The sequence below is a fragment of the Phocaeicola coprophilus DSM 18228 = JCM 13818 genome (assembly GCF_000157915.1).
Taxonomy (GTDB): domain Bacteria; phylum Bacteroidota; class Bacteroidia; order Bacteroidales; family Bacteroidaceae; genus Phocaeicola; species Phocaeicola coprophilus.
The window spans coordinates 62,976-110,776 of the sequence record NZ_EQ973647.1 but is presented as its reverse complement, the minus strand read 5'-3'; the positions used below and the strand labels follow the sequence as shown (position 1 = coordinate 110,776).

Sequence of the window (47,801 nt, the reverse complement as noted above, 5' to 3'; positions counted from 1 at the left end):
GGATTTATAAAAGAGAGGTGCATATGAGTTCAATAAAAAGAAATCGAAGCACCAAACCAAACATAAATTAGAAAAAGTCTCGATGCCACTGTATAGTACAGATACTTCTTCTAAAGTCATTAAGGACAAAGTTCAGAACGAGCCTCAAAACCCAGGTCCGGAAGAGAAGATTTGTCCTCAAGACAGCCCAACCAACTCTTGGTGTTATCTTTTTGTCCATCATGCCAAAGTAGAAACTATTAATGAAAAACTAATATTAAAATTCAAAACATTCATTCATAAAAGTATTGCATACAAACGTGGTAAAAGCCATGTGAGGAAAACAGAACGGCCTACCATATCAGGTCTTATTTTCATTCAAGGAAACAGCCGGGAAATACAAAACTATCTGAACCAGATAGCATTTGATCTGTATCTTGTAAAGGATTGCAGTACCAAGAAAACAGCGATTATTCCTGATCGCGTCATGCAACCTTTCATGCAGCTTTCCCAAATAAATCCTCATCACATTCGCTTTATGCCCCACTCCTTTGATTATTATTCCCCAAACCATACACTAATTAAAATAACATCCGGAGTTCTGACCGGTATGGAAGGTTATTGCATCCGTATCGCCCGCGACAAGTGTCTGGTTACTACCGTCGGCAACATGACCGTAGCTATCGGAGGAATCAGTAAAGAAAGTTTTGAGAATGTTGACGAATACATCCGCCAGCGACAAGAAACACAAAACGAATCCCAGACCCTCACATATAATGATGAATTCGTTTCATTTCAGTCGGATATTGCCCAATGTTTTTTTTATCCCCAAAACCGTCTTGACCTGATGGTTTTGGCCCGAAGCCTGGAACAATGGATCATGAAATCCCGATACTGGATGTTGACAGAGGAATTATCGAATGCAGCTCAAGTACAGTTACTAATCCTAAAAGGGATCGGAAAATACTGTGAAAAGATATATTATAAGCTCCAGCCGGGAGAACTAAAAGAAATAGACAATCTGTGTCAGGAAACTCATAAAATCATAACGGCCATTGCAGAGCGATATGCCGATACCCAGCCGGAGCAGCAACAAAAACTGATAGCTGATGAACAAGCTATTTGCAAACGCTATCCGTTCCTGCCAATTTCCAAACTCTAAAATTATTAAAAGATGATCATAGCCGTAGACTTTGACGGAACCATCGTGGAACACCGATATCCACATATCGGAAAAGAGATTCCTTTTGCCATTGTAACTCTCAAGCAATTACAGGCAGAACATCATCAACTGATACTCTGGACCGTACGCGAAGGTAAATTACTGGACGAGGCAGTAGAATTCTGCCGGGAAAGAGGTCTGGAATTCTATGCAGTCAACAGCAACTACCCGGAAGAACAGACTAAAGAAACCCCCTCTACTCCTTGCAGAAAACTCAAAGCCGACCTGTTCATTGACGATCGCAATGTAGGCGGACTACCGGACTGGGGAGCTGTTTACGAAATGGTCACCCATAGATGGAGTTATGAACGCTATTTACAGGGGCTTCAGGGGAATGAAGAGAAAAGAAAGACATCATTTTGGAAACGCCTGATCAGCAGTAAATAAATGACTACACAACAGGAAAATACAAAACGCATCGCCAAGAATACCCTGATGCTTTACGTACGCATGCTCTTTGGCATGCTGGTATCCTTGTATACTTCTCGTGTAGTTTTGCAGGCATTAGGGGTAGAAGACTATGGTATATACAATGTGGTAGGAGGCTTCGTAGCCATGTTTTCCATGATATCTTCTTCTTTGTCTTCTTCTGTAAGCCGTTTTCTTACTTTCGAGTTAGGGCGAGGCGATATGGAACAGTTGAAGAAAGTCTTTTCTACCTCTCTTTGCATTCACTTGGCTTTGGCAGGTATTGTGTTTTTAGCGGCAGAAAGTGTGGGAGTCTGGTTCCTGAATACTCAGATGACCATTCCTGCCGATCGCCTTTATGCAGCCAACTGGGTTTTTCAAGCCTCTTTGGTAGCTTTTATGTTCGGTTTGTTCAGCGTACCCTATAATGCTTCCATTGTAGCCCATGAGCGGATGACAGCTTTTGCCTATATCGGAATATTAGATATTATTCTTCGTTTATTTATTATTCTGTTTATTGCCTATACTCCCTTTCATTTCGACCGGCTTATTGTCTATTCATTGCTGTTGGTCGTATTGGGGATTTCCATGCAAGCCGTCTATTGGATTTATTGCAAGCGACATTTTGAAGAATGTCGTTTACAGTTTCGGTTTTATCGCGATACATGGAAAACCATGAGTGCTTTTGCCGGTTGGACTTTTATAGGGTGTACAGCAGGCCTGTTGAAAGAACAGGGAGTCAATATCCTTCTGAATCTCTTTATAGGTCCTGTCATCAATGCTGCTCGTGCTATTGCTGGTTCTGTCAATAATGTGTTGTATTCTTTTGCCAGTAACTTTATGACAGCTCTCAATCCTCAGATTACCAAATCGTATGCAGCAGGCGATTACTCCTATATGTTTTCTCTTGTAGAGAGAGGATCTCGTTTCTCTTATTACATTTTATTGGTTTTTGCCTTACCTGTATTGTTCGAAACCGAGTTTATTCTTTCTTTATGGTTGAAAAACTATCCGGAACATACAGTTAATTTTGTGCGTTTAGTTCTGTTGGTTACTATGTGCGATGTTTTATCTAATACATTGATTAATCTTCAGACTGCTACTGGTAACATTCGTAACTACCAGATAGCTGTGGGTGGAATGTTGCTGATGAATTTCCCTCTTTCTTATTTATGTCTTAAAGTTGGTTTTCTTCCCGAGTCTGTTTTAATTGTGGCATTGGTTGTAGCCGTTTGTTGTCTGTTATTGCGTCTTTTATTCTTGCGTAGAATGGTTGGACTTCCCGTCCGTCGTTATTTATACAAAGTATGTGCTAATGTAGTTGTGGTTACCTCTGCTGCCTTGTTGCTTCCGCTTCTTTTTATGTGGCAAATGCAGGATGGTTTTTTACGTTTTTTTGTAGTGTCCTTATTGTCTGTGTTTTGTACAATCAGTTCTGTTTATTGGATAGGATGTACCTCGCATGAAAGAGATTTTATAAAGACTAAAATCTTAATAGTTATTAAAAATAAAATATGCTTACTTTAATAGATAAATCCCAATGTTGTGGTTGTACGGCATGTGCGAGTATTTGCCCTAAGCAGGCAATAACTATGCAACCGGATGGACTAGGCTTTCTTTATCCAGTTATTAATAGGGATAAATGTGTTGATTGTGGACTTTGTGAGGATGTATGTGCTTTTAATCCACATTATGAAAAGTCAGATTTTTTAGTTCCAGAAGTTTATGCCGTTCGTCATAAAGATATATCCGAAATAGAAACAAGTCAAAGTGGAGCTGCTTTTATTGCTTTGTCCGATTGGATTTTAGAACGAGGTGGTGTCGTGTATGGTGTAGGATATACCGACCATTTTCGGGCTATACATAAACGAGCTACGACGAAACAGCAACGTAATGAATTTAAAGGAAGTAAATATGTACAAAGCGATTTGAATACTGTTTTTTTTCAGGTTAAGGATGATTTAAAGCAAGATTTATATGTACTTTTTTCAGGGACTCCTTGTCAGACATCAGGGTTGCAGTCTTATTTAAAAAAGTTTAGAGTTAATGTCGAAAAACTATTTGTTATAGATTTGGTTTGTCATGGTGTACCTGCCCCTTATATTTGGCGTGATTATTTGGAGTATGTAGAGCGAAAAATAGGTGAGAAAGCAAAATCTGTCAACTTTAGGGATAAATCAAGGGGAGGATGGAATAGTCATTTTGAAACTTTTACATTTTCAAATAAGACGGTTATACGAACTACTTATAGAGATTTATTTTATTTAAATATAATGCTTCGTAATTCTTGTGGAAATTGTTATTTCACTAATTTAAATCGTCCTTCTGATTTAACTATTGCTGATTTTTGGGGGATTGAAAGAACTGGTATAGATTTTAATGTGGATAATAAAGGAGTTTCTTTGTTGTTAATAAATACTCTAAAAGGAAAGAATCTATTTGCTGAAATTGAAAATAGAATTGAATTTATACAAACAGAGGTGAAGAATTGTTTACAGCATAATTTACAGTTTTCTTCAATAATACACCCCTTAAGAGAGCAGTTTGAAGAGGATTATGCTAATAGAGGATTTATATATATTGGTAAAAAATATGGTAATTTAAGTTTTAGTTATCGTTTGTTTCAGTTATTGCGTAGTGCTAAACATAAACTTTTTCGATAATGAAAATAGGTATATTAACATTTCATTGTGCCATTAATTATGGTGCTGTATTGCAGGCTTATGCATTAAAAGAATTTTTAAAAAAAATGGGTCATGATGTTTATGTGATTGATTATAAGCCATATTATTTGATAAAGCCATATAGAATATTTCTATTTTCTTATAATTGTAATCTTTCAATAAAGCAATTGATTAAAAATTGGTTTTATGCATGTCTTGTTGTACCTATTCGGTGGAAAAGATATAGGGCGTTTAATTCTTTTGTTAAAAAAAGATTGAATCTATATGATTTAAATTTAAGTGATAACCGGAACGATTTTGATACTTTTGTTTTTGGAAGTGATCAGATTTGGAATACTCGATTAACTAATGGAGTTGATAAAGTTTTTTGGGGAGATTGTGTTGCTGTAAAAGGGAAGAAATTGATTGCTTATGCTGCAAGTGCAGGATATGAACAGAATTTAAAGACGGAAAATATTTTATCTTTCAAATCTGTATTAGATTCATTTTCGGCAGTAAGCGTAAGAGAAAGTTTTTTGCAAACTTTTTTTAAGAAACAATTTTATACCGATGTTCCGGTAGTATTAGATCCTGTACTATTAATAGGAAAATCTATTTTTGAACAACTTGCAGCTACGGTGGATTGCAGGTATCCTTATTTATTATTATTTCAATTTGAAAATGATAAATCTGTGTCTGAATATGCTACACAATTAGCGGAAAAAATGAATTTGAAACTGGTAGAAATAACTTCATCTACTAATGCGGTTAAAAATAAAAAATTAAAACAAACATTATCTCCTGAAAAATTTTTAGGCTATATAAAGAATGCAACCTATATAGTAACTACTTCTTTTCATGGAACAGCCTTATCTATTTTATTTGAAAAGAACTTTAATACAATTAGTTGTGGAAAACATATGAATGAACGTGCCTTATCGTTGTTGACTTTTTTGGGTATAAGAGAGCGTTTATGTTCAATAGATTCTGATGAAATATTAAATGTAACGATTGATTATACTTTAGTAAATGATAGATTGCAAAAAATTAGAAATGAATCAGAAAGCTTTTTGAGGATGGCATTGGATAAAGATTAATATTACTAACCTAAAAGTTGGAGCGTTAATTTTTTTAGCTATTGATTGTTTTGACTAAAATATTTGTAGATGAAGATAATATTAGTAACCCAAAATATGAATCTGTCAGGAGGGATAGAACGTGTACTTTCTGTGCAAGCTAATTATTGGTCAAAAGTAAAAAAATATGAGGTTTGCATTATTACTTGGGATGCAGATGAGCAAATTTCTTTTTATCCATTAGATAGTAATGTATTTATAAGAAATATAAAGGTAGGTGTTAGAAAGAAAATAATAGATAGAATACCTGGTATTAGTTTCTTAAGATATTTAAATCAGGCTAAAGAATTATTTCAAGTTGCTATAAAAGAGGAAAAACCTGATGTCATAGTTAGTATGATGCAGGGAATAGATTGTTATTTTTTATCATCAGTTGCAGGAGGTATTCCTATAATAGGTGTTAATCATATAACGTTGAAGATGCGTTTGGGAAAATTTGAATCAAAATTTATATGTAAAGTTAAGAAGCAACTAATTTTTTATTTGAAAATGAAGTTGTTTCGTCAGTATAATGCAATAGTAGCATTATCAAAAACTGATGCAAATAATTTTCTGAAATGTAAATTCCATTCTTTTTACATTCCTAATCCTCTTTCTTTCGACGGTTTAAGTGTTGATTTTAAACGATCCCGAAAAAAACATATTATAATGGTTGGACGGATAGATTATTTGAAAGGACAGGATCGTTTATTGCATATATGGTCGCGTTTAGCTTTTAATTATCCTGATTGGAAGTTAATTTTGGTAGGAGATGGGGATAATATAAACGTTCTTATGGAAATGATAGAAAAAATGAAATTACAAGATAGGGTTGATATCATTAAAAAGTCTAATAATATTCCAGCATTATTAATGAATGCTTCCATATCTGCCTTTACGTCAAGAGTAGAGAGTTTCGGTATGGTTATACTGGAGTCATTTTCTTGTGGATTGCCTGTTATTGCTTATGATTGTGAAAATGGACCTCGTGATTTGATAAAAGATGGATATAATGGTTTTCTGATAAAAGATAACAATGTGGAGGATTATTGTATGAAATTACAATATCTAATGAATTCGGAGGATGTAAGAAAGCAAATGGGTAAAAATGCTTTATCTTCAACTAGTGTATTTTCAATAGACAATGTGATGAATAAGTGGGATGATTTATTTTCTTATGTGTGTAATTAGTTTTTATTTAACTCAATCTTATGCCTAGTCTTTCTATAATTATTCCAGTATATAATGTAGAAAAATATTTGAAAGAATGTGTGAAAAGCGTATTGATGCAAAGCATTAAAGATTTTGAAATTTTATTAATTGATGATGGAAGTAAAGATTCATCAGGAAAGTTATGTGATGAAATAGCCTCGACAGACTCTCGTATCAGAGTTTATCATAAGCCTAATGGAGGTTTATCGTCTGCACGCAATTATGGAATAGATAGAGCTTTGGGTGAATATATTATATTTTTAGATTCTGATGATTTTTGGATAGATAAAGATATTTTATTTTTATTGGTAAAAAAGGCAGAATCACAAAATTTAGATGTTGTAAGAGGAGAGTTTGTAAATGTAGATGCAAAGGGAAAACAATTATATACTCCTGATTTGCCGGAAGAAAACTTAAATTTGAAGAATCAAATATTGAGTTCTTATGAGATGATGAAGTTTGTAATAAACGGTAGATTTTTTTCTTGGCTTTTTATGTTTCGTAAATCAGCTATTGGCTGTTTGCGTTTTGATGAAAATCGGAAATTTCAAGAGGATATAGATTTTGCAATTAAATTTTTTAGTAAGAATTATCGATGTGGTTATCTTCCTATCCAATTCTATGCGTATAGACAACGTGAAAATTCTATTATATCTACTCCACGTATCAGTAATCTAGCTAATTCTTTTGCTCTTTGTAATGTATTCTATGAATATGCATATAAAGTAGAAGATAAAAGATTGACTTCCTATTATTTATATAGGGGGATTATGATGTATTATTGGACATTAGAAACTGTTGCAAGTGATTTATATATAGATCGATATGAGGAATTGGAAAAGAACTTATCTTTAGTTGCTTTAAGAAAGAAAGTATATAATTGGACAAAGGAAGTTTCAAAAGTTCACTTTCCAATTCATCTGTATATTTCGCCTTATTGGGGAGTTTGTCTGTTTCGTTTACGTTGGTGGGGAGGAAAAATATTGCGTGCATTTAAAATAAAGAAGTAGTTTCTTTTTTAAGAATTTATAAGATGTTCATTAAGGTTTATAAGTATGAATATTTGTAAAATGAGCAATGTTATGTATAAAGTTTCTGTTATTATCCCTATATATAAAGTTGAAAAACATATAGAAAAATGTGTACGTTCACTTTTCGAGCAAACATTAAAAGAGGTAGAGTACATTTTTGTGGATGATGCTTCTCCGGATCGTAGTATAGACATCTTAAAACAGATTATGCTAGAGTATCCGGAAAGAGCTAAAAACAGTAAAATTATATACCATACCATAAATAAAGGACCGGCACAAGCCAGAAATTTTGGATTAGCAGAAGCTATTGGAGAATGTATAATATATTGTGATAGTGATGACTGGATGGAGCATACGATGTTGGAAGATATGTATCGTGTAATACAAGAGCAAAAGGTTGATATTGTAACTTGTGATTTTCGTATGGTTTATAATGATCATTATGTAGATTATCATACAATTGATTGGTCTGAGGATAAAATTGCTTCACTATGTAATTATATAGCTTATGGATGGACTGTATTATGGAATATACTTGTAAAGCGTGATATATATGTACAGAATAAATTGAAGTTTTTTGAGTCAGATTCTGCATATTGTGAAGATTTTAATTTATCTGTAAAAGTATTGTTTCATGCGGGGAAAGTTGTACATCTAAGTAAAATCTTATATAATTATAATCAAATGAATGTAGGCTCCATTATGCGTAGTTTGAATAAAAAAAAGATGCATGATGAGCAGGTAATGTATTTGGATGTAATAAATTATTTTAAGCTTCAAGGCGTCTATCCATTATATGAAAAACAATTATGTTGGCGAATACTGAAGAGTACCCAAGAATGGGTTTTGAGTACTTCCACGTATAATCAGTTTTTGAGCTTTTATCCAGATTGTCATCAGTATATTTGCTCTTGTCCTTTTATTAATACCAAATTGAAAATCATGATGTGGTGTTTGGTGCATCATTTAAGTTTGATTTCTCGATTTATGTTAGTGTTAAGATTCTTAAAACATGGAAAGATAAAATAATGAAATCAATAAATTATACAGCTGTTATTCGCACATTAGGTATAGCAGGAGATAAATACCAAACCTTATTGGATTCATTGAATAAGCAAACCATTCAACCCTCAAAGATTTTGGTATATATAGCAGAAGGGTATTCTATTCCGAAAGAAACAATTGGAAAAGAGCAATATATTTATGTGAAAAAAGGTATGGTTGCTCAACGTGCTTTGTCTTACACTGAAGTCGAAACAGAATATATTTTATTTTTGGATGATGATGTATATTTACCAAAAACAACTGTAGCACAGTTGTATCAGTATTTAGTAGATAATGACGCAGATGTAATATCTCCTGATGTCTTTCCAAATGCTGAACGCCCTACACTAGGTAAATGGATGATGAAACTTTCCGGAAGAATGGTAGATAGAAGGGATGATGGAAAGTGGGGATATAAAGTGATGCGTAATTCGGGATATTCGTATAATACTGATCCTAAATCTGGAGTATATTTATCACAGACTAATGCTGGCCCGTGTTTCTTCTGCAAAAAAGATGATTTTTTGAAAATTCATTTTGAAGAGGAGCTTTGGATGGATCAAATGAAATATGCTTTAGGGGATGATCAGGTGATGTACTATAAGATGTATTGCATGGGGTTGAAACAGTTGACTTGGTTCCATAGTGGAATAAAGCATTTGGATGCAGGAACTACAATGATGAGTGAAGAGAAAGAGAAGATGCTGATTTATTCCGATTTTCGCTTTAAGACTATTTTTTGGCATCGTTTTATTTATTTGCCTGATACGTGTAGGTTGAGTAGAGTTTGGAGTATGGTTTGCATTGGCTATGCACTTTTATTTACGCTACTGATATCTTTACTAAAGGGAAGAATGGATATTTTCAAACTAAAACTAAAGGCGATAAAAGATGCTATACATTTTATAAAAAGTGAGAAATACCGTGCTTTACCATTAATTAAAAAGATCGTATGATGAAAACAGTTCCTATAGTATTTGCTTTTGACAATAATTTAATTCTTCCGGCTTGTGTTTGTATTTCTTCTTTGTTGATGAATGCAAAAGAAGAGACGTTTTATGATATTTTTATTTTGCATTCTTCAAAGGTTGATTTGCATAAAGAACAGTTGGATGAATTGCCTAAGTATTTCAATCGTTGTCGGATTCAGTATCGTGTGGTAGATAATACTTTTGATCAGGCTTTTGAAATTAGAGGAATTACAACACCAACTTATTATCGTCTACTTATTCCAGAATTAGTTCCTGAATATGATAATATTATTTATTCAGATGTGGATGTAATTTTTCGATTCGATTTGTCGGATATTTATTTTCATACAGACTTAAATGATAGTTATGTGGCAGGTGTAAATGCATTAGTACCGTTTATTCCTGATATGAAAAAGTATTATTTGAAATTGGGGAACGTGAACATTGATAGCATTATCTATGCTGGAAATATTATATTAAACTCAAAAAAAATAAGAGAAGATAATTTGGTAGAGCGATTCAAGGAGTTGGCAAAAAACAAATTTCATTTTCAAGATTTAGATGTTCTAAATATAGCATGTAAGGGGAAGATTACATATTTAAAGCCTGTTTTCTGTTTGACAACCTATTTTTCTGAATTAGCTTTAAGACATAGGAATTTGTTACGTGATTTTTGGAGTGATAAAGATATAGACGAAGCTTTGACAGAAGGTATTGTTCATTATAACGGTCAGAAACCATGGAAAGGTATTTGTGTGAATTCCGATATCTGGTGGGAGTATTACCGGAAATCTCCTTTCTTTGATGAAAAATTCTATTTTGAGTTTTTTTATACACGTTTAAATGAGTTGGATCAGCTTTCACTATGGAAGCGTATCAAGATCTTAATTCGTTATTTTGTGTATGGTAAAAGGGAAATCTAAGAGTTAAAAGCTGATGGGATTTATAGTTAATATGGCTTGTGGCCTTGCTAACCGGATGTTTCAGTACAGCTATTATCTCTTCTTAAAAAAGCAGGGGTATAAGGTTACTGTTGATTTTTACCGTTCGGCTAAATTGGCACACGAAAAGGTGGCATGGAATTCAATTTTTCCGTATGCGGAAATAAAACAGGCTTCCCGTTTAAAGGTATTTTTATGGGGAGGAGGATCAGATCTTTGTTCCAAAGTACGTCGCAGGTATTTCCCTTCGTCTACGAATGTAAGAACTACTACAGGAGCTTTTGATGCCTCTTTACCGGCAAATACGGCTCGGAATGAATATATTATCGGGGTTTTCTTGAATGCTTCCATTGTGGAAGCTGTGGATGATGAAATAAAGAAATGTTTTACTTTTTTGCCGTTTACGGATGAAATGAATCTTCGTCTAAAAAAAGAAATAGAGGAATGCGAATCGGTAGCCATTCATGTGCGGAAGGGAAAAGATTATCAGAGCCGTATCTGGTACCAGAATACCTGCTCAATGGAGTATTACCGGAAAGCTATTCTACAGATGAAGGAAAAGTTGCAGCATTCTAAGTTTTATGTCTTTACTGATAACGTGGACTGGGTAAAGGAAAACTTTCAAGAGATAGACTATACACTGGTAGAGGGAAATCCGGCAGATGGCTATGGCAGTCATTTTGATATGCAGCTGATGAGTCTGTGCAAGCATAATATTATCTCGAACAGTACATATAGCTGGTGGAGTGCTTTTTTGAACCGTAATCCAGAAAAAGTGGTAATTGCCCCAGAAATCTGGTTTAATCCAGATTCATGCGATGAATTCAGGTCGGATAGAGCCTTGTGCAAAGGATGGATTGTATTATAAGGAAATATATTAAAATGAAATATAAAGTTTCGGTGATTATCCCTATCTATGGGGTGGAGAAGTTTATTGGTCGGTGTGCAGAAAAACTAATGCAACAGACTTTAAAAGAGGTGGAGTATATCTTTGTCAACGATGCGACTCCCGACCATAGTATGGAAGTGCTTCAGGAAGTACTAGCCCGTTATCCGGAGAGACAAGATAGTATGGTAATTACAGTTCATGAAACCAATAAAGGACTGCCGGCTGCCCGGAACACTGGGTTGCAGATGGCACAGGGAGAATATATTTTTCATTGTGATAGCGATGACTTTGTAGAGCCTGATATGCTGAAAACTTTATATACCGAGGCTATAAGGCATCAGGCAGATATTGTGTGGTGTGACTGGTTCTTGTCTTTTGAGAAAAACGAGCGCTATATGAAACAACCTTCTTTTGATACTTCGCAAGAGGCTTTAAAAGCCATGTTGGGTGGAGGAATGAAGTATAATGTATGGAATAAACTCGTAAAACGTAATCTTTATACAGATTATCAGGTTTCTTTTCCTTCCGGCTATGGGATGGGAGAGGATATGACCATGATGCTTTTGTTTGCACATGCCGATAAAGTACTTTATGTTCCAAAAGCTTTCTATCATTATGTAAAACTGAATACGGGAGCCATGAGCAATGTGTATTCAGATAAACATAAAGTAGAGTTGAAACATAATGTTAGTAGAATATCAGCTCTATTAACTCAGGTTTATGGAAATACACTGGAGAAAGAGATCGCATTCTTAAAGTTGGAAGCCAAGTTCCCGTTTCTTTTAATGGGTGATGTCAACTTTTATCGTTTGTGGAAAGAATGGTATCCGGAGGCAAACCGTTTTATTTTGCGTAACCGGAATATATCGGGACGCAGCCGGTGGTTGCAATGGTGTGCATGGAAAAATCAGTTTTGGTTGGTGTGGATATACAACTGGCTATTTCATATAGCTTATAAAATATTATATAGATAAAATTTATAAACTTATAAATTTGCTGACTCAAACTTATGTATAAGTATTTGGTTCATATTATATCGGTTATCCTAACTTCTTTTTATTTTTTCCCAATTGAAACTGTTTTTTTGCCGGGAATGAATACTAAAATGGCATTGGCGGGTATTGGGTTATTGATTTTGGGAAAACGTTTGGCACAAAGAAGGGATGCCGGTATAAACAAGAATTTCTTTGTATTGTCATTGTTAGCCTTGGGCATATCATTAATTAGTTTATTGACAATGACCATTAATAATACTCCGGATGCTTCGTTCCTGACCTATTTTGTTTCCATGTGGGTATGGATGGGAGGAGCTTATACTGTAGTGCGGTGGCTCGATACGGCCTATGGTTATGTTAATGTGCGTTTGGTCTGTAATCAACTGATAGCGGTATGTGTAATTCAGTGTTTGATTGCGTGGACTAAAGATGTATATCCACCTTTACAGGCATGGGTAGATAGTTTTGTGGGAGGAGAAGCGTTTATGGGAAATACCAAAGAGGCACGTTTGTCGGGAATTGGTGCGGCTTTGGATGTGGCTGGATTACGTTTTTCCGCAGTCGTTGTCATGATTGGTTATATCTTGTCGAAAGCAGAAGAGTTGTCGCACAAACAAGTGGTGACCTATCTTATTTCTTTTTTGATAATTGCGATCATTGGGAATATGATGTCTCGTACCACTACGGTAGGAGTAGGACTTGCATTAGTATATTGGATATATTCTACTAATCTTTTGAGTTTGAAGCAAAATATAAAGAATCAGAAACTTTGGTTTTGGTTAGGAGGTATCTTATGTGTGATAATCCCTGTATTTATCTATTTGTATTTTGCCAATGATACCTTTTATAAAAATATACGCTTTGGATTTGAAGGCTTCTTTAGTTTGTGGGAAACAGGTGAGTGGCAGACCAGTTCGAATGATATTTTATTAGAGCATATGGTGGTCTTTCCTGATAATTGGGTTACTTGGTTGATTGGAGATGGATATGCAGCAAATCCTATGGATAAGACTTTATCTTTTTTCGACCCATATTATACGGGTCCTATATATCATGGATATTATAAAGGGACAGATATCGGTTATTTACGCTATATCTTTTACTTTGGATTAGTCGGGACTTTTGTATTTGTATTTTTTATGTGGAAATCTGCATGGGCATGTATACATCGGTTTAAAAACTATAAGATGATGTTTTTAATGATATTATTAGTAAATTATATCGGATGGTTTAAAGTGTCTACTGATATCTTTTTGGTCTTTGCTATCTTCCTTGTATTGAGTAAAAAAGATGATGTGCAAACTGATAATATTCTTGAAAATGAGTAAAGCTGTTAGACAAATAGTTCGTTTTTTTAAAAGAGTAAGAAATCGCATCAGTTCCTATTATAATCTGTTGCGACTTAAAATGTATGGAGTACAATGCGGACGTCATTGTGTCATACATGGAAAACTTTATGTACATCTTTTTCCATCAGCCAAAGTAAAAATTGGAGATAATCTGTATTTTTCATCCGGATGGGGAGTGAATGCACTGTGTGCAAATCGGAGAGGAATGATTTACGCTACTCATGATGCATGTATTACAATTGGCAATAATGTGGGAATGAGTAGTGCAGTGCTTTGGACACATAAAAAGATTACTATCGGGAATCATGTAAAAATTGGTGGTAATTGTATCATTATCGATACAGATGCGCACAATATGGATTTTAAATTGCGTAGAAGCCCTTCTACCGATTGGGGAGTTTCATCTCCGGTAGTCATTGAAGATGATGTATTTATCGGTATGAATTGCCTTATTCTAAAAGGGGTTACTATTGGTGCACGGAGTATTATTGCTGCTGGCTCTGTTGTAACCAAAAGTATTCCTGCTGATTGTATTGCTGGTGGAAATCCCGCTAAGGTCATAAAACGAATTTCCGAATGAATACCTCCCATAAATTTAGATAGCCATTTAAATTCTATGAAACTCATCTATTGCACCCATTCCACATACAACCCCGGAGGTATGGAGCGTGTCCTCCTGAACAAGGTTACTTATCTTTCCCGGATTCCGGGCTGGGAAGTTTCCATTGTTACTACCGACCAGCATCAGAGACCTCCCTTCTATCCGTTTCCTCCCAATGTACGGATGACAGATCTGGGCATAAACTATTCAGACGATAATGAAAAAGGTGCATGGAAAAAGATCACCGGATATCTTCGTAAAAGAAAGGTACATAAACAGAAACTGACGGCATTACTTCAACAAGAAAAAGCAGATATTGTCATATCCCTCTACCCTTCTGAATCATCTTTCATCCCTTCCATCAAGGATGGCAGCAAGAAGGTTCTGGAATTACATTACTGCAAGTTTTTCCGCTTGCAATACAACCGAAAAGGAATATTAGGATGGATTGATAAATGGCGTACCCGGCAGGACGAACGAATCGTCCGCCGATTCGACAAATTTGTTGTACTGACTAATGAAGACTGGGAATACTGGGGGAAATTGCCTAATATGGAAGTTATCCCCAATGCTGCAATGCATGTAAGTGAACATTATTCAGACGTAACGGGAAAGAGGGTAATTGCCGTAGGAAGACTGGATTATCAGAAAGGATTTGACCGTCTGATTGAAGCCTGGCAGCTGATACAGCATTCTAAAAAGTTTGCTGACTGGAACCTGGATATTTTCGGTCAGGGAGAATGGCAGGAAATGCTTCAACAAATGATTGAAGAAAAAGGATTGCAAAAGTCTGTACGGATAAACAAACCTACTAAACAAATCGGGAATGAATACATCCAGAGTTCCATGCTGGTGATGAGTTCCAATTATGAAGGATTTCCTATGGTAATGATCGAAGCGATGGCTTGCGGACTGCCGGTCGTTTCATTTGATTTTAAATGTGGTCCGAAAGATATTATCCGACAGGGAGAGAATGGATTACTCGTTCCCAATGGAGACATAGAAAAGCTAGCTCACGCAATGATGGAAGTAATGGAAGATACAGAATATCGGAAAATGCTTTCTCAAAACGCCCGAAAAGTCGTTGCAACTTATTCTGAACAGGCCGTTATGGACAAATGGATGCGCTTGTTCACTGCTTTAACCCATTAATGAAAACGCTTTTACAGATTAATCCGGTTCTGAGAGTCAATACGTCAACCGGACGTATTATGCAGGAAATCGGAGAACTGGCTATGCAACACGGATGGAGAAGCTGCATAGCATACAGCAAAGGACGTGACGGAATCAAGTCATGCCAGTCGGAAGTGATTCCGGTCGGAAATAAATGGAGTACAATCTGGCATGGCTTGGAGACCCGACTGTTTGACCGGCACGGACTGGCTTCGAACGAGGCTACCCGACTATTTGTGAAACAGATTCAGGAGTTGAAACCGGACGTGATTCATATCCACAATATTCACGGCTATTTCCTCAACTATCAGATCTTGTTTGATTTCCTGGCCCAAAGTAATATCCCGGTGATCTGGACTGTTCACGACTGCTGGCTGTATACCGGACACTGTTATTACTACTCGTATGCCGGATGTAATAAATGGCAAACAGGATGTGGACATTGCCCACAAAAGAAGGAGTTTCCTGCAAGCTGGCTAATTGACCGGTCACATCAAAATTATGAAGACAAGAAACAGGCTTTTACTTCCCTACCCCTGGATCAGCTGACCATTGTTCCGGTCTCTGAATGGATCCGGGAAGAAATGCAGCATTCTTTCTTCCGAAACAATCAGTTTCATGTGATTCATAACGGAATCAATACCAATATATTCAATATTTATAATCCGGAACAGGTTAAGCAGAAATATGGATTGAACGGAAAACACATTCTGCTTGGTGTGGCCAGTATCTGGAGCCGGGAAAAAGGATTTGATGATTGTATTCAAATGACCGACCTTTTACATCCTGATGAAATGCTTGTTTTAGTAGGAGTCCGGCCGGAACAACAGAAAAAACTTAAAAAAAACATGCTGGGCATTCCACGTACGGAAAATATTCACCAGCTGGCAGAACTATATGCTGCAGCTGATGCATTCATCAACCCGACGTGGCAGGACAATTACCCGACCGTCAATCTGGAAGCAATTGCCTGTGGCACACCGGTCGTAACATATCGCACAGGTGGAAGTATTGAAGCCATCACGGATCAGACTGGTTTCATCGTGCCTCAGGGAAACGTGAAAGAAATGCTGGAGGCAGCCCGCCTGATCAGTCAACGGGGAAAGGCTTACTATCAGCAGCCTTGCAGAACATATGCTTTGGAAAACTTCCGGAAAGAAGACCGCTATCAGGATTATCTGGACTTATACGACAAGCTGACAGAAAGGAATCCGTCAGCCAATATTTAAACCATGGAAAACAAACTGAATTTGGACGAGATTGAAAAACTCCCGGCCAAGGAAAGAGCATTGCTGAAAAAACGGCATGCGCTTCACTGTAAATACGAAAAGGCTGTAACATTGTATGCTGACACCACATTGTCAACAAGAATTATAGCCCTACGTTGTGGAGTTACTCCCGGTGCTTTGGGAAATTACTTACGCCGTTACTGGCGGGAACTGGTTCTGCAACGGCATCAGATACCAGTGGAAAGTGAAGACTTGCAGTCGATTAAAATCTATTCAACCGGGAAACAAAACCGTGTGTCTCACGAAAGATACAAAGCAGCAGTAGAGGCTTGCGACATGATGAAATACATCGACTTGAATATTTCACAGGTGGCCCGCAAATTCGGCCTGAATGGTACTGCACTGGCCAATTTCATGAGAATACATTATGAGGAAATTCTTTCCCGGCGACAAAAGATACGTGAACGGCTGGGTATCAATGACAATATTCCCCGGGGGGCACGCCCTTCCTGCGTCCAGCAATACACGGATGCGGTTGAACTTTACCGTACAACGGAAATGACGATACCGGAAATTGCCGATAAATTCAAAGTCTCCGAAAGTGGCCTGATGCAACATTTACGTTTTTATCACAAAGACGTGCTTCAGCAAAAAAGAGCCATGCGTAAACGGGCGAAAGAAGAAAAGTATAAAAAAAGAGGAGGACTCCTGGGAAACGGACGGAAATATGAACCTTCCGCCCAAACAATCAATAAATACGCAGAAGCACTTACCCTGTACAAAAATACAGTACTGACTCTGAAAGAAATTGCAGATCAGACAGGAGTAACTACGGAAGGATTCCGGTTTTATCTGCATAAATGGCACAAAAATCTGGTACTGGATCATCTGGGAATAACCGATGAAAGCCAAAGTCCGAAAGACTTGAGAAAAGCCAGAAACCGTACCAAACGTACCTCACTCAAATATCAGGATGCAATTAACAGCATCAAACAGAATCCACGTTCCATTGCTCAGGTAGCCAATGAGTTCAACCTGCAACCGGAAAGTTTCCGCCAATACCTGCATAAATACGAACCGGAACTGATCAGTATCGTAGGAATGGGACAGAATGAACAGGGAAAACGTACGATGTGCCGAAGTGAAAAGAAATACAAGAAAGCAATAGAACTGTATCAGACAACGACGGAAGATTTGAAATCCATCGCAACTCGTCTCGGACTGGTATATAACAGCATTGGCGGATATATCCGCAGAAATTATCCGGATGCCATCATTCTGCACAAGAAACTGATACAGGAACAGAAGACGACGTATAAACAGTAAGTATTCCAGGCAAATGATCCTCAAGCTATGAAAAAAGAAGATCTGAAAATCTTGCAATTGGGAAAATTCTACCCGATCAGAGGCGGTGTAGAAAAAGTAATGTACGACCTGATGCTCGGTCTATCCGCGCGGAAGGTTGATTGTGATATGTTGTGTGCACTGGACAAAGGGGATAGCCAGATTATCCCCCTCAACGAACATGCCAGACTGATTGGAAGTCCTTCATGGGCTAAAATCGCCGCAACAATGATCTCACCGGCTATGATTCTGACCTTAAGAAAAATAAGCCGGAACTATTCGGTAATCCATGTACACCATCCAGACCCCATGGCCTGTCTGGCGTTATATTGCTCGGGTTACAAGGGGAAAGTTGTCCTTCACTGGCACAGCGACATCCAGAAACAGAAAATGCTGCTCCGATTTTACAAGCCGTTACAGAACTGGTTGCTGAAAAGAGCAGACAAGATTGTAGGAACAACACCGGTATATCTCCAGGAATCACCGTATCTGAAAGAGGTACAGGAGAAAACGGTCTGCCTGCCTATTGGTGTAGAAGCCATGAAACCTTCACCTGAAGCCGTAGAAAGCATTCTTCAGCGTTATCAGGGGAAAAACATTGTTTTCTCACTGGGAAGACTCGTCACCTACAAAGGATACCGGTACCTGATAGAAGCAGCCCGCTATCTGGACGACAGGTATGTGATACTGATCGGAGGAACCGGTGAACTGAAAGATGAACTGGAAAACGAAATAGCAACTCTGGGAGTACAGGACAAAGTGAAACTTTTGGGACGGATCAGCGACGAAGACCTTCCGGCTTATTATGGTGCCTGCAAAGTTTTTTGCCTGAGCAGTATCCAGAAGACCGAAGCGTTCGGCATCGTACAAATAGAAGCCATGTCATGCAGCAAACCTTTGATAGCCACCCGCATTCCTCAGTCTGGGGTTTCCTGGGTCAATGCACATGGAGAGTCCGGCCTGAACGTAGCTCCTGAAAATGCCCGTGAACTGGCAGAAGCGATTCAGACTCTGACTCACGATGAAAACACTTATCGGAAATATGCAGAGAATGCCGGAAAACGTTTTCAAAATCTATTTACTCAGAAAAAGATGATTGATCAATGTCTCAAAATCTATGAAAGCCTATGAATGATACCAAACTAAAAATCATGTCTATGTCAGAAGCCGAAATGATCAAAGACAACAAAAAATGTCGGGATATGATGTCGCCAGCCATCAACCGCATCAAACGGGGACTGGACATTTTGGGAAGTATTACAGGAATGATTGTTTTTTCACCGCTTTTCCTTCTCATTTATCTGGTCATAAAAATAGAAAACGGCGGTAAGGTTATTTTCAGCCAGGAACGGATTGGATATCAGGGTAAACCCTTCATCCTCTATAAATTCCGTTCGATGAAAGAATCGGCTGAAGCTGACGGAAAACCAGCTCTCTGCTGCCAGGGAGACAAACGCCTGACACGGGTCGGACGTTTCCTGCGTGAACACCATCTGGACGAATTGCCCCAACTCTGGAATGTCCTCAAAGGGGATATGAGTTTTGTCGGTCCTCGTCCGGAACGGAAATATTTTGTAGAACAGATCAAGGCGATCAATCCTGATTACGAATTGCTTTATCAATTACGTCCGGGACTGTTTTCGCCTGCAACCCTCTACAACGGATATACCGACAACATGGAAAAGATGTTACGACGGCTAAGAATGGATCTTGACTACCTGGCCCATCATACCTTATGGCTGGATACGAAGATCATTTTTCTGACCGTTCTGTCCATCCTCTCCGGAAAAAAGTTTTGAACCTGTCCCGAAAGGGAACCTACTAACAAAAACCAGACAAAGATGAAACCTAAATCCAACCTGCGACTTCGCAAAATCGGACGGCAATACATGATCGTAAACACCCGTCAGGAGAATGTTGACTTGTCCGATGTTTTCACACTGAACGAAACAGCTGCCGGATTATGGCAGCAGATGATTCAAGGAACAACTGCTCCGGAAGAACTGGCTGACTGGCTGTGCGAAATATATGAAGTCGACCGTGAAACAGCACTTCAAGATGTAAAAAAACAATTGGCTCAATGGAAAGCGTACGGACTGATCGATTAGAAGACACCGAGGTCCTGTTCATACTGGTGCGTGCCGGACTTTGGGAGAAAGTTCCTGAAAATCTTTCCCTGTTTCCCAGATCATCAGAAAGCTGGGAAAGGATTTTCAATCTGGCACAGCGTCAGACAGTCACCGGCCTCGTCTATCAGGGATTGTGCCAGCTTCCGGACGAACTGCTTCCACCCGAACAGCAACTGCTTCATTGGGTGGCAACCATTGACCGGATCGAAAGAGCCAATCTCCGGATGAACCGGGTACTGACCGAACTTTACGGACTGTTTCACACCAACGGTCTGCACCCCGTTCTGCAGAAAGGACAAGGAATCGCCCGTTTTTACGAAAAACCGCTGCTGCGGGAATGTGGGGATATTGACTTTTATTTTTCCGACAAGGAAGAAAGCCGTCAGGCTGCTTCACTGGTCAGCCAGATGGGATGCCGTGTTTCTCCCAAAGCCGATGACAGTCTCTGCTATTATTGGAAAGGAGTCAACGTAGAACATCATACGCGTCTGACCGACCTGCACAGTCCGTTCATTCGAAAATACTTGTATAAACAGGAACAGGATCCCGCCAATCTGACAAGCTTCAGACTACCGGGAAACCCAACCGAGATAACCATTCCCTCTCCTTTGCTGAATCTGGTTCTGCTCAATACGCACATCATGAAGCATGCTTTCGGATGGGGAATCGGTCTGCGTCAGCTATGCGACCTGGCACGTGCCTATCATTGCCTGCAAACGGAAACTGACGGCAAGGCCCTGTATGACCTCTGCCGTAAAGCAGGAATCATCCGGTGGAACAGTCTGCTTCATACCTTTCTGGTGAAACAGCTGGGGCTGCCTGCTTCCAGTCTCCCCTATCCGGAAAAGACTGTTTCTCCGGAACCGCTGCTGGAAATTATTCTACGGGGAGGAAACTTCGGTTTATACCACGCACAACGCAGGAATACTGCCGAAACAAATGGAGCAGCAAGTTTCATACTTTCCGGTCTTTCCTTGGCAACATCCGTTTCTCCTGCCGCTACGCACCGCAGGAAGCTTTTTGGACTTTTACGAACCTTTTAACCGGACAATTCAAATCATGACAGAATCTCAATATTGTGTAGCCGGATTCTTTTTCAGTCTCTCACTCCCGGACGGACAGGATGCTGACAGGCTGCTGCCCTCGTTCCGTCCCTTTCTGTGCGAAAAGAAACCGCAGGAAGAATCCATTTTCCAACTGACAGTCTTATCCGAAGCCGGACCGGAAACAGCATCTGCATCCACCCTCCTGGACCGGACCCTTAATGATATTGGTTATACCAGTCTGTATGCCTTTTCCGGAGGATATCAGGTTAGCATCAGCCCCTGGCCGGAAGGTCCCCAGCATATCCTTCAGGCTGACAGAGACTTTACTCAGGCTACGGCGACAATACTTTGGACGGATCCCTATGCAGGACATGTACTCAGCTCCATGCTGCGCATTGTCTTTTCACAGGCCATTCTCAACCGGGAAGCCGTTTCCATCCATGCTTCTGCTGTATATACAGACGGGATGGGCTACCTCTTCCTGGGAAAAAGCGGTACCGGGAAAAGTACACATGCAGCCCTGTGGACTTCCGTCTTCCCTCATTGCGAACTGCTGAACGACGATAACCCCACCCTCCGCCTTCAAGACGGTCAGGTGCTGGTTTACGGCACTCCGTGGAGCGGGAAAACTCCGTGTTATAAAAACCGGCATTTTCCCGTGGGTGGAATCGTGCGTCTGAAACAGGCACCGGCCAATCGATTCCACAGCCATCAGGATACGGAAGCCTTTATCGACCTGCTTCCCGGGTGCTCGGCCATCCGGCAGGATTCACACCTTTACGGGCAGCTGTGTGACACCCTGATACAGATCGCAACCCGCGTTCCGGTAGGCATGCTGGAATGTCGGCCTGACCGTGAGGCTGCCCAATTATGCCACCATGAAATCAACCGAATTAATCAATCTTATTAAACATAACTCATGAACAAAACATTCGTTTTTTTAAGCCTGATGATTGCCTTGCTGTTCTCGTCGTGTGCGTCACGCAAGGATTTCGTCTACCTGTCTGACATGCAGATGGGTGAAAAATATCCTTTCGATCCGAACCATGAAGTAGTCGTGCAAAGCGGTGACCGCCTGGGCATCACGGTAAGCTGTAAGAATCCGGAACTTGCCATCCCGTTCAATATTCAGGGAGGAAATTTCCAGATAGACCGCAACGGCAATGTCTCGGCATCCGATGCCTCAGGGAGCAAGGAAAAAGGTTATTTTGTCGATGTGGAAGGCAACATCGACTTCCCGATTCTCGGAAAACTTCATGTAGACGGAATGTCTGTCAGCCAGGTAAAATCGCTGATTGAGAATCAGATCAAGGCAAGCAACTACATCAAGGATCCCCTTGTCACCATTGATGTCCTGAACTTCAAATACACCGTACTGGGAGCCGTAGGACGCAACGGAACCTTTACCTGCGACGGTGACCGCATCACGCTGCTGGAAGCGATTGCCAATGCCGGAGACCTGACTGCCAAAGCCCGGATCAACCGCGTGACCGTGATCCGTGAAAAAGGCAACGAACGCCAGATGTTCGTTCATGACCTGCGCAGCAAGGATATCTTCGACTCTCCCTGCTTCTACCTGCAGCAAAATGACATCGTCTATGTAGAACCGAAGTATCGCAAGAAAGACAACGAAGACCGCGGCTTCCAGGTCGTAACCGTCCTGCTCTCTCTTGTGACAACCGTCTGCTCGCTGATGTGGGCTCTTAAATAACAATAACCAGACTTTCAAACGACATGCAGACAAATCCATCCTCTGTAAACAAGAATGAGCAGAGCCTCAACGTACTGGACCTGCTCATGTACCTGACTTCCAAATGGAAGTGGTTTCTTTTCTCCGTACTGATATGCGGCGGTATCGCCTGGTATCAATACGCCAGTTCACCCAAAGTTTATTTCGGAAAAACAACCGTGATCATCAAAGATCCTTCGAACAAGACTTCTACCGCCGGACTGGACCGTTACGACAATTTCATCAACAAAGTGAACGTGGCTAACGAAATCCTGCAGTTCCGTTCCAAGAAACTGATGCGGGAAGTGGTACAGCGTGTTCATGCCGACATCAGTTACCAGAAGAAAAGCGGCCTTCACTACGACGAACTGTATACACAGTCACCGGTAAATGTCAGCTTTCCCGATGCGCTTCCGGAACAATACCTTGGCTTTACCGTAACCATACAGGACAGTACCACTGTACTGTTGTCTGATTTTATCCGGGAAGAGGAAAAGTCCGAATACCAGGTCCGGCTGAACGACACCCTGTCACTTCGCAGCGGAAACCTGGTGATTACCCCGACCAACTTCTTCAGCAAGGCCTGGACCAATGTTCCCATCAAGGTACGGAAACAGCCTCTTGACGGTGTAGCTGCCCGCTATCAGGGAAATCTGGGCATCCGTCAGGAAGAAGACGAATCGTCTATCCTCACGCTCTCGCTGAAAGACAACTCCCCCAAACGGGCCGAAGACATCCTCAATACCCTGATCAACGTCTACAACGAAGAAGCCATTAAGGATAAGAATCAGGTAGCCATCAACACCGCCAACTTCATCAATGACCGTCTGATCATTATCAGTCAGGAACTGGGCGATGTTGAATCAGACCTGGAATCCTTCAAGCGCGACAATCAGGTGGTAGACATTGCTTCCTCGGCCAGCATGTACATGAGTGAATCGCAGAAATACAATGCTGACGCCCTGGAACTGGAAACCCAGTTGCGCCTGGCCAGGTATATCAAGGAATATCTCACCGACCCCAAGAAAGAAACTGACCTGATCCCGGCCAATACAGGCATCAGCGACATGAACATTGAGACCCAGATCACGGCCTACAATGCCACCAAGCTGAAACGCGACCGGCTGATCAGCGACAGCAGCGACAAGAACCCCGTAGTGGAAGAACTGAACAACACACTGCACGCCATGAAGCAAAGCATCATCCGTGCCGTCGACAATATGATTGTCAGCATCAACGTGAAGCGCAACGACGCACAAAGCCGCGAACAGCGTGCACAAAGCCGGGTGGCTGCCATTCCGACCAAGGAACGCCAGATGCTTTCCATCGAGCGCCAGCAAAAGATCAAGGAAGCTCTTTACCTCTTCCTGCTTAACCGCCGCGAAGAGAATGCTCTGTCACAGGCCATGGCCGACAACAATGCCCGGGTCATTGACAGTGCAGAAAGTACCAGTTTCCCGATTTCCCCGAACCGCAACCGCATTCTTCTGCTCGGTGTCCTTATCGGTATTGCCCTGCCGGGAGCCGCCTTCCTCCTTATTCTGTTCATGGATACCCGCGTTCACAGCCGCAAGGATCTGGAAAAAGCAGTCAGTGTACCTTACCTGGGTGAAATACCGCTCGACAAGTCCATCCAGAAACATCACGACAAGAATGCACCCACTGTCCGGGAACAGGGTGACGACATCGTATCGGAAGCTTTCCGCATCCTGCGTACCAATATGGCCTTCCTCTCCCGGAAAGACAACCCTGTGCAGGTCATCACCTTCACCTCATTCAATGTAGGTGCCGGAAAGACCTTCATTGCCCGCAATCTTTCCATGAGTCTGGCTTACACCAAAAAGCGCGTGATCATGATCGACCTGGACATCCGCAAGGGAACCCTGAGCCGCCACTATGGGCATCACCATGTGGGTATCACCAACTATTTGTCCGATTCCACCATCCGCGTAGATGACATTATCCAGCGCCGGGAAGACTTCGACCTGATCGCCTCAGGAACCGTCGCTCCCAATCCGGCCGAACTGCTGATGGATGAACGTCTGGACGAGCTGATCCGGGAACTTCGTACCCGCTACGATTACATCATCGCCGATAATGTACCGGTAGGTATCATTGCCGATGCCACCATTGCCAACCGTATTGCCGACCTGACCATCTTTGTGGTGCGTGCAGGCAAGCTGGACCGTCGTCAGCTGCCTGACATTGAGCAACTCTATCAGGAAAAGAAACTGAAGAACATGGCTCTGGTACTGAACGGAGCTGATCCGGAACGTCACGGATATGGATATGGCTACGGATATGGTTATGGTTACGGCTATGGCTATAAATACGGATATAAAAATCATTCAAAATAACAACTAAAAACGGAGGTAAAACTAGAAAGAGAAAAGACAGAAAAGACAAAACAGTTTCATGTGAACTAAGAAAAGAGAAGTGAGAGTATTAACTAAAAACTAAAAAAGAAAACAATAGTATGAAAACTCAAAAAAAGTATGAAGCTCCACAAACCCAACATGCGGAAGTGGAGTTGGAACAAGGATTTATGTCTGCTTCGGTTGTAGATAAGAAAGATCCTAATAGTGAAGTAACAGCTGGTAATCAGACTATTTCTGAAGAGTTTGATTTTACAGGAAATGAATGGCAATAAAGAAGAAAGGAGATATTATGAAATTTAAATCGTATTTAATGAACTTGTCTTTATTGAGTGCAGTAGTTCTGGTTATGAGTGGATGTACTGATGACGAGTTCAAACAGAATAATAATATTCCAAAAGGAAATGGTATTGTTTTTGGAGCTAATGCCAGCTATAATGGTGGACTGCAAACAAGAACTGAATATGGAGATTATGTTACAGGCGCTGATGGCAAGAAAAGTCAGGAGATAAAATGGTTATCTACAGATAAAGTTGATATTTATTCTCCATCATCTCCAAGTTTGAAAAAGGTAGAGTATGGTATTACTAATGTCGATGAGAACCAGGAGAACCAGGCTTATTTGTTGGCATTGGGGGATGGTTTGCAGTGGGATAGAACTTCTTCAACACAGAGTTTCTATGCTATCTATCCTTCCAAGGAAAGTATGAGCAATGAAGCTGTAAAGAATGTTGTCTCATTTGAGAATGGTGTATTAAAAGGATATATTCCTGTAAACCAGCAACATACAATAACAAAGAATGATAAAGGAGCTTGGATAGCAAAGCCGAATATGGATTATTTATATATGGCTGCTGTTCAAAAAGATTATACTATACCTGCAGCTGATGCTAATGATGGCGTATCTCTGCATTTCGTGCCCTTGACTACAACTTTGGAACTGACTATTGAAGGTCCTACAGAAGCTCCAATTGCTTCAATCAACGTTTTTGCGAATAATGGTGAAAATATTGCCGGATACTTCACTTGTGATTTGACAAAAGTAGGAACAACTTCTGGTACAAATAATGACTTGAATTGTGATTATGGGCAGTCAGCAACAGTAAGGGATATGATCAGTATCAGTGGTTATTATGATGATAATGGAACTCAAAAACCATTGGAACTTGCAGCAGGTGAATCTATTACGTTCAATGTATTTCTTCTGCCTCATACAGATTTGACAAATATTAGTGTCAGAGTTGCAGGATTCAATACGGCAAGTAAGACAATGTCTCTTGCTGGGGTAACACTGTATCCGCATCAGAAAACTTGCGTAAAACTCAAGGCTCCTCAAATTGCCAAAGATGGTGTGAACAACTGGATTACCGGTATGGATAAAAAAGTTTTGATTTCACAGTTATCTATTCCAGGAACAGCAAATTCATTCTCTGCAAATTATAGTGGTACTGATGCTGAATATTATAAAGCACAGACAGCTTCATTCGAACAGCAATGGAATGCTGGAATTCGTTGCTTTGAGTTGAGATGTCCTAATAGTGACGGCAATAGTCTTGATGGTGTTCAGTTGCAGTGCAATCGTGAGAATCTTGGTATTACATTCGGACAAGCTGTTGATATGATTTGGGATAAGGTTAAGAATTCTGGAGAGTTCGCCATGATTATGCCTGCATTTGAATCTAATGCTGGACGTGATTGGCGTGTTACAGATTTTGCCAATGACTTGAACCAGTTCTTTACAGATCATTCAGATTATAAATATGTTACTTATGGAAGAGAACTCACTGTGGGTGATGCCAAAGGTTCGTTAATGTTTATTGCTCGTATCACCAGTGAAGAAGACGGTGGACTTACGCTTCCAGCCCCAGGACAGGGAGTATTTATAGACCAGTGGGGCTCTTTGAAAGATAACTGGGCGAGACGTGGTTATCCGGTTGACAACTGGGCTAAAAAAGATTATTTGGGAACAAATACTATGGAGTATTATATGATAAATGAAAATAATGATGCCAATTTTGTTCCTAATGGTATGCCAATTAAAGGAGCTGTGGATTATATTCATAATACTACACGTAAAGGTGGTTCTACTGGAACTGCATATATTCAGGATTGGGCACGAGTAGTGAAGGAAACAAAGAATTATAGCCTGTATGATGTTTATAGAAGAGAATATACAGTTATTCCGATTTGGACATATTATTATGATCATACTAAATATGCATATTGGCAGGAATCTCTGACTGAAAAACAGAATGACATATGGAATACTTTTGAGCTTGCCATAGAGGACAATAACAATCAACAGGGGTCTACATTCTATATTAACTGCTTGGATGGTTATTATGTAGATGATAATGTTCCATTGAGTAAAAAGCCGTATATTGAAAGTTATAGTGAAAGTTATATGGCTGATGGTGGTGAAGATAGCTATAGTTATGGTAATGGTGGTGTAGCCGGTAATATTGATGCTTTTGCACGTGATATCAATAATTGGTTCTATAATAAAATTTTGAAATATGGTACAAGCAATATCTATGGCCCGATGAATATTGTGATTTTGGATAGAGTGTATGAAGATGGTGGTGGCTCTTATCTGCCGTCAGTTATTATCAATAACAACTACCGATTCCCGCTTATCACAATCGACGATGTTCAGGGACAGACAAATTCTGATGCTTCCTATACTTCAGGCGGCAACGTGATAGAATGATGAAACTCTCAAGGGAAGCTGTTCTGGAAATAAAATCCGGGACAGCCTCCTTTACTCTTTTATATAACGAACAAATCAATGAAACAAAAGAAGAACGGATTGATAGGCTGTTTGCTCGTTTTTACCGGTTTGATGGCAGCCTGTACAGAGCTGGAGGAACCTTCTTCTTCCATGCAGGAGAAAATTAATATAACCGGAACACTTGACGGCTTTTCGGCATTGCACTCTACCCGCACACAAGTGGGAGGTATGGCCGAAAACGGGGCTTTGTTTATGGAATGGTCGGTCGGTGACCAAGTGGGTGTGTTTGGTGACAATACAGTGAATGCTGCATTTACAGGCAATCACTCTTCGCCTGCTGCTCAGACCACATTTTCAGGTAGTGTGACCGCTGGTGATACTCCCAAGTATGCTTACTATCCGTTCAGTGATAATGTATCGAATCTGCAGGCTGTTCCTGTTTCAATACCTACAGAGCAGATTTATGCCGATGAAAACTCTATAGCAGCTTATGATGTGAAAGCCACAGATGCTATTGCCAATCTTGGTAGCGGAAACTATCAGTTGAAGATGCGTCAGATGGTTTCGCTGGTGCGTTTCGAGTTCAGTCTCACAAATGTAGATGGCTTGTCTGTGGACGAGAAGCTTCAACGTGTGACACTGGAGACTGGAGCTCCTGTGACTGGAAGCTACACATACGACCTTACCAATCTTGATAAAGGTCTTGCAGGTGTGGCCGACGCACAGAGCACTTCTCTGAATCTGACTTTCTCAAAACAGCCTTCACTCTCGGAAACAGTAATTGCTTATGCTGTTGCTGCTCCGGGTGCACAAAAGGGTACTACATGGCATTGCACTTTCCTGACCGACAAGCATGAGGTGTCTTTCACAACAGATGCACTCTGCGACTTCGAGGCAGGCAAGTATTACGTAATGCCGTTGAATGCCACTGTGCTGGAAAACAATCAAGCTGTGATAGATGATGCACCTGCTCAGGAAGAGACTGCCAACTGCTATATGATAAATTCTGCTGGTGAACATTCTTTTTTGGCTACTGTCATTGGAAATGGTCAGAAAGGTATTATTCCGGGAGCCGGATTCCATACTGAATCGGCATATATCAGTCCTAAATCAGCCAAGCTGCTGTGGCAGGATGTGGATGGTTTCATTGATGCTTCTTCTATCAGACTTGGTGGTGATGGACGTTGTTATTACACAGCGAACAAGAATGTCGGTAATGCGGTGATTGCAGTATATAGTGGCGATAACCAGACTGGTGATATCCTCTGGAGCTGGCATATCTGGGGCGTAGGCGATGAAATGCCTGCCGATGAGATATATACTAACAAAATTGGTGACCAGTTTACTGTAATGGATCGTACTTTGGGAGCTCATTCTCCAACATCTCTTTATGTTACTCTGTATCAATGGGGACGAAAAGATCCGTTTCCAAATACTTCAACATATTATGTGAACGGAATAGCAGAAGAAGTTGAAACATCTTTCCCCGTATATGTTTCGCAGACCGGTACAATAGCAGAAAGTGTGAAGCACCCGGCCGAATTACAGAAATATATCGATAACTTCCATGGTAATTGGATGGCTGAAACAAACAATTACCTTTGGGGAGATACGAACGGAACTACTCCAAAATATCCTGACTATCTTGAAGATCCTATGGCATGTTCCGGATGGACGGATGTGAAGACCATCTATGATCCTTCTCCTGTGGGATACCGTGTGGCAAACAAATATACATGGACAGGATTTGTAAAAAGAAATGATGGCAATACATCTGGAATTTCAGGAACAACAAGCAGACTTGATTACATTAACTATGTCAAGTATGACAATGGCTACTATTTCAAAAAGAATGACTCGGATACCGAAGGAACATTCTACCCTCAGACCGGCAGCCGATACGGATCAACGGGAACAATGTGGTCTGCCGGACAAGAATCTGTACTGATGAGAGGAGGTTCATCCAGATATTGGTCAGCTTCTCCTTATAATATTGGGGGAACAACCGATGCCTATTCGGCTTATATGTCGATCGGTTCTTATACGGAAGTGAACGGTTCAACCCCATGGGGAGCAGAAAACAAAATCAATATCTGTGATTTTAGTTCAAGCCGTCGCGATGCCTGTGCTATTCGTTGTGTAAAAGAGTAATAAACAAAAAACACATTAATCAAAACATAATGTTATGATGAAAAAATCAATCTTTGCAGCCCTTACTTTAGCGGCTGCAAGTCCTGCTCTGGCTCAGTCGGAGCAGACAACACAAAACGGTGATATCACGGAGAAAGTGGAATACACCGATGACAAATATAAAGTGGAAACCAACCACTTCTGGGACAACTGGTTCATTACGGTGGGCGCAGGACCGCAGGTGATGTTCGGAGACCATGACAAACAGGTCGGATTCGGCAAACGTATTTCGCCCTCTCTGGACATTGCTGTCGGCAAATGGTTTACTCCGGGTGTCGGAATGCGACTGATGTACAACGGCCTTTCTCTCCGGGGAGCTACCCGCTGGGGAGAAGCTCACTCCACCGGAGAACAGGTGCCTGACTGGGGAGAGGGTATGTATTACTCCAAGTTCAAGTACTACAACGTACGGGCTGATGTGATGTTCAACCTGTCCAACCTGTTCTGCGGATACAAGGAAAAACGTATCTGGAACAGCAGTTTCTATGCTGGTGTGGGTTACATGCGTACCTGGGAAGCACCGACAGCCGGAAACATCACGCTGAGTGCAGGTTGGTTGAACTCCTTCCGTCTGTGTGATGCACTGGATGCCAACATTGACTTGCGGGCTTCCATGGTGGATGATGCCATTGACGGGGAAATCGGAGGATCCAAATTCGATGGTCTGCTGGGAGCAACGGTCGGTCTGACTTACAAGTTCAAACGCCGCGGATGGGATCGCAGCAAAACGGTTACCCGTTATGACAATGCTGCCATCAATGACATGCGGGCTCAGTTGAACAAACTGACTGAAGAAAACGAGCGTCTGCAGAAGGCCATTGCTGAAGGTAACCAGAAAGCAGCTGAAGTGGCTGTCAGGAAGGTTGCTTCCGGAAGCCTGATTGTATTCGCCATGGGACAGACTGAACTGTCAAACGAAGCACGTGTAAACCTGGGTATGCTGGCTGAAGTAATCAAGTCATCCGACTCGAATACGGTATATACCATCACCGGTTACTCGGATGCCGGTACCGGCAGCAAGAAGAGAAACGAACAGCTGAGCAAGGAACGTGCACAGGCTGTATTCGACTGCCTGACCAAAGAGTTCGGCGTTTCGGCTTCACAGCTTCGCATGGACTACAAGGGTGGAGTGGATAACATGTTCTACGATGATCCTCGTCTGAGCCGTGCCGTTATCACCCGTGGAGAATAATTCAGATTTTTAATTAAATTAGGTTCATGGATTCCTGCCGCGGACAGTCTTTACGGACTGTCCGGCGGTATGGAATCCATGTTTGTTTTCAGACAGTACATGACAGACCAACCAAATTCGGAGTTGAAAATCACACTTCCTAATGAAAGCATGCTTTCAGAGGTGACCAGCCTGCTCCAGACAGGACACCGGGTGAAACTGCGGGCCAGGGGAAACAGCATGCTTCCTTTTATCACAGGCGACAGGGACAGCATCATCCTGCAAAAGAAAAAAACGGTTCACAAAGGTGATATCGTGCTGGCCCGGATTCCGGACAGGGGATATATCCTTCACCGGATCATTGCCATCCGGGATAATGAAATGACCCTGATGGGCGACGGCAACCTCCAGGCTACCGAACAGTGTAACCGGGACCAGATCTGCGGGACCGTCATAGAAATTATCCGCAACGGACGTTACATCCGCTGTACATCCGTAACAGAACAGTGTAAAGCCTGGTTATGGATGTGGCTGCGACCGCTGCGGCGATACTTGCTGGCCATCTGCCGGATAGAAAGGAGGTTGCATGTATAGAGACAGGGATAAGGAAATGCGGCTCAGGGAATGCCTGGGCTGGCTGTGGAAAACTTCCAAAGGATTCCGTCTGCCTGCTGTACTCAACGGACTGACCGGCATCCTGCAGGTGAGTGTGTCACTTTGCTTCGTCTGGGTATGCAAGTATCTGATTGACATTGTCACCCGCCATACAGAAGCCAGTCTGTATACAGGCATCGCCTGTCTGATCGGATGTATCATCGCCCAGTTGCTGCTGTCAGTGATCAGCACACGTCAGGGAAGCCGGATAGAGATCCGCTTCCGGAACCGGCTGCGCCACCAGCTCTTCGGACGTATTCTGGAAAGCCGCTGGATGGGAAGGGAAAAACTGCATTCGGGAGATATGCTCAACCGTCTGGTAGAGGATGTACCGGTCATTACGGCTGCTTTGTGCCGGAACATTCCGGCGCTCTTTGCCACAGGGGTACAACTGGCAGGGGCTTTGTATTTTCTCTACCGGCTGGATCCCCAGTTGACGGGACTGCTGTTGTTCATCACGCCGGTCGCCTTGCTCTTCAGCAAAACGTATGTACGCAGGATGAGACGGCTCTCACGGGAAATCCGTACCACGGACAGTCAGGTACAAAGTCACCTGCAGGAACAGATACAGCATCGCATCCTGATCCGCACACTGGAGTATACGGAACAGGCCGAACAGGCTCTGGCAGGCTTACAGGCTGATCTGCAAAGGAAGGTGATGCGGCGTACGGACTTCTCCATTTTCTCACGGATCATGGTACAGACAGGCTTTGCCGCCGGATATGCAACCGCCTTCTTATGGGGGATATTCGGTCTGTACGACGGTTCGGTCACCTTCGGTATGATGACCGCCTTTCTGCAGCTGGTTGCCCAGGTGCAGCGTCCCATGGTGGAACTCAGCCGTCAGATTCCGGCTTTTATCCAGGTATTTACTGCCACCGAACGGCTGGAAGAGCTTTCATCCTTATCGCCGGAAGAACAGGGGGAAGCGGTCCGGTTACAAGGCAGACTGGGTATTTGCCTGAAGGACGTGGACTATTCCTATCCGGGCAGCAGCCGCAAAGTCTTGCAGGGATTCTCACACGACTTCCTGCCGGGAAGTCTTACTGCTGTGGTCGGTGAGACAGGAGCCGGAAAAAGTACAATGCTGCGACTGATGCTGGCTTTGCTGAAACCGGACCGCGGGTCTGTGACACTCTATAACGGGAAAGAAAGGGAAGAGGTGTCTCCCCTCACCCGCTGCAATTTGTCGTATGTGCCCCAGGGAAACACACTGATCAGCGGAACGATCCGGGATAACCTGCTGCTGGGAAAACCGGAGGCAACGGAAGCTGAACTGCAGGCTGCTCTGCATACGGCTGTTGCCGATTTTGTCATGACCTTACCGGAAGGACTGGATACGCTTTGCGGTGAACAGGGGGCAGGACTCAGTGAAGGCCAGGCACAACGGATTGCAATTGCCCGCGGCCTGCTCCGCCCCGGAAGCATCCTCCTGCTGGATGAACCGACTTCTTCCCTGGATGAAGAAACGGAACGGAAGCTGCTGGAACGACTTTCCCGGCAGGTACAGGACAAGACGCTGATCCTGATCACCCACCGGGAAACCATTGCGCAGCTCTGCACTTCGGCAGTAAGGCTGCATAAAGAAGATGCCTGATTAGATCTTACAGGGAGTTAAACTCATCCAGTGCCTGGAAAAAGGCTGCAATATTCTCCTGCGAAACCTGGGGAGGTACGTCACATCCTGTGGACAATACAAAGTTCCGGCAGGAAGCTGTAGCCTCCAGCAAGGCCAGGGTTTCTTTTCTGACAACCTCCGGAGAGGCCTGTTTCATAATTCCGACGGGATCTATGTTTCCCATGACCAACAGACTGGAAGGGCATTCCTGCAGGGCGCTCACCATATCTATGGCGTTCCCGAAATGCAGTGCGGCCGCCCCGCTCTCCACCATGGCCTGGGTACACTGTCCGGTGTCGCCGCAGTTATGAAGGATTACCGCAAAGTCATCGTCCTGCAAGGTTTGTACGATCTGCCGGATAAACACGGTGGAATATGCCATGCAGTCTTCATTGGAGAGCAGCCCGGCTGCCGGTTCTGCGATGAAGACTCCCGAAGCTCCCAGACGTTTCAGTTCTGCACAATACTTGAGAATAAATGCCGTACATTTATCCAGCAGCTGAAGAATCACTTCCGGATCTGTATAAATGGCAACCATGATTTCTGACATGTCATACAAACGTCCGGCCAGTGAGAAAGGGCCGATGCATCCGGCCAGTACGGGACGGTCGGTGATATGTTCTACTGCCAGCCGGACAGCCTTCAGGTATTCGGGTACCCGTCCTGCCTGCAAATCGGGAACCTGCAAGGCTGCCACGGAGTCTGCATCACTGACCAGTCTGCCCACCACACTGGGAACTTCATCTTCCGGAAAGTTTATCTGACATCCGAAGGCCTCAGCTTCCACCGTCAGGTCCATGATGGTGGAAGTGGCAAAAGAGGGATAATGATCGGCCAGGTATTTGATGGCTTCGTAATGTACACGGCCGTCTGTCACGGCTTCAATTACCCGGTGTCCCGTCAGTTCTATTCCGGGATGGGTCATTACAGGAACAGCCACACGCTTGCTGTTCTGAAATATTTCATTGATCCATTGATTCATAACAAGTCCTCCTATTACTCTTTTTCCCCTCTCAGGCACTCAGCTTGTTCAATGTTTCCACCAGATCCTGCGGACCGTCTGAATAATAGTCGACTCCGATCTGTCTGGCAAAATCCGCTGTCACGGGTGCTCCTCCGATAAATGTCTTGACTTCCGGATGTTTTTCCTTGAGCAGCTGATTAATCTTTTCCATGTGAATCATGGTGGTGGTCAGCAAGGCAGACATGCAGACAAAGGCTCCCGGATGCTGTTCCAGGGTTTCTTCAAATTTCTCAGCCTTTACATCCACTCCCAGATCAATCACTTCGTATCCGTTTCCTTCCACCATCATGGCTACCAGGTTCTTGCCGATATCATGCAAGTCTCCTTCCACGGTGCCGATGATGACTGTTCCCTTACGCTGCACGCTTCCGTCCTTAAAGAACTTCTTGAGATGATTCATCGCCGTTCCCATTGCCTTGGCACTCATCAGCACCTGGGGAACAAACACCTGATTGGCCTTGAATTTCACTCCGATACGTTCCATTCCGACAATCAGACCTTTCTGAAGAATATCTGACGGAGAAATTCCTTCATTCAGTGCCTGCAAGGTCAGCTCATCGGCTCCAGGCTGTCCTTTCATGGCAGGGGGATAAGGGGTTTTCTCGTTAATCTTACCCAACTCCACACATTTTGCAATTCGTTCTAACAACTCTTCCATATTTATAGACTTTAATTATTACCAAAATACATAATAAATCACACCCAGAATAGCCAGGATCACTCCGCTCAGGAGCTTGAAGGTCCAGGTGGTGGCAAACAGTCCCGGCTCCAGAATAATTGCTCTTTCATCTGTCTTCTTGCCGGACAACAGTCCAAACACCACGATCAGCAGTACGCAAAGGATAAAGACATAGGCCATCCGGTCAATAAAGGAGATCTCCGGAAAAAACAGCATAAGTACCAGCGAGAAGACAAAGGTTCCTGCAGCCGCAGCCAGGGCTCCTTTCATCTCTGCCCGTTTCCAGAAGAATCCCATGACAAAGATGGCCAGGGCTCCCGGACTGATGAAACCGGTAAACTCCTGTATAAACTGGAAGGCCTGTTCCAGACCGGCCAGTGCAGGGGCGATCAGTACGGCCAGTACCAGACTGAAGAATCCGAAACAGCGGCCGACATTCACCAGACGTTTCTCCGGCACATCCTTTCCCGCAAAATATTCCTTGTAGATATCCATCGTGAAAATCGTCGTGATGCTGTTTACCATCGAGGCCAGCGAACTGACCACGGCTGCCACCAGTGCTGCGAATGCAATTCCTTTCACTCCCGAAGGGATAAAGTTATGCATCAGCCAGGGATAGGCCTGATCGGGCTTCTCCAGAGGGGCATCCAGGGCAAAAGCTACGATTCCGGGGATCACGACGATCAGGGGAAGAATCAGCTTCAGCAGACCGGCAAAGACGAGTCCCATACGGGCTTCCGAAAGACTTTTGCCTGCCAGAGCACGCTGGATAATGTACTGATTGCATCCGAAATAATACAAGGCACTGACCCACAGTCCGCCCAGAATGACCCCGATTCCCGGCAAATATTTATAATCCGGATTGGAGGGATCAAGGATCATGTCAAACTTTTCCGGAACCTGCGCTATCAGTTTCTGCATTCCGGCTATAGCACCGGCATCTTCCGAATAGTGATTCAGGGCTATGTAGGTAGTCAGCAGACCGCCCCCGATCAGGAAGATCACCTGTACCATGTCGGTCAGTGCCACCGCTTTCAGTCCTCCATAGATGGCATAGGCTCCGGCAAAGACAGCCAGACAGACAATACTGAATCCGACCGGTATGTCGACCACTTTATGAATGGCCAGGGCTCCCAGATAAAGGATGGAGGTCAGATTGACAAAAATAAAAACCAGCAGCCAGAAGAATGCCATGAGAGTCTTGACTGGTTTTCCATAACGGATTTCCAGAAACTGAGGCATCGTATAAATTTTCGTCTTCAGGAAGATAGGCAGAAAAAATACGGCAACCACAATCAGGGAAGCGGCAGCTACAAACTCATAGGAAGCGATTCCCAGTCCGATGGCAAAGCCGGATCCGGACATGCCGATAAACTGCTCTGCCGATATATTGGACGCTATGACGGAAGCTCCGATCGCCCACCAGGGCAATGTATTCCCTGCCAGGAAATATTCCTTCGAGTCTTTTACGCCTCCTTTACGGGTACGGGAACACCAAAGGCCTATTACCACGATCAGGAGTACATAAACAATGAAGATGACACTGTCTAAAACGGAGAATGTGTTCATAATCTGCTCTTATCTTACACGCAAAATAATGCTGCCACTGATCACGTCTCCCACCTTAAGCGGTTTCCGGTAAGGCGCATAATGGCTGCCTAAAAACATTTCGTCGCCTGCTGTCACAAAGTCTGCCACCAGGAAGCAGGTCTTCTCTCCTTCTTTCCAGGAACGCCAGTGCTGCCGGCCGTCAGAAACAACCGTTACCCGGGACTGTCCTTCCACATCCTGCAATCCTGCATACCAGATGTTTCTACGGGTAGAACGGAAATCGTTGCTTCCCAGCTGGTTGAAGTCCTTGCTCCATGCCCAGGCCGGTTTGATACGGGGATTCTGTACGGCAGGTACTTCCGGATAAAAGCTCTTTGCCGTACCGGACGGACGGCTGATATGATCTGCCGGATAGACGCTCCAGAGTCCCTTTCTGCGCCAGAAGGTTTCTTCAAATCCGGCAGGGGTCTCAAAGACCATTCCCCATTGTCTCGGATTGACAGCCGTACGAACCGTAAACTGATAATCAACCCGGATCTCTCCGTTCGCATTGCATATCATTTCATACTGTCCGTCGAAACCGTCATACGATCCGCTGACTTTCAGACGGACGTCCTGTCCTTCTTCCGAAACTTCCACACCGGTTACTTTCCATCCTTTGCACAAATCATTGAATACCGGAGTCTCGGCATTATGGTTCGGATAGCATCCTCCGCCTGTCAGAGGTAGCGCCATCAGCCACGGACCTCCGGAAAGTATCTGTCTGTTGTCTTTCTCCACGGAAAGGATCATTCCGGTAGAACGGTCTACCAGACAGGTGAAGTTCTTTCCGTATATGCGAATACGGGATTTATCCTGTTTCACCTTCGTACGTTGTCTGGCAGGTGCTTCCACCTGATTCTGCTTCTGCTCACCCACCGGAATCAGATACTCATCGGCCACAAATCCTCTGGGGTCGACAAATTCCAGGCTCAGCTGATTGGAAGCAGAAGGATCACTGACCTCTACCACCAGTTGTCCACGGCCCTGAGGGGCTACATCAAGTACAGACATTCCGCTTTCCTTTCCGTAAGTCCAACGGATCTTCAGCTCGTTCAGGTTCGTATAAGTATAGCGGTTTTCCACATCAATCACCAGTTTCCGGGCGGGTTCCAGGGCTTCGGTATGTAACCTGACCGGACTATAGATCTTTTTCATGTCCCAGTACTCAGGCTTCGGACGGCGCCATCCGTCCACAGGTCCCCAGGCACCGTATCCCACTGCATTTCCGTCCGGCAACTGGAAAATGTCATCAATACCCGACCAGATTGAACCGCCGAGAACACCATCTGTTGCATACATGTTCTCCCACATCGGAGCCAGTGCCAGGGCCCAGTCACTGCGGATACCGGGATCAGTCACCAGTTCACTGCGGTTATAGACGTTCAGATGACAGTATTCTCCGTACGTCATCGGACGGTCACTTTTGGCCGCTTCCTGATATCCTCCCGGTCCGGGATAATGAATATTGGCTATCGGAGCCGTACTGCCCTGATTGTTGAAACCGCCATAGGCCTGATCATGGAAAGCAAACGGACGGGTCGTATCCGCTTTCTTCATGTATTCGGCAACCTGTGCAAATCCTTTGTTCCAGTAGGATTCGTTGGCCATCGACCAGAAAATGACTGAAGGATGGTTCCGGTAGAAATGTACAGTTTCCATATCAGCCTGCAGAACATAGTCATAATATTTTTCATCCTTATAATTCAGCTTCTGCCAGTTCTCATTGGCATGATGACCGATCCAGCATACAGGTGCTTCCAGTTCGACAAACAGCCCCAGTTCATCGCAATATTCAATGAACTCTTCTGCCGGAGGATAATGAGAGGTTCGGATGAAGTTACAGTTGGCAGCCCGATACAGTTCTGCATCGGCCTTCCATTCCTCATCGGTCAGAGAACGTCCGTAAAGAGGATGAGCCTCATGACGGCAGACTCCTCTCAACTTGACAGGACGGCCGTTGACCAGCAGACGGTTTCCCCGTACTTCCACTTCACGGAAGCCGAATTTTTTCTCAATCTGTGCTATGGAATTTTCTCCTTCATACAAATCCAGATGAAGCCGGTACAGGTTGGGATGCTCATTGTCCCACAGCAAAGGTGACTTCACGTCCATCTCCAGCCATCCCTTCCAGGTTTCTCCCGGAGCGATTTCCGGCAAGTTCAGGGAACCGGATGCCTCATGCTTGTCCAAAACGGCCTTCAAAGATACTTTCCGGGACGGACGGTCGGAATCATTTCTGACCGCTACATAAAGTTTCAGACGTGCATCCCGATAGTTCTCGTCCAGGTCTGTCTGAATACGCAGATCCGAGAGATGAATGTCAGGAACAGCGAACAGGGTAACCTTACGGGTGATACCTCCCAGCTGATGAGCGGCATATTGGGTAAGGCTTCCCAGCATATCGGCCAGCGATTCACTCCGCACCTGAAGAGACAGGATATTCGTTCCATCCTGCAAGGCATCCGTAATGTTGACTTCATACGGTGTCATTCCTCCCAGATGGGAACCCACCTGACGGTGGTTGACAAACACTTTATATTCACTATGAACTCCGTCAAAACGAAGGATGACCTGCTTGCCTTTCCAGTCCTGCGGCACTTCAAAGTTTTTCTGATAACGGGCAAATGCGGCTGAATCCACCTTAAAGCCCTGCATGCACCACTCTCCCGGTACCATAATGCGATGCCAGTCTTCTCCTTCCGCCTGTTCTGAGAACAGCCACTCCCCATTGAGGGAAAGCTGATTCCGGTAGACATCCTTCACGGAAGCCGGTATCGGGACATAGGTCGGCAACACCTGTTCCGCATCCACCTGAGTGTCTACGACATAAGCCTGAACCGACTTCAATGCCTCGCGTGACTCTTCAGACACGGCAGCCAGCTGTCCCGGATCGGAAGATAAAATCCGGATCCCGGAAATAATGGCATTAGGTCCCTTGACGGGATTCACCACCATCACGAACTGACCGTAGGCAAACGAGTGACGGGGCAAATCGATTGTTTTCTTTACTACCTCTCCCGCCGGAAGATGGATAGACTCACAGACTGGATTTCCATCGGCGACAATTTCTATGATCCGTTCACTGTCGGCCAGAAAAGTCACTTCCATCCGATAGTCGGCATGAATATCCATCTTATCGAATGCATAGATCACCTTCCCGCCGAAATTGCAGGAACGCTGGGCCGTGCTGCCCGACAGTTCAGCCGGCATTTCATAATTTTCCCCCAAAACCAGATGAGGCTGTTTTCCTTTCTCGCCACAGTCGTCATAAGCTACTTCCACCCATTTCTTGTCTTGCGACCAGGAAGTCAGGGTCAGACTTAACAGACCTCCCAACAACAGTATCTTTTTCAATCTCATATACAGAATGCTTTTTCAGTATAACCAATCCTTTTTACGGCAGTTTCCCGCTCTTGTCTGAATCTGTCTTTGCATTAACCGATGGTTCCTACAGTTTTCAGCAAATGGAAGAAATTCTCCATCGGAGTATCCAGCTGCACATGGTGAGTCGGAGCACAAATCCATCCTCCTCCCTTTCCTACAGAGTTTTTCAGCCATGCATATTCCTTTTCTATCTGTTCAGGAGTTCCCATGGGCAAGGTTGACTGAACCGCCACTCCCCCGAAGAAGCAAAGCTGATCTCCATATTTTTCCTGCAGGATCTCCGGATTCATACATTCCGTCTGGATAGGATTCAATACATCCAGACCGATTTCGATCAGATCGGGAATAATGTCGTAATTACAGCCGTCCGTATGATAAGCCACCTTGATATCCGGCTTAATTTCTTTCACCGTGCGGATGATATCGGCCATTCTGCCCTTGAAGAACTCGCGCCACAGTTCCGGATCAATCATCAGTGAATCCTGTGCTCCCATGTCATCACCCAGCCAGATCATGTCAACGCCTATCTGTGCCATCTTCTTAGCCACTTCCTTATGGAAGCCTCCGGTCTCATCCAGCAGGTGATTGGTCAGATCCGGATTGATATAAAAATCGGTCATCAGCGTATCAAGTCCTCTCAAAGCCCATGCAGACTCAAAGATGGTACAGTGAATACGCCCGATAATATAATATTCATCGCCATATTCCTTCACCAGACGCTCCACATTCTTATAAAGCTCCGGCCGGTGTGGATCGGGTGCCTTATAAGCCATTGCCAGTTCATCATTATCACGCAGAGGATTCCGGGCAATGTTCGTATAATGTCCGATGCCAAACGGAGTTTCATAAGGATCAATCTTCCATTTGACACCCCATTCGTCCGTGTAAGGCTCCTGCTTCAAGTAATAGTTGGCAGACCATCCGACACTGGCCTGAAGCAAATCCTGTCCTGTCAGCTTCTCCAGCTCATATCCGTACCAGTCTCTGTGGTGTGGTTCCGAAAACTGTCTGGGAAGATGAAAGACTTCGCGTAAACGATCTGCAAATTCCGGAGTAAATGTGGCCTGAAAAGGAGGCCTGTCCGTTTCTTCATGATTTAAAGCTCTGATAACCCGTTCTCTATGTTTCATAATCGTATTAGTTTTTTACTGCTGACAAATTTACACGTTGCTTTTTAAATCGTTTTATAGTATATTTGCATGGTTGTGTGATTTATTTGCCTGAACAAAAAGATGAAAACAAACTCCTTACATCAGATGGAAGCTACCTTCGAAAAAGTAGAGAAGAGAAAAGGAACTTCATTTTCTGTGGTTTCGTACACGAATCCCTACTTTGCCGCACCTTTACATATCCATCCGGAATATGAACTGATTCTGATAGAGGAAGGCAAAGGACTCAGCTTCGTAGGCGATTCCATCCAGGAGCTTTCTCCGGGCGACTTCATGCTGATCGGAAAGAATCTCCCCCATCTGTGGCTCAGCGCAGACGAATACTACCAGAACTCCGGACTGGTTTCACGGTCTGTCTATACCCAGTTTGATGACCGGATCTTTCCCGCCAGCTTACACGACATTCCCGAACTGGAGAATATTTATTCCCTCCTGAAGAAATCTCAGAAAGGGGTCTTCTTTACCGGCGGCAGCATTGAGGCTTTAAAAGAACTGTTCCGCTCCCTGGTTACCAAAGAAGGATTTGAAAAGATCGAAGGACTTTATACTTTACTCTACAGGCTAAGTTCCGAATGCAATCATGCAACCCTGACAACAGAGAACTATATCAACAGTGATTCGACAGAAGATCCGATTATCAACAAGGTGCATCTGTTTATCAACAAGAACTACCAGAACAATATCGCCCTGGAAGACATTGCCTGTAATGTCGGTATGAATCCAAGTGCACTTTGCAGATACTATAAAAAACATACCGGGAAAAGAATGTTTGAATACCTCACGGAACTGAGAATCTCATACGCAACCAAACTGCTGATCAACAAAAACATCAATATCAGCCAGGTGGCATACGACTGCGGCTACAACAGTCTCTCCCATTTCAATCATCAGTTCAAGCAGGTAACCGGCTATACCCCCAGTGAATACGCTCAAAAACTGTAATGCCCGTTGCAGCTGAATCGTGCGGTCGTTGAAGCCCAAACGTGCGGTCGTTGCGGTCCAATCGTGCAGTCGTTTGAGGGCAATCGTGCGGTCGTTGCTTTTGCATTGACCAGTCAATTGCGAGGACATCGTGCAGTCGATTGACTATGCCTTGTTCCATAAAAAAGAGGGATTACAGTCACGGCTTCACAGCCGGTTCTCTGTAATCCCTCTCAAGACAAACTTTATTATTTATCCAGAAAAGCCTGTTAATTCAGAATCACACCTGCATCGCTGGTCGGATTCTGTGTCAGCGTACATCCGCTCGGATATGCATTGATCGCACTTTGCGGAATGTAATAAGTTACACGATAATCCGTAGCCGGAACATCTTCCATTGCATTGTGCGGACCCGGATAATGACGGGTCAACGGTTCACCGTTACGGAATACGTCATAGCTTCGCTCTGCCTGATAAGCCAATTCAAGCTGACGTTCCTTGTCGATAAGTTCAGGAGCATTATTAGCATCCAGAGAAGCATATCCGGCACCCGGAATAGAGCGTTCACGAATGGTATTCAGGTCAGTCAGGGCAGCACCGTAATTACCCAGTTTGGCATATGCTTCAGCACGGTTCAGGTAAATCTCACCCAATCGGGAAATAATCGGTGAATGCAGGTGAGATTCTTCACCTTCGTAAGAACACTTCGTAATGTAGAACATCGGATATACACGGTTCAATGACATCTGATAATCAATGACACCAGTATAGGTCTGTCCGTCGGAATACTGGATGGAATAGATCTGTTGGGAAGCATCCACCGGAGTCATCGCATAAGTCTTGTCCACACCGTCAATGGTTTCTGTACAAGTATAATTGCCTCCGTTCTGGTTCAGCTTAGCCTGCACGTAGTTGAAGTTGATCACATTGCCACTGGTATCATATACATTCTTGATGAAACGGAACACATTCGTATAATTTCCGTTATCATCCTGTACATACTGCGGAGCAATGAAGTTGGCACGTGCATCTACAATCTTTTTGCTGTCCGGACGCCAGTCGTTACGTCCTGTCTCATTCAGCAGGTCGAGATACTTGGCACTGGCATACATTTCGCCCCAACCCATACCTCCGACAACACCATACATACCGCCGATACCGTAATAATGGTCATATCCGGAGAACTCGGAAGCCACACGCTTCACTACGAAAATGGATTCCTTATTATTTTCAGGAACAATCGTATTATAAGTCATGAATTCATCGTGTCCCAACAGTTCATACTGACCGGATTCAATCACCTTAGTGGCATAATCAACGGCCAGCTGGGCATATTCCGCATTCGGATTGCTGTAAGTTCCACTCATATACAGGTAAACTCTGGAAAGCATGGCCTGTGCAGCTTCCTTGGATGCGTATGCCGGTCCCTTGTTCTCTGTAATCATGGCTTCTGCCTTCTTCAGGTCACTGATGGCCTGTTCATAAACTTCCTTCACAGTCGAACGGTCGGGCAACTGAAGATTGTCCATATCATCCGGAGTACCATTGACGATAGGCACACCCAGATTCTTGTCAGGAGCCTGATAATACGGACGGCCGAACGCACGGCACAGGTAGAAGTACATCATACCACGGATGTAATAACATTCACCCAGCTTACTGTCAATTTCCGGATCCTGTCCTTCTTCAATCATCTTGATGATATTTGAAGCCTGGGCAATGGCCTTATAGCCATAATCCCAGAAGTTCTGAAGACGGTAGTTGTTCGGAGTACGGGAGAAGGTTATGAATTCATAAAATGCATCGGTAGATGCACCACGGATCATCATATTATCACCAGCATATTCGCCGAGACGGTGCATCGGATCTGACCAGTCTTTCAACTGGGCATAAGCACCATCCACCAGACCGTCCAGGGAAGCCAAAGGATCATTCGTAATCTGTTCTGCAGACATGCTGCCTTTGGGCAGGCGTTCAATGTCACATGATGTCAATGTTCCGCACAGACAGGCGGTCACCAACAAAGAGGTTGATATAATCTTTTTCATACGAATCAGCTAATTAAAAGGTTAAGTTAATACCAAACATGTACTTGCGGGTAGAGGGATAAACACTCGGACCGGTAGAACCGATTACAGAACCTCCACTGGCCGGAATTTCAGGATCCACACCGGAATATCCGGTTACGCAGAACAGGTTTTCACCGGTAAAGAAGATACGCATATTCTGAATGTAGTATTTCGGCAACTTCAGGTTGTAACCGATAGTCAGTGAACGCAGCTTCAGATAGTCACCATCTTCCAGATAACGGGTAGAAGCTTTATTGGAGTTGGATGAGTTATTGTAGGAAGCAACAGGATGCGTAGCAATGTCACCCGGCTTTTCCCAACGGGTCCATCCGTCCATCAGTTTCATCTGGTTACGGTCTGTATAGGCACCATCAGAATCGTATTCCTGACGAGAATAGTTATAGATCTTGCCACCGATGGAGTAACCGAATACAGCTGTCAGATCAATGTTTTTCCATGCAAGAGTTGTATTGAATCCACCAAACAGTTTCGGAGTGGAAGCATCACAGATCACCTGATCTGCTTCTGCATAATTTTCAGTGATTTCACGTCCGGTGATATTTCCATTTTCATCTTTGGTATGCTTGTACCATTGCGGAGCTCCCGTTTCAGGATTGACACCTGCCCATTCTACCATGTAGAAGCTGTCGCTGTCATAGTCTTTTTTCAGAATCTTGTCGGCTTCACCGGCGATACCGATACCACCGCTACGAATGATTTCCGTATTGTTTCCATACAGTTCCTTGATACGGTTTCTGTTATGTCCCAGGTTCATTTCCACACTCCAGTTCCAGTCTCTGGTACGGATGATATCGCCACCGACAGTCAGTTCAATACCCTGGTTTTCCATTTCACCCACATTCTTCCAGCGGGAAGTTACACCGGTAAGACCGGATACAGGTACAGCAAACAGAATGTTGGAAGTATACTTGTAGTAATAATCGAATGAGAAGCGGAAACGTTCATGGAACATAGATGCATCTAAACCGACACCCGTCGTATAAGTCTTTTCCCAGGTAAGTTCCTTGTTACCGATCTGACTGATCAAAGCAGCGGAAGTTCCGTTATACTTTGCAGAGATAGAATAAAGGTCATACTGCGGATAAAGTGAACTTGGACGGTTACCTACCGTACCATAGGAAGCACGTAATTTCAGGTTGTTCACCCAATCAGCCTTGAACCATTTTTCACGGTTGATATTCCATCCGGCACTGACAGAGAAGAAGTTACCATATTTGTTTTCATCACCGAAATTGGAAGCACCATCCCGACGGAAAGAAACTTCACCCAGATAACGGTTGTCATAAGAATAAATTGCCTTGAAGAGATAAGACTGCATAGCCCATTCGCTCAGGCTTCCGCCTACATCTTCAGGAATCGCTGTAACATCAAGTACCTCAAATCCGGGTACAAAACCGGTACCGGTAGCTGAAATAGCCTTGCCCTGATAGTCATTGAATTCATACGCCAGCAAGGCATTCAATGAATGTTTATCCCACATTTTGTTGAAACGCAGAATCTGGTTGGTATAACGGCGTACGGTATTGCTCTGATATTCCTCCAAACGTCCGTTTACACCGGAAGCTCCCTCGCATCGGGGATCAGAATAAGAATTATAGTAATAACCGGTCCAGCGGAAATTATTGACAGAGTTAAAAGTCAGCCAGTCCGTAATCCGGATATCAAAATCAAAGTTTCCACTGAACTCATAGGTCTTGTAGTCTGTATGGTTACCATAGCTCAGGTCGTTCAAGTAGTTGGTTGACTGGCTGTTCACCCATCCGCTGTAACGGTCGGGAACCAGATTGCCGTTTTCATCATACGGACTGTCCCACGGGAACATAGAGTACATGGCTGTTACAGAATACTGGGCATCATGCGTATTACGCATTGCACCGGCAACAGACGGTTTGATGGTCAACCAGGAGAAAGGTTTGTAATTGGTACGATAACGGAAGTTGTAACGCTGCAGATCATATCCTTTCACTGCACCTTCTTCGTCATAGTAACCCATAGAGAAATAAGAATTGATTTTTTCACCGCCTCCGGAAAGAGAGACATTATATTCCTGAGTCACGCCGCTTTGAGTCGCCAGATCCCACCAGTCAAAATTGGCATTGCGCAAGTCTTCATTCCAGCGTGGAAAATTGATCTGGTCAGCATTGCTGAATGACTTATAGTAATCATACAATTCAGCACCGTCCATCATTTCCAGATTTCCATTATTCAATCTGCTGACACCGGCCTTGGCTGATACATTGATAGTCATCTTACCGCTCTTGCCGCTCTTGGTTGTTACCAGGATAACACCGTTGGCTCCCTGAGAACCATAAATAGCTGTAGATGCAGCATCTTTCAGGATGGTCATGGTTTCGATATCGGCAGGATTCAATTGTCCGGCTCCATCACCGACAATTACACCGTCGATTACCCACAACGGAGATGAACTACCGTTGATAGATGCCTTACCACGAACCATCACGGCACCGCTTGAACCCGGCTGACCGGAACCCGGAGCAACGAAAACTCCGGAAACTTTACCGTTCAACATGTTTTCCACATTGGCCGTAGTAACATCCTTCAGTTTATTTTCCTTGACTGTCTGTAAAGAACCGGTCAGACTTTCACGGCGCTGAGTACCGTAACCGACAACTACAACTTCATCCAGCGTTTCGGTGTCTTCCTTCAGGTTTACCTTCATGTTGGGTTCAGCCTTCACTTCAATGGTCTTATAGCCGACAAATGAAATCTGCAGGACAGCACCTGCCGGTGCATTCAGTTCATACACACCATCCAGGTCTGTAATCACCCCATTAGTCGTTCCCTTCACAATGACATTGGCACCAATCACAGGTTCACCAGTCGATGCGTCCAGAACCAAACCTTTTACCTTCATCGTCTGCTGGGTAATCTCATTGGGAGAGGCGGCTTCAACAGAAGTCGGAAGTGCAGCCATTGGCAAGGATGTACAACAGAATGCACCCGTCAAAATTGCCAGTCTGCCTCGGTAATTTACATTTCTTAGTTTCATAATATTAAAATTATATTAATAACAATGATTAATAGTTATCTAAATAAAGGTTACCACAAAGCTATAGAAAAAATTCAAATAAACAATAGAAAATATTAAATTTTATAATAACAACTTTCTTC

38 protein-coding genes are annotated in these 47,801 nt (G+C 43.3%); 31 read left to right on the top strand and 7 right to left on the bottom strand.

Annotated features, from left to right (window positions below):
- Positions 1–313 precede the first annotated feature (313 nt).
- From BACCOPRO_RS14155 to BACCOPRO_RS14015, 30 genes are all read left to right on the top strand, one after another.
- A complete protein-coding gene (locus BACCOPRO_RS14155; RefSeq protein WP_155819200.1) occupies positions 314–1,141 on the top strand; it encodes a transcriptional regulator in 828 nt (275 codons plus the stop codon).
- A 12-nt stretch (positions 1,142–1,153) separates the two neighbouring features.
- Positions 1,154–1,588, top strand: coding sequence for a BT0820 family HAD-type phosphatase (locus BACCOPRO_RS14150; RefSeq protein WP_008144649.1), 435 nt, complete (start codon positions 1,154–1,156; stop codon positions 1,586–1,588).
- Positions 1,589–3,136 (top strand): oligosaccharide flippase family protein, encoded by a 1,548-nt coding sequence (locus BACCOPRO_RS14145; RefSeq protein ID WP_008144648.1) that lies wholly within the window; start codon positions 1,589–1,591, stop codon positions 3,134–3,136. It abuts the gene before it with no gap.
- A complete protein-coding gene (locus tag BACCOPRO_RS14140) occupies positions 3,124–4,272 on the top strand; it encodes a Coenzyme F420 hydrogenase/dehydrogenase, beta subunit C-terminal domain (protein WP_040311545.1) in 1,149 nt (382 codons plus the stop codon). The genes BACCOPRO_RS14145 and BACCOPRO_RS14140 overlap by 13 nt, the downstream gene beginning before the upstream one ends.
- Positions 4,272–5,369, top strand: a complete 1,098-nt coding sequence (locus BACCOPRO_RS14135) for a polysaccharide pyruvyl transferase family protein (protein ID WP_008144645.1) — start codon at positions 4,272–4,274, stop codon at positions 5,367–5,369. Before BACCOPRO_RS14140 ends, BACCOPRO_RS14135 begins: the two co-directional genes overlap by 1 nt.
- A 69-nt stretch (positions 5,370–5,438) precedes the next feature.
- Positions 5,439–6,578 carry a glycosyltransferase family 4 protein gene (locus tag BACCOPRO_RS14130; RefSeq protein WP_008144643.1) on the top strand — a complete coding sequence of 380 codons (1,140 nt, stop codon included), beginning with the start codon at positions 5,439–5,441 and terminating at the stop codon, positions 6,576–6,578.
- Positions 6,579–6,598: 20 nt separating this feature from the next.
- Positions 6,599–7,609, top strand: coding sequence for a glycosyltransferase family 2 protein (locus BACCOPRO_RS17275; RefSeq protein WP_008144641.1), 1,011 nt, complete (start codon positions 6,599–6,601; stop codon positions 7,607–7,609).
- A 72-nt stretch (positions 7,610–7,681) separates the two neighbouring features.
- Positions 7,682–8,659, top strand: coding sequence for a glycosyltransferase family 2 protein (locus BACCOPRO_RS14120; protein WP_162231597.1), 978 nt, complete (start codon positions 7,682–7,684; stop codon positions 8,657–8,659).
- Positions 8,659–9,630 (top strand): glycosyltransferase, encoded by a 972-nt coding sequence (locus tag BACCOPRO_RS14115; protein ID WP_008144637.1) that lies wholly within the window; start codon positions 8,659–8,661, stop codon positions 9,628–9,630. Before BACCOPRO_RS14120 ends, BACCOPRO_RS14115 begins: the two co-directional genes overlap by 1 nt.
- Positions 9,627–10,568 (top strand): glycosyltransferase family 8 protein, encoded by a 942-nt coding sequence (locus BACCOPRO_RS14110; RefSeq protein ID WP_008144635.1) that lies wholly within the window; start codon positions 9,627–9,629, stop codon positions 10,566–10,568. Before BACCOPRO_RS14115 ends, BACCOPRO_RS14110 begins: the two co-directional genes overlap by 4 nt.
- Positions 10,569–10,581: 13 nt before the next feature.
- Positions 10,582–11,454: an alpha-1,2-fucosyltransferase gene (locus BACCOPRO_RS14105; RefSeq protein ID WP_008144634.1), complete on the top strand. Its 873-nt coding sequence runs from the start codon at positions 10,582–10,584 to the stop codon at positions 11,452–11,454.
- A gap of 14 nt (positions 11,455–11,468) precedes the next feature.
- Complete coding sequence (locus BACCOPRO_RS14100) at positions 11,469–12,449, top strand: glycosyltransferase family 2 protein (protein WP_040311556.1); 981 nt, start codon at positions 11,469–11,471, stop codon at positions 12,447–12,449.
- Between the two features lie 35 nt (positions 12,450–12,484).
- Positions 12,485–13,798 carry a hypothetical protein gene (locus BACCOPRO_RS14095; RefSeq protein WP_008144629.1) on the top strand — a complete coding sequence of 438 codons (1,314 nt, stop codon included), beginning with the start codon at positions 12,485–12,487 and terminating at the stop codon, positions 13,796–13,798.
- A complete protein-coding gene (locus BACCOPRO_RS14090) occupies positions 13,791–14,399 on the top strand; it encodes an acyltransferase (RefSeq protein ID WP_008144626.1) in 609 nt (202 codons plus the stop codon). The genes BACCOPRO_RS14095 and BACCOPRO_RS14090 overlap by 8 nt, the downstream gene beginning before the upstream one ends.
- Positions 14,400–14,435: 36 nt before the next feature.
- On the top strand, positions 14,436–15,572 hold the full coding sequence (locus BACCOPRO_RS14085) for a glycosyltransferase family 4 protein (RefSeq protein WP_040311544.1): 1,137 nt from the start codon (positions 14,436–14,438) through the stop codon (positions 15,570–15,572).
- A complete protein-coding gene (locus BACCOPRO_RS14080; RefSeq protein WP_008144623.1) occupies positions 15,572–16,822 on the top strand; it encodes a glycosyltransferase in 1,251 nt (416 codons plus the stop codon). Before BACCOPRO_RS14085 ends, BACCOPRO_RS14080 begins: the two co-directional genes overlap by 1 nt.
- Before the next feature lie 3 nt (positions 16,823–16,825).
- Complete coding sequence (locus BACCOPRO_RS14075) at positions 16,826–18,148, top strand: hypothetical protein (protein WP_008144620.1); 1,323 nt, start codon at positions 16,826–16,828, stop codon at positions 18,146–18,148.
- A 27-nt stretch (positions 18,149–18,175) separates the two neighbouring features.
- Positions 18,176–19,297, top strand: coding sequence for a glycosyltransferase (locus tag BACCOPRO_RS14070; protein ID WP_008144618.1), 1,122 nt, complete (start codon positions 18,176–18,178; stop codon positions 19,295–19,297).
- Positions 19,294–19,965: a sugar transferase gene (locus BACCOPRO_RS14065; protein WP_008144617.1), complete on the top strand. Its 672-nt coding sequence runs from the start codon at positions 19,294–19,296 to the stop codon at positions 19,963–19,965. Before BACCOPRO_RS14070 ends, BACCOPRO_RS14065 begins: the two co-directional genes overlap by 4 nt.
- Before the next feature lie 42 nt (positions 19,966–20,007).
- Positions 20,008–20,274: a PqqD family protein gene (locus BACCOPRO_RS14060; RefSeq protein ID WP_008144615.1), complete on the top strand. Its 267-nt coding sequence runs from the start codon at positions 20,008–20,010 to the stop codon at positions 20,272–20,274.
- Entirely contained in the window at positions 20,247–21,338 is a 1,092-nt protein-coding gene (locus tag BACCOPRO_RS14055) for a nucleotidyltransferase domain-containing protein (protein WP_008144613.1), read from the top strand. Before BACCOPRO_RS14060 ends, BACCOPRO_RS14055 begins: the two co-directional genes overlap by 28 nt.
- 16 nt (positions 21,339–21,354) lie before the next feature.
- Positions 21,355–22,251 (top strand): hypothetical protein, encoded by an 897-nt coding sequence (locus BACCOPRO_RS14050; RefSeq protein ID WP_008144611.1) that lies wholly within the window; start codon positions 21,355–21,357, stop codon positions 22,249–22,251.
- Between the two features lie 9 nt (positions 22,252–22,260).
- Positions 22,261–23,052, top strand: coding sequence for a polysaccharide biosynthesis/export family protein (locus tag BACCOPRO_RS14045; protein ID WP_008144609.1), 792 nt, complete (start codon positions 22,261–22,263; stop codon positions 23,050–23,052).
- A gap of 23 nt (positions 23,053–23,075) precedes the next feature.
- A complete protein-coding gene (locus tag BACCOPRO_RS14040; protein WP_008144607.1) occupies positions 23,076–25,427 on the top strand; it encodes a GumC family protein in 2,352 nt (783 codons plus the stop codon).
- A 119-nt stretch (positions 25,428–25,546) separates the two neighbouring features.
- Positions 25,547–25,720, top strand: coding sequence for a hypothetical protein (locus BACCOPRO_RS17880; protein WP_008144605.1), 174 nt, complete (start codon positions 25,547–25,549; stop codon positions 25,718–25,720).
- Positions 25,711–28,155 carry a PI-PLC domain-containing protein gene (locus tag BACCOPRO_RS14035; protein ID WP_008144604.1) on the top strand — a complete coding sequence of 815 codons (2,445 nt, stop codon included), beginning with the start codon at positions 25,711–25,713 and terminating at the stop codon, positions 28,153–28,155. Before BACCOPRO_RS17880 ends, BACCOPRO_RS14035 begins: the two co-directional genes overlap by 10 nt.
- 78 nt (positions 28,156–28,233) lie before the next feature.
- Positions 28,234–30,327 (top strand): hypothetical protein, encoded by a 2,094-nt coding sequence (locus tag BACCOPRO_RS14030; protein WP_040311542.1) that lies wholly within the window; start codon positions 28,234–28,236, stop codon positions 30,325–30,327.
- A gap of 34 nt (positions 30,328–30,361) precedes the next feature.
- Positions 30,362–31,558: an OmpA family protein gene (locus tag BACCOPRO_RS14025; RefSeq protein ID WP_008144599.1), complete on the top strand. Its 1,197-nt coding sequence runs from the start codon at positions 30,362–30,364 to the stop codon at positions 31,556–31,558.
- 99 nt (positions 31,559–31,657) lie between these two features.
- Positions 31,658–32,131, top strand: coding sequence for a S24/S26 family peptidase (locus tag BACCOPRO_RS14020; protein WP_040311541.1), 474 nt, complete (start codon positions 31,658–31,660; stop codon positions 32,129–32,131).
- Positions 32,124–33,788 (top strand): ABC transporter ATP-binding protein, encoded by a 1,665-nt coding sequence (locus BACCOPRO_RS14015; RefSeq protein ID WP_008144595.1) that lies wholly within the window; start codon positions 32,124–32,126, stop codon positions 33,786–33,788. Before BACCOPRO_RS14020 ends, BACCOPRO_RS14015 begins: the two co-directional genes overlap by 8 nt.
- Positions 33,789–33,795: 7 nt before the next feature.
- On the opposite strand, the gene BACCOPRO_RS14010 is transcribed toward BACCOPRO_RS14015, so the two are convergent.
- The 5 genes from BACCOPRO_RS14010 to BACCOPRO_RS13990 form a co-directional block, all read right to left on the bottom strand.
- Complete coding sequence (locus tag BACCOPRO_RS14010; RefSeq protein WP_187326038.1) at positions 33,796–34,806, bottom strand: uroporphyrinogen decarboxylase family protein; 1,011 nt, start codon at positions 34,804–34,806, stop codon at positions 33,796–33,798.
- A 16-nt stretch (positions 34,807–34,822) separates the two neighbouring features.
- Entirely contained in the window at positions 34,823–35,491 is a 669-nt protein-coding gene (locus BACCOPRO_RS14005) for a cobalamin B12-binding domain-containing protein (protein WP_008144592.1), read from the bottom strand.
- An 18-nt stretch (positions 35,492–35,509) separates the two neighbouring features.
- The gene (locus BACCOPRO_RS14000) at positions 35,510–37,081 is read right to left on the bottom strand and encodes a sodium/sugar symporter (RefSeq protein WP_008144590.1); all 1,572 of its coding nucleotides are present in this window, start codon (positions 37,079–37,081) and stop codon (positions 35,510–35,512) included.
- 9 nt (positions 37,082–37,090) lie between these two features.
- Positions 37,091–40,465, bottom strand: a complete 3,375-nt coding sequence (locus BACCOPRO_RS13995) for a glycoside hydrolase family 2 protein (RefSeq protein ID WP_008144588.1) — start codon at positions 40,463–40,465, stop codon at positions 37,091–37,093.
- Positions 40,466–40,539: 74 nt separating this feature from the next.
- Positions 40,540–41,619, bottom strand: a complete 1,080-nt coding sequence (locus BACCOPRO_RS13990; protein WP_008144586.1) for a uroporphyrinogen decarboxylase family protein — start codon at positions 41,617–41,619, stop codon at positions 40,540–40,542.
- Positions 41,620–41,721: 102 nt separating this feature from the next.
- On the opposite strand from BACCOPRO_RS13990, the gene BACCOPRO_RS13985 reads away from it, so the two are divergent.
- Positions 41,722–42,600 carry an AraC family transcriptional regulator gene (locus BACCOPRO_RS13985; protein ID WP_008144584.1) on the top strand — a complete coding sequence of 293 codons (879 nt, stop codon included), beginning with the start codon at positions 41,722–41,724 and terminating at the stop codon, positions 42,598–42,600.
- Positions 42,601–42,848: 248 nt separating this feature from the next.
- On the opposite strand, the gene BACCOPRO_RS13980 is transcribed toward BACCOPRO_RS13985, so the two are convergent.
- The gene (locus tag BACCOPRO_RS13980) at positions 42,849–44,627 is read right to left on the bottom strand and encodes a RagB/SusD family nutrient uptake outer membrane protein (RefSeq protein ID WP_040311538.1); all 1,779 of its coding nucleotides are present in this window, start codon (positions 44,625–44,627) and stop codon (positions 42,849–42,851) included.
- 13 nt (positions 44,628–44,640) lie between these two features.
- On the bottom strand, positions 44,641–47,604 hold the full coding sequence (locus tag BACCOPRO_RS13975; protein WP_008144580.1) for a SusC/RagA family TonB-linked outer membrane protein: 2,964 nt from the start codon (positions 47,602–47,604) through the stop codon (positions 44,641–44,643).
- Positions 47,605–47,801: the final 197 nt, after the last annotated feature.

Excerpts from the sequence above, each read along its gene's own strand:
- BACCOPRO_RS14080 (WP_008144623.1), top strand. The coding sequence starts at position 15,572 with ATGAAAACGCTTTTACAGATTAATCCGGTTCTGAGAGTCAATACGTCA.
- BACCOPRO_RS14115 (WP_008144637.1), top strand. The coding sequence starts at position 8,659 with ATGAAATCAATAAATTATACAGCTGTTATTCGCACATTAGGTATAGCA.
- BACCOPRO_RS14060 (WP_008144615.1), top strand. The coding sequence starts at position 20,008 with ATGAAACCTAAATCCAACCTGCGACTTCGCAAAATCGGACGGCAATAC.
- BACCOPRO_RS14105 (WP_008144634.1), top strand. The coding sequence starts at position 10,582 with ATGGGATTTATAGTTAATATGGCTTGTGGCCTTGCTAACCGGATGTTT.
- BACCOPRO_RS17880 (WP_008144605.1), top strand. The coding sequence starts at position 25,547 with ATGAAAACTCAAAAAAAGTATGAAGCTCCACAAACCCAACATGCGGAA.
- BACCOPRO_RS14085 (WP_040311544.1), top strand. The coding sequence starts at position 14,436 with ATGAAACTCATCTATTGCACCCATTCCACATACAACCCCGGAGGTATG.
- BACCOPRO_RS14120 (WP_162231597.1), top strand. The coding sequence starts at position 7,682 with ATGTATAAAGTTTCTGTTATTATCCCTATATATAAAGTTGAAAAACAT.
- BACCOPRO_RS13985 (WP_008144584.1), top strand. The coding sequence starts at position 41,722 with ATGAAAACAAACTCCTTACATCAGATGGAAGCTACCTTCGAAAAAGTA.
- BACCOPRO_RS14075 (WP_008144620.1), top strand. The coding sequence starts at position 16,826 with ATGGAAAACAAACTGAATTTGGACGAGATTGAAAAACTCCCGGCCAAG.
- BACCOPRO_RS14020 (WP_040311541.1), top strand. The coding sequence starts at position 31,658 with ATGACAGACCAACCAAATTCGGAGTTGAAAATCACACTTCCTAATGAA.
- BACCOPRO_RS14065 (WP_008144617.1), top strand. The coding sequence starts at position 19,294 with ATGAATGATACCAAACTAAAAATCATGTCTATGTCAGAAGCCGAAATG.
- BACCOPRO_RS13990 (WP_008144586.1), bottom strand. The coding sequence starts at position 41,619 with ATGAAACATAGAGAACGGGTTATCAGAGCTTTAAATCATGAAGAAACG.
- BACCOPRO_RS14030 (WP_040311542.1), top strand. The coding sequence starts at position 28,234 with ATGAAACAAAAGAAGAACGGATTGATAGGCTGTTTGCTCGTTTTTACC.
- BACCOPRO_RS13980 (WP_040311538.1), bottom strand. The coding sequence starts at position 44,627 with ATGAAAAAGATTATATCAACCTCTTTGTTGGTGACCGCCTGTCTGTGC.
- BACCOPRO_RS14070 (WP_008144618.1), top strand. The coding sequence starts at position 18,176 with ATGAAAAAAGAAGATCTGAAAATCTTGCAATTGGGAAAATTCTACCCG.
- BACCOPRO_RS14025 (WP_008144599.1), top strand. The coding sequence starts at position 30,362 with ATGATGAAAAAATCAATCTTTGCAGCCCTTACTTTAGCGGCTGCAAGT.
- BACCOPRO_RS14095 (WP_008144629.1), top strand. The coding sequence starts at position 12,485 with ATGTATAAGTATTTGGTTCATATTATATCGGTTATCCTAACTTCTTTT.
- BACCOPRO_RS14145 (WP_008144648.1), top strand. The coding sequence starts at position 1,589 with ATGACTACACAACAGGAAAATACAAAACGCATCGCCAAGAATACCCTG.
- BACCOPRO_RS14110 (WP_008144635.1), top strand. The coding sequence starts at position 9,627 with ATGATGAAAACAGTTCCTATAGTATTTGCTTTTGACAATAATTTAATT.
- BACCOPRO_RS14130 (WP_008144643.1), top strand. The coding sequence starts at position 5,439 with ATGAAGATAATATTAGTAACCCAAAATATGAATCTGTCAGGAGGGATA.
- BACCOPRO_RS17275 (WP_008144641.1), top strand. The coding sequence starts at position 6,599 with ATGCCTAGTCTTTCTATAATTATTCCAGTATATAATGTAGAAAAATAT.
- BACCOPRO_RS14135 (WP_008144645.1), top strand. The coding sequence starts at position 4,272 with ATGAAAATAGGTATATTAACATTTCATTGTGCCATTAATTATGGTGCT.
- BACCOPRO_RS14050 (WP_008144611.1), top strand. The coding sequence starts at position 21,355 with ATGACAGAATCTCAATATTGTGTAGCCGGATTCTTTTTCAGTCTCTCA.
- BACCOPRO_RS14035 (WP_008144604.1), top strand. The coding sequence starts at position 25,711 with ATGGCAATAAAGAAGAAAGGAGATATTATGAAATTTAAATCGTATTTA.
- BACCOPRO_RS14005 (WP_008144592.1), bottom strand. The coding sequence starts at position 35,491 with ATGGAAGAGTTGTTAGAACGAATTGCAAAATGTGTGGAGTTGGGTAAG.
- BACCOPRO_RS14045 (WP_008144609.1), top strand. The coding sequence starts at position 22,261 with ATGAACAAAACATTCGTTTTTTTAAGCCTGATGATTGCCTTGCTGTTC.
- BACCOPRO_RS14150 (WP_008144649.1), top strand. The coding sequence starts at position 1,154 with ATGATCATAGCCGTAGACTTTGACGGAACCATCGTGGAACACCGATAT.
- BACCOPRO_RS14000 (WP_008144590.1), bottom strand. The coding sequence starts at position 37,081 with ATGAACACATTCTCCGTTTTAGACAGTGTCATCTTCATTGTTTATGTA.
- BACCOPRO_RS13975 (WP_008144580.1), bottom strand. The coding sequence starts at position 47,604 with ATGGCTGCACTTCCGACTTCTGTTGAAGCCGCCTCTCCCAATGAGATT.
- BACCOPRO_RS14090 (WP_008144626.1), top strand. The coding sequence starts at position 13,791 with ATGAGTAAAGCTGTTAGACAAATAGTTCGTTTTTTTAAAAGAGTAAGA.
- BACCOPRO_RS14055 (WP_008144613.1), top strand. The coding sequence starts at position 20,247 with ATGGAAAGCGTACGGACTGATCGATTAGAAGACACCGAGGTCCTGTTC.
- BACCOPRO_RS13995 (WP_008144588.1), bottom strand. The coding sequence starts at position 40,465 with ATGAGATTGAAAAAGATACTGTTGTTGGGAGGTCTGTTAAGTCTGACC.
- BACCOPRO_RS14100 (WP_040311556.1), top strand. The coding sequence starts at position 11,469 with ATGAAATATAAAGTTTCGGTGATTATCCCTATCTATGGGGTGGAGAAG.
- BACCOPRO_RS14015 (WP_008144595.1), top strand. The coding sequence starts at position 32,124 with ATGTATAGAGACAGGGATAAGGAAATGCGGCTCAGGGAATGCCTGGGC.
- BACCOPRO_RS14140 (WP_040311545.1), top strand. The coding sequence starts at position 3,124 with ATGCTTACTTTAATAGATAAATCCCAATGTTGTGGTTGTACGGCATGT.
- BACCOPRO_RS14040 (WP_008144607.1), top strand. The coding sequence starts at position 23,076 with ATGCAGACAAATCCATCCTCTGTAAACAAGAATGAGCAGAGCCTCAAC.